Source organism: Modestobacter excelsi, assembly GCF_005930495.1.
Lineage (GTDB): Bacteria > Actinomycetota > Actinomycetes > Mycobacteriales > Geodermatophilaceae > Modestobacter > Modestobacter excelsi.
In genome coordinates this window covers 1-57671 of the sequence record NZ_SJEX01000005.1, presented here as the reverse complement: position 1 = coordinate 57671, position 57671 = coordinate 1, and the positions used below count along the sequence as shown (strand labels likewise).

Annotated in this window: 45 protein-coding genes and 4 pseudogenes (1 of these 49 running past the window's edge); 22 read left to right on the top strand and 27 right to left on the bottom strand. The window is 70.5% G+C overall.

Translation table 11 applies throughout. From position 1 onward, the window contains the following. The 4 genes in view from FHL80_RS03310 to FHL80_RS03295 are tightly spaced (each overlapping or abutting the next) and all read right to left on the bottom strand, a layout consistent with a single transcriptional unit that may run on beyond the window. Positions 1 to 3138, bottom strand: the 5' portion of a protein-coding gene (locus FHL80_RS03310) for a C-terminal helicase domain-containing protein (RefSeq protein WP_138732037.1). Its footprint begins 54 nt before the window's first position; 3138 of the gene's 3192 nt are visible here — the first part of the coding sequence; the start codon lies at positions 3136 to 3138; its stop codon lies beyond the left edge, outside the window. Then, positions 3135 to 4907: a phospholipase D family protein gene (locus FHL80_RS03305; RefSeq protein WP_138732036.1), complete on the bottom strand. Its 1773-nt coding sequence runs from the start codon at positions 4905 to 4907 to the stop codon at positions 3135 to 3137. The genes FHL80_RS03310 and FHL80_RS03305 overlap by 4 nt, the downstream gene beginning before the upstream one ends. Next, entirely contained in the window at positions 4894 to 6099 is a 1206-nt protein-coding gene (locus FHL80_RS03300; RefSeq protein WP_281283424.1) for a DUF6361 family protein, read from the bottom strand. The genes FHL80_RS03305 and FHL80_RS03300 overlap by 14 nt, the downstream gene beginning before the upstream one ends. Continuing rightward, positions 6096 to 7985, bottom strand: coding sequence for an alpha/beta hydrolase family protein (locus tag FHL80_RS03295; protein WP_138732034.1), 1890 nt, complete (start codon positions 7983 to 7985; stop codon positions 6096 to 6098). Before FHL80_RS03295 ends, FHL80_RS03300 begins: the two co-directional genes overlap by 4 nt. A gap of 44 nt (positions 7986 to 8029) precedes the next feature. Here FHL80_RS03295 and FHL80_RS03290 point away from each other — a divergent pair, with 44 nt between their 5' ends. Beyond that, positions 8030 to 11116: a PD-(D/E)XK nuclease family protein gene (locus tag FHL80_RS03290; protein ID WP_138732033.1), complete on the top strand. Its 3087-nt coding sequence runs from the start codon at positions 8030 to 8032 to the stop codon at positions 11114 to 11116. Next, complete coding sequence (locus FHL80_RS03285; protein ID WP_138732032.1) at positions 11113 to 14346, top strand: UvrD-helicase domain-containing protein; 3234 nt, start codon at positions 11113 to 11115, stop codon at positions 14344 to 14346. Before FHL80_RS03290 ends, FHL80_RS03285 begins: the two co-directional genes overlap by 4 nt. Here the strand turns inward: FHL80_RS03285 and FHL80_RS27000 are convergent. The 6 genes and pseudogenes from FHL80_RS27000 to FHL80_RS03260 form a co-directional block, all read right to left on the bottom strand. After that, positions 14244 to 14516, bottom strand: a pseudogene (locus FHL80_RS27000) (hypothetical protein); the annotation flags it as partial. The gene FHL80_RS03285 and the pseudogene FHL80_RS27000 sit on opposite strands and share 103 nt — an antisense overlap. A 135-nt stretch (positions 14517 to 14651) precedes the next feature. Beyond that, positions 14652 to 18233, bottom strand: coding sequence for a DEAD/DEAH box helicase (locus FHL80_RS03280; RefSeq protein WP_138732031.1), 3582 nt, complete (start codon positions 18231 to 18233; stop codon positions 14652 to 14654). After that, on the bottom strand, positions 18227 to 21175 hold the full coding sequence (locus FHL80_RS03275) for a DUF1156 domain-containing protein (protein WP_138732030.1): 2949 nt from the start codon (positions 21173 to 21175) through the stop codon (positions 18227 to 18229). The genes FHL80_RS03280 and FHL80_RS03275 overlap by 7 nt, the downstream gene beginning before the upstream one ends. Continuing rightward, entirely contained in the window at positions 21172 to 21585 is a 414-nt protein-coding gene (locus FHL80_RS03270; protein ID WP_138732029.1) for a DUF7680 family protein, read from the bottom strand. The genes FHL80_RS03275 and FHL80_RS03270 overlap by 4 nt, the downstream gene beginning before the upstream one ends. Continuing rightward, positions 21582 to 24566 carry a DUF499 family protein gene (locus tag FHL80_RS03265; protein ID WP_138732028.1) on the bottom strand — a complete coding sequence of 995 codons (2985 nt, stop codon included), beginning with the start codon at positions 24564 to 24566 and terminating at the stop codon, positions 21582 to 21584. Before FHL80_RS03265 ends, FHL80_RS03270 begins: the two co-directional genes overlap by 4 nt. Positions 24567 to 25000: 434 nt before the next feature. Continuing rightward, positions 25001 to 25203 (bottom strand): annotated as a pseudogene (locus FHL80_RS03260) (ATP-binding protein); the annotation flags it as partial. A gap of 333 nt (positions 25204 to 25536) precedes the next feature. Here FHL80_RS03260 and FHL80_RS26995 point away from each other — a divergent pair. Further along, a pseudogene (locus FHL80_RS26995) lies at positions 25537 to 25764 on the top strand (transposase); the annotation flags it as partial. A gap of 19 nt (positions 25765 to 25783) precedes the next feature. Continuing rightward, positions 25784 to 25939 (top strand): hypothetical protein, encoded by a 156-nt coding sequence (locus FHL80_RS25190; RefSeq protein ID WP_216870378.1) that lies wholly within the window; start codon positions 25784 to 25786, stop codon positions 25937 to 25939. Positions 25940 to 25962: 23 nt separating this feature from the next. Here the strand turns inward: FHL80_RS25190 and FHL80_RS03250 are convergent, their stop codons facing one another. From FHL80_RS03250 to FHL80_RS03230, 5 genes are read right to left on the bottom strand one after another with little or no spacing between them, the layout of a single operon-like run. After that, complete coding sequence (locus tag FHL80_RS03250; protein WP_138732027.1) at positions 25963 to 26412, bottom strand: nucleoside deaminase; 450 nt, start codon at positions 26410 to 26412, stop codon at positions 25963 to 25965. Between the two features lie 25 nt (positions 26413 to 26437). After that, positions 26438 to 27337, bottom strand: coding sequence for an ABC transporter permease (locus FHL80_RS03245; RefSeq protein ID WP_138732026.1), 900 nt, complete (start codon positions 27335 to 27337; stop codon positions 26438 to 26440). Between the two features lie 3 nt (positions 27338 to 27340). Beyond that, positions 27341 to 28414, bottom strand: coding sequence for an ABC transporter permease (locus tag FHL80_RS03240; protein ID WP_138732025.1), 1074 nt, complete (start codon positions 28412 to 28414; stop codon positions 27341 to 27343). Continuing rightward, positions 28411 to 30021 (bottom strand): ABC transporter ATP-binding protein, encoded by a 1611-nt coding sequence (locus FHL80_RS03235; RefSeq protein ID WP_246078427.1) that lies wholly within the window; start codon positions 30019 to 30021, stop codon positions 28411 to 28413. The genes FHL80_RS03240 and FHL80_RS03235 overlap by 4 nt, the downstream gene beginning before the upstream one ends. A gap of 5 nt (positions 30022 to 30026) precedes the next feature. Further along, complete coding sequence (locus tag FHL80_RS03230) at positions 30027 to 31124, bottom strand: BMP family protein (protein ID WP_138732023.1); 1098 nt, start codon at positions 31122 to 31124, stop codon at positions 30027 to 30029. Positions 31125 to 31253: 129 nt separating this feature from the next. Here FHL80_RS03230 and FHL80_RS03225 point away from each other — a divergent pair, with 129 nt between their 5' ends. Together FHL80_RS03225 and FHL80_RS03220 are read left to right on the top strand one after the other, a co-directional pair. Next, positions 31254 to 32792, top strand: a complete 1539-nt coding sequence (locus FHL80_RS03225) for a PucR family transcriptional regulator (RefSeq protein ID WP_216870377.1) — start codon at positions 31254 to 31256, stop codon at positions 32790 to 32792. Between the two features lie 180 nt (positions 32793 to 32972). After that, positions 32973 to 33737 (top strand): hypothetical protein, encoded by a 765-nt coding sequence (locus FHL80_RS03220; protein ID WP_138732021.1) that lies wholly within the window; start codon positions 32973 to 32975, stop codon positions 33735 to 33737. Between the two features lie 285 nt (positions 33738 to 34022). Here the strand turns inward: FHL80_RS03220 and FHL80_RS03215 are convergent, their stop codons facing one another. After that, positions 34023 to 34253, bottom strand: a complete 231-nt coding sequence (locus tag FHL80_RS03215) for a ribbon-helix-helix domain-containing protein (RefSeq protein ID WP_138732020.1) — start codon at positions 34251 to 34253, stop codon at positions 34023 to 34025. A 419-nt stretch (positions 34254 to 34672) separates the two neighbouring features. Between FHL80_RS03215 and FHL80_RS03210 the strand changes: the two genes are divergently transcribed. The 3 genes from FHL80_RS03210 (at position 34673) to FHL80_RS03200 (ending at position 37364) form a co-directional block, all read left to right on the top strand. Beyond that, positions 34673 to 35641, top strand: a complete 969-nt coding sequence (locus FHL80_RS03210) for an ABC transporter substrate-binding protein (RefSeq protein WP_138732019.1) — start codon at positions 34673 to 34675, stop codon at positions 35639 to 35641. A 61-nt stretch (positions 35642 to 35702) separates the two neighbouring features. Beyond that, positions 35703 to 36569 (top strand): ABC transporter permease, encoded by an 867-nt coding sequence (locus tag FHL80_RS03205; protein ID WP_138732018.1) that lies wholly within the window; start codon positions 35703 to 35705, stop codon positions 36567 to 36569. Between the two features lie 9 nt (positions 36570 to 36578). After that, on the top strand, positions 36579 to 37364 hold the full coding sequence (locus tag FHL80_RS03200) for an ABC transporter ATP-binding protein (RefSeq protein ID WP_138732017.1): 786 nt from the start codon (positions 36579 to 36581) through the stop codon (positions 37362 to 37364). 13 nt (positions 37365 to 37377) lie between these two features. On the opposite strand, the gene FHL80_RS03195 is transcribed toward FHL80_RS03200, so the two are convergent. The 4 genes from FHL80_RS03195 to FHL80_RS03180 all read right to left on the bottom strand — a co-directional run bounded on the left by FHL80_RS03195 (position 37378) and on the right by FHL80_RS03180 (position 41221). Next, positions 37378 to 38835, bottom strand: a complete 1458-nt coding sequence (locus tag FHL80_RS03195) for a DUF4407 domain-containing protein (RefSeq protein ID WP_138732016.1) — start codon at positions 38833 to 38835, stop codon at positions 37378 to 37380. Position 38836: 1 nt separating this feature from the next. Beyond that, positions 38837 to 39715: a hypothetical protein gene (locus FHL80_RS03190; RefSeq protein WP_138732015.1), complete on the bottom strand. Its 879-nt coding sequence runs from the start codon at positions 39713 to 39715 to the stop codon at positions 38837 to 38839. A 170-nt stretch (positions 39716 to 39885) separates the two neighbouring features. Continuing rightward, positions 39886 to 40776, bottom strand: coding sequence for an SGNH/GDSL hydrolase family protein (locus FHL80_RS03185; RefSeq protein ID WP_138732014.1), 891 nt, complete (start codon positions 40774 to 40776; stop codon positions 39886 to 39888). Positions 40777 to 40807: 31 nt separating this feature from the next. After that, positions 40808 to 41221: a hypothetical protein gene (locus FHL80_RS03180; protein WP_138732013.1), complete on the bottom strand. Its 414-nt coding sequence runs from the start codon at positions 41219 to 41221 to the stop codon at positions 40808 to 40810. A 336-nt stretch (positions 41222 to 41557) separates the two neighbouring features. Here FHL80_RS03180 and FHL80_RS03175 point away from each other — a divergent pair, with 336 nt between their 5' ends. The 3 genes from FHL80_RS03175 (at position 41558) to FHL80_RS03165 (ending at position 43189) form a co-directional block, all read left to right on the top strand. Next, positions 41558 to 41995 (top strand): hypothetical protein, encoded by a 438-nt coding sequence (locus tag FHL80_RS03175; RefSeq protein WP_138732012.1) that lies wholly within the window; start codon positions 41558 to 41560, stop codon positions 41993 to 41995. Between the two features lie 156 nt (positions 41996 to 42151). Beyond that, positions 42152 to 42601, top strand: a complete 450-nt coding sequence (locus tag FHL80_RS03170) for a hypothetical protein (RefSeq protein WP_138732011.1) — start codon at positions 42152 to 42154, stop codon at positions 42599 to 42601. Positions 42602 to 42736: 135 nt separating this feature from the next. Further along, the gene (locus FHL80_RS03165) at positions 42737 to 43189 is read left to right on the top strand and encodes a hypothetical protein (RefSeq protein ID WP_138732010.1); all 453 of its coding nucleotides are present in this window, start codon (positions 42737 to 42739) and stop codon (positions 43187 to 43189) included. Positions 43190 to 43507: 318 nt separating this feature from the next. On the opposite strand, the gene FHL80_RS03160 is transcribed toward FHL80_RS03165, so the two are convergent. Further along, a complete protein-coding gene (locus FHL80_RS03160; RefSeq protein ID WP_216870376.1) occupies positions 43508 to 44467 on the bottom strand; it encodes a GIY-YIG nuclease family protein in 960 nt (319 codons plus the stop codon). 149 nt (positions 44468 to 44616) lie between these two features. Beyond that, positions 44617 to 45630, bottom strand: a complete 1014-nt coding sequence (locus FHL80_RS03155) for an LLM class flavin-dependent oxidoreductase (RefSeq protein ID WP_138732009.1) — start codon at positions 45628 to 45630, stop codon at positions 44617 to 44619. A 145-nt stretch (positions 45631 to 45775) separates the two neighbouring features. Between FHL80_RS03155 and FHL80_RS03150 the strand changes: the two genes are divergently transcribed. From FHL80_RS03150 to FHL80_RS03135, 3 genes are all read left to right on the top strand, one after another. After that, positions 45776 to 46009 carry a ribbon-helix-helix domain-containing protein gene (locus FHL80_RS03150; RefSeq protein ID WP_138732008.1) on the top strand — a complete coding sequence of 78 codons (234 nt, stop codon included), beginning with the start codon at positions 45776 to 45778 and terminating at the stop codon, positions 46007 to 46009. A 328-nt stretch (positions 46010 to 46337) separates the two neighbouring features. Beyond that, positions 46338 to 46568: a hypothetical protein gene (locus FHL80_RS03140; protein ID WP_138732007.1), complete on the top strand. Its 231-nt coding sequence runs from the start codon at positions 46338 to 46340 to the stop codon at positions 46566 to 46568. Positions 46569 to 46677: 109 nt separating this feature from the next. Continuing rightward, complete coding sequence (locus tag FHL80_RS03135) at positions 46678 to 47352, top strand: EcsC family protein (RefSeq protein WP_138732006.1); 675 nt, start codon at positions 46678 to 46680, stop codon at positions 47350 to 47352. A 1-nt stretch (position 47353) separates the two neighbouring features. Here the strand turns inward: FHL80_RS03135 and FHL80_RS03130 are convergent, their stop codons facing one another. Both FHL80_RS03130 and FHL80_RS03125 read right to left on the bottom strand, forming a co-directional pair. Beyond that, positions 47354 to 47653, bottom strand: a complete 300-nt coding sequence (locus tag FHL80_RS03130) for a nuclear transport factor 2 family protein (RefSeq protein ID WP_216870374.1) — start codon at positions 47651 to 47653, stop codon at positions 47354 to 47356. A 136-nt stretch (positions 47654 to 47789) separates the two neighbouring features. Then, positions 47790 to 48077 (bottom strand): hypothetical protein, encoded by a 288-nt coding sequence (locus tag FHL80_RS03125; protein ID WP_138732005.1) that lies wholly within the window; start codon positions 48075 to 48077, stop codon positions 47790 to 47792. 185 nt (positions 48078 to 48262) lie between these two features. Here FHL80_RS03125 and FHL80_RS03120 point away from each other — a divergent pair, with 185 nt between their 5' ends. Beyond that, positions 48263 to 49510, top strand: a complete 1248-nt coding sequence (locus tag FHL80_RS03120; protein WP_138732004.1) for a serine hydrolase domain-containing protein — start codon at positions 48263 to 48265, stop codon at positions 49508 to 49510. Between the two features lie 93 nt (positions 49511 to 49603). Here FHL80_RS03120 and FHL80_RS03115 read toward each other — a convergent pair whose 3' ends face one another. Next, positions 49604 to 51103, bottom strand: a complete 1500-nt coding sequence (locus FHL80_RS03115) for a DUF4407 domain-containing protein (RefSeq protein ID WP_138732003.1) — start codon at positions 51101 to 51103, stop codon at positions 49604 to 49606. Between the two features lie 90 nt (positions 51104 to 51193). Then, on the bottom strand, positions 51194 to 51724 hold the full coding sequence (locus tag FHL80_RS03110; RefSeq protein WP_138732002.1) for an NUDIX hydrolase family protein: 531 nt from the start codon (positions 51722 to 51724) through the stop codon (positions 51194 to 51196). 102 nt (positions 51725 to 51826) lie between these two features. Here FHL80_RS03110 and FHL80_RS03105 point away from each other — a divergent pair, with 102 nt between their 5' ends. The 5 genes and pseudogenes from FHL80_RS03105 to FHL80_RS03085 all read left to right on the top strand — a co-directional run bounded on the left by FHL80_RS03105 (position 51827) and on the right by FHL80_RS03085 (position 55841). Further along, positions 51827 to 52690 carry a dioxygenase family protein gene (locus tag FHL80_RS03105; RefSeq protein ID WP_138732001.1) on the top strand — a complete coding sequence of 288 codons (864 nt, stop codon included), beginning with the start codon at positions 51827 to 51829 and terminating at the stop codon, positions 52688 to 52690. Between the two features lie 211 nt (positions 52691 to 52901). Beyond that, complete coding sequence (locus FHL80_RS03100; protein ID WP_246078426.1) at positions 52902 to 53087, top strand: hypothetical protein; 186 nt, start codon at positions 52902 to 52904, stop codon at positions 53085 to 53087. A 101-nt stretch (positions 53088 to 53188) separates the two neighbouring features. Further along, positions 53189 to 53518: pseudogene (locus FHL80_RS03095) on the top strand (type II toxin-antitoxin system VapC family toxin); the annotation flags it as partial. 98 nt (positions 53519 to 53616) lie between these two features. Then, positions 53617 to 55023: an amidase gene (locus FHL80_RS03090; RefSeq protein WP_138732000.1), complete on the top strand. Its 1407-nt coding sequence runs from the start codon at positions 53617 to 53619 to the stop codon at positions 55021 to 55023. 194 nt (positions 55024 to 55217) lie between these two features. Beyond that, the gene (locus FHL80_RS03085) at positions 55218 to 55841 is read left to right on the top strand and encodes an antibiotic biosynthesis monooxygenase (RefSeq protein WP_138731999.1); all 624 of its coding nucleotides are present in this window, start codon (positions 55218 to 55220) and stop codon (positions 55839 to 55841) included. A 35-nt stretch (positions 55842 to 55876) separates the two neighbouring features. Here FHL80_RS03085 and FHL80_RS03080 read toward each other — a convergent pair whose 3' ends face one another. After that, on the bottom strand, positions 55877 to 56074 hold the full coding sequence (locus tag FHL80_RS03080; RefSeq protein WP_246078424.1) for an AMP-binding enzyme: 198 nt from the start codon (positions 56072 to 56074) through the stop codon (positions 55877 to 55879). Positions 56075 to 56321: 247 nt separating this feature from the next. Between FHL80_RS03080 and FHL80_RS03075 the strand changes: the two genes are divergently transcribed. Continuing rightward, positions 56322 to 57671: protein kinase domain-containing protein (locus FHL80_RS03075; RefSeq protein ID WP_246078423.1), on the top strand; the 1350-nt coding region annotated here is incomplete at its 3' end.

Here is a 57671-nt window from a genome sequence, read left to right as displayed (position 1 = left end):
GGTGGCGTCGATCTCCTCGTCACTCCGCCGATCGAGCAGCTTCAGCAGGTCTTCCTGACGAGGCTGCCCGAAGGCGAGTCGGTAGAGGGCCAGGTCCCGCTTCAGCCGGTCATAACGCGGCCCGTCAAGGCTCAAGGCGTACGGGTACACGTGCCGCTCGATCTTGGCATCGCCGCCGTAGACCCAGTACGGCGCGAAGTCACCTTGCTCCCGAGTCGCCTCGTTTGCGGCGTCGTAAGCCGCCTTCCACGGATCCGAGGCCTCAGAGCTGAGCGCTTCTTCTCGGTGGGCCGCCGCCACGTTGCGTCGCACGGCGTGGCCACCGAATCGGTGCACCCGCCCCTCGCGCTGTTCGAAGTCGACCGGGTTCGCCGGGGTGTTCCAGTGGACGATTGCCGAGCACCACCAGTGGAAGTCGATGCCCTCCTGGCCAGCCGAGGTGGTCGCCAGGACGAACGGCCAGAACGGGCTGTTGAACGCCGAGCGCACATCCTGCTGACGGGCCTGCACGCCCTCGGCGGCGTCGGCAGCTGTCCCCCGCGCCGACCCGTAACGGAGCGCGAAGCGGCTGCGCAGCCGAGGCCCGTGCTCATCGAGCGGGTAGTAGGGCCCGTAGTTCGCCACGCGCAGGGTGAGCGCGCTGACCATGTCATCCGCGAGGTCGAACAGCGTCTCCCCGGTCAGCGGCGCGTCGGACAGCGAGCTCCGCAGGTGGTGCACGTACTCGTCGAGGACGGCCTGCAGGTTGCCAGCGGCGCAGTACTTCAGGACTGCACGCCAGTAGGCGCCGCCACCATCGCCTTGGCCGATGATGAGCGTGCTCTCCAGGCGGTTGAACAGCGACCGGAGGCCAGCAGCCAGGTGTGCTGCCGCGCGCCAGTGCTCACCGGCGGTGACGTCGTCCCTCTCGTCGAGGACGCGGGCGAGTGCCCGCCACGCGATGTTGCCGGGCGCGTGCACGGCCAGCCGGACGACGTCCCTGGCGAGACTGTTCCGGCGCTGGAGGCCGGCTGAGCCGCCGCTGGCGATCGTCCGGAGAGCCTGCTCGACGTGGCCGCTCAAACCGGCGCGGCTCTCCACGTCATCCTGCGAGGCCCCTGGCGCGAACTCCGCGGAACTGCCCGCCAGAAGGGGCAACAGATCGGCGCCGACATCGTCGGGAAGGGCTCCGGGCCAGGCGAAGAAGCGACCCCACACCGCGGTGTCGCCGTCCTGCTCCGGGACTCCCTCCTCTGTCGACGAGACCTGCAGTGCATCCCGGACAAGACCCTCGAGCTGGGCTGCACTCAACATCTCACCGGGGCGCGAACGGGCAACGGTCAACGGATCGCCCAGCCGCGCCAGTTCCGGATGCGGCCAGAACAACGCGAGAGCACTCATCGCCGCAGGCCGGCCGTCGTCGAGGCGGTAGTCCAGCCGGCTGGCGACCGAGGCACGGGCCTGCACGGAGTTCTCCGTCAGCACGTCGCCGGCGATGCGACGCTCTGCCTCGTAGCTGAGCAACCCTGCGATGGCCGTGGGCGTCGCCGACCACGACGAGAAGATCAGGCGTTTGGTGATGCCAGCAGCGGCGTGCTGTGCAAAGGGCGCCCCGAGCGTGAAGTACGGCATGGACGGCGGCAGCCAGAGCAGCTCCGCCCAGCCCTTGTCGACTGTGTCCTCGGCGAGACGGCGCAGCCGGGCGTTGCCCAGATCCATGGGCTTGAACGACGAGATGGCCGCAGTGTCGAGCTGCTGGGTACGCGCGGCCAGCTCCCGGACACCGGGTGTGACGCCGTCTGCGAGTGCCTTCTTCAGCTTGTCGCCGAGCTGGTAGCCCTCGACGAAGTTGATGAAGTAGGGCGCCGACTTCCAGTACTCGAGTGTCGCGTTGGCGTCGAGTGCGGAGGCGAGCTCGCGGAGCCGCACGTACCCGCGGACGTCGTCCGCGGTCAGGTCGGCGAGCTCGGTGCGCCGCTCCTGCACCATCTCCCCGGTGCCGAGGCGCGGACGCTCGGCCCGTGTCATGACGGTCGTGAGGAGCTCCCGAACACGCCCTGCAGACTCCGAGGCGGAAGCGGCGCGCGACAGGGCATCGCGGTAGTCCGCCAGCGCCCCGTCCACCTGGTTCAGCCAGTCCGGGTCCCCGTTGAGGAAACGCAGCGTCTCCAGGAAGTCCTTGTGGTGACTCTCCCCCGTAGCAAGCCGTTCCTGCTCCAACGTGAAGGGCTTGTACGGCGTCGCCGACAGCAGCAGGACCTTGGCCTGGCCGTAGTCGAAGAGCTCTCGAGCCAGCTCGGCACTCTCACCGCCCTGCTCCACCGAAAGCAGGTTCTTGAACCGCTGGAACTCGTCGAGGATGACGAGGTCGGGTTCCAAGGACTCGATCGAAGCCCGCGCAAGCCGGCCCCGGAGTTCTCCGATCAGCCCGGTCGCGCGTTGCCGGAGTTCGCCGGAGAGTTCGTGGCGTCGGCCGACGTCGTCGAACAACTCCTCAGCGCGCCGCGCGAGGTCGTCCTCCTTGATCCCCCGCCCGAAGGCTTCCGCGATGACGGGATCAGGGCCGCCGTTCAAGGTCCAACGGAGGTTCTCGACGACGTCCTCGAACCGTCCGTAGGACCGGGTGGTGGCCCGGAGCGCCTGGAGGGCGCTGCGGCGGGCCCAGCCGGAGAGTCCCAGTTGCTCCTCCAACAACAGGTAGATGAGAGCTCGCTCTTCGGCCTGTCCCGTTCGCCAGCCCTGCTCGAAGCTCGTCCCGGGCGTGAACGCGACGAGGTTGACCGGCTTGTCGATCATGTCCGACGCGGCGCCGTTCAACGACGCGGTGTGCATGGCCAGCATCGTCAAGCGCGTGGACATGTGCGTGGCCCGGCTACCGGTGACCTCCAGTCGGGCGAGGTTCTGCCGGGCGATGTCGGCGTTCGAGCAGATGTAGACGACGTCGATGCGGTCGACCGAGTCGTCGTCCTGGAGGTGCTCGAGCGTCTTGGCGATGACACCGCGGGCCACGACGCTCTTCCCCAGGCCCGTCTCGTCGGCGACGAGGAAGCGCCGCGTCGGTTGAGGATCGGCGAAGAACCGGCGAGCCACGTGCTCAACCGTGGCTCGCTGAAAGTCCTTGAGTCCGGCGAGCACCGGGCCGGCATCAAAGCGCGTCACGCGGCAATCTCCTTGTCCTGGCGAACGGCGTCCACGACCGCCCAGATATCACTGAACCCGTCCGGGAGGACGCTCCCCCGGTCTGTCTGCGCGCCGAGCCGCTTGACGAGGCGGGCCAGGTCGTCCAGCCGATCCGGATGCTCGACGAGCGCACGCATCAGCAGCTCCAGCAACCCCGGTGCCTCGAATGCGGTTCCGGCGGATGCGCCGGCGCTTCCCGCCGGCGCCATCCCCGCCGCCCAGGCGGGCTGTCCCATGCCGAGCAGCAGCGCGAGGAAGCGGAGGAACTTCTCCGGGGTGTCCACCTGCCGGGCGATGATCTCGTCGAGGCGGTTCTCCGGTGCGCCGACGAGGTCAGCGAGGACGACGGCGCTCACCGTGACACCGTCCTGAGTCGTCGCTGTGATGATCATGAAGGCCGAGATCTGGTCGATCTCCATGGGCCCGAACGTGACATCGATGAGCTGCTCCGGCGGCACCTCGGCGGCGAACTCGGGCACCGTGACGGGGCGGACGGTGACGCGTGCCCCGGCCGGCAGCGGCGGTAGGCCAGGGCCTTGCAGGCGCACCCGGTGACCGTCGTCCGTCGTCTGGACCCAGGCGGTGAACTTGCCACTGGCGAGATCGACCAGCAGGTCGCCGAGCTGATCTGCGACGTCGTCCTCATCAGTGGCCGTCTGCGGTGAGTACTCCGTGAGGATGCTCCGCAGCGAACTCTCGGGCTTGAAGAGATCGAGCACCCCCAGCTTCGCCGCCGACCCGACAAGCGAGACGAGGATCTCGACGTTGCCGTTGAAGGCGGCTTCCGTGGCGTTGGCCGAACCAACCCGGATCCACGCCTCCTTGCCGTATCGCAGGATGAAGCACTTGGCGTGTAGACCGGTCAGTCCGGTTGCGCTCAGCTCGGCGCCGTCCCCCTTGTCCTCCATCTCGCTGGTCAGCGGATCGAGGACGAATGCCTCGTGTCGATCGAGGACGCCCGCGGTCAGCGCGTCGAGGCTCTCCTGCCGGCTGACGACCGTCGCCGGCGTGCCGCCGGTGACGGTGGCAAGCCCGCCGTCAGTGCAGAAGGGCGAGATGACCAGGTGCTGATCGCCGACGAAGAAGTCGTCGCTCAGGGAGTGTCCGGGGCGCAGGACGTCGAAGTAGATTTCTTCGACGTGCTCGGGTAATTCCCACTCTGTCCGCTGGAGGTCGCTCGCTAGAGCGTCGAGTCGCGACGTGCGCTCGGGGGGCATGGCTGACAGGCACATGCCAGGCAACGCGGTCAGCAGGTCGGCGATCGGACCGTTGATCTCGAGGGGCTCTGGGCTGAGCTGCCCGTCCAGCTGGAGACAGAGATCCCAGCTGCGGTCGGCCGTGAGGTTGCGGCTGGGCACGATCAGCCGCATGCGGACGTCGCTGGCATCGTCGTCCGCGAGGTACCGGAGAACCCACAGCTTGGGGTGGAACAGATGTCCTGCCTTGGGTCGGCGCACCGCGTGCAACACCGGCTCGAGGAAGGAGAAGATGGGCGACCGCGAGGGTGGCATGGCGATCATGCCGGCCTGGTGGAAGACGTCGAGCCGGTCAGCCGCTGCCCGGACTGCCTCCATGAGGGCGATGGGGTCACCGGAGTCCGCCAGCCGCCGGGACAGGAACGACAGTGGGACCGACAGGGCCGTGTCGAGGTGCAGCGTGAAGGTCGTCGCCACGCCGTAGTCGAGTCGGTATCCCTCCGGCGGGCGGAGAGAGTCGAGCAGCAGTGAGCGGCCGTCAGGCTCGAGCATCGGACGACTCCAATCCGTCGTGGATGTCGGCGATGAGCCCGGCCACGTTGCCCCATCGGTAGGCCAGCCGCCGGCTGCCGGAGGCACCGGCCCAGCTGCGCAGGAGCTTCTCGTTGGCCAGTCGCGACTGCGCGCCCTTGATGGCGCGTTCGCGCTGTTTGATGAGCTGCCGGAGTGCATGGTCGTCCGCAAGTGAATCGACTTCGCCGCGGACGAAGACGTCGAGCCAGTCGCTGATGAACCGGCGGGCGCGGACATTGCCCTCGACGCGCGGGTTCTGCCTCATCACCCGCCGCCACATGGCGCCGGTGTCCCACGAGTTCCGCTTCGGATGCGCGAGCACTTGGTCGGCCCAATCGGCCAGGGCCTCCCGGTAGGCCTCCACCGGGTCAGCGACGTTGCTCAACTCCTTGCTCTCGTACCACTCGCTGATGAGCAGGTTGTAGAGCAGCGCCGCGCCGTGCATCGCCAGGGAAAAGAGCTCTGCGTCGTCGACGACCGCTGCCATCTCAGCCGGCGCGGTCTCGACAGCGGGGTGGCTCCACGGCCACTCCACGCCTTCCACGAGCCAATCGGACAGCAGGACGTGCGTCAGGTAGGAGTCCGGGGTGGCTGCGGTGATCTGGTCCTGCAACCATCTTGCCTCCTCCCGCGACAGCCGCACCCCACCGTCGATGGCGTCGGGAAACCCTGACGGCGCTGCCGGCAGTGAGGACACCCATTGACCGGGTGCGTCGCGGGTGACGTGCTCCCCCACCCCTTCCTCGGCGAGGACACCGCTCTCGACGGCGGGGCGAGCAATGCCGTAGCGCTCAAGCGCCTGCTTGTAGAGGACGGAGGGCAGGTTCTTCACCGCGGTACCGGCGTACGCGCCGATGATCCCCGGCTCGCCCGGCGCTGCGGCCTTGAGCGCCACCAGCGCCTTGCGCTCGACCATGTCCAGGGTCTGCCGTCCCCGCCGGTAGTGCGCGGTGCTGTCCGCGTACTGACCGCACCACGGGATGATGAGGAAGTACCGAGCGCGGGTCAGCAGCACCGAGGTGCCGGGAAAGAGCAGGTCCGAGAAGGCGTCGCGCACCTGGCCGATGCCCAGCTCGTCGCGGCTCTCCTTCTCCTCGAAGAGCCGCAGCATCTCGCGGGTCCGGCGTTGCTCCTCGGCGGAGAAGTCCAACCATCTGAGCGTGGAGCTCACGCGTCTGAGCCGTCCGGTCCGAGGCCGTTCTCGATCATGTAGTTGATCAGGCGTTTGACCAGTTCCTGCTTCTGCTTCAGCTCCCCGATACCGGCTCCGCCAGGGTCGCTGAAGGTAGAGAGCTTCCGCAGTTCCGCAGCGATGTCCCTTTCCTTCTCAGCTAAGAGGAACCAGGCTTCATCGTTTCGCCTCACGCCGGGGACGTTGTCCCGCGCTTGCTCTACAGCCACTCGAATCACGAGGTCCGTGGCTAGCTGAGCGATGGGCGTGGTAGCAGCCGATGCCTTACTTTCCGCTTGACCGAGTGCGGCGGCCATGGCCGAGAATTTGCTGCCATCGCTGAGGGCCCCCGGAGCGTGCAACATGTCGGCGGCCGCATCGGTCCGACGGTCCCGCGTCCACAGAGCCATCCCCAAGGGCCCAGCCGCGCTGAGCGCAACGCCGGCGGCGCCAAGAGCGATGGCGGGCCAACGAAGCCCGCTGACGTCACGAACCACCGATTTCACGGCGACGACAGCCTGGTACACGTCCAGTCCCCACTTGCCGCGCAGCCCGAGGTCGACGCACATGTCCCGCATCGCTCCCTCGACGGCGCGACTTGCGTTGATCTCGTAGGGGGCAACCAGATTGGTCATCGCGCCGATGACGAGCACGTCGAGCACATCCTCGAGACGGGACACGTGTGCGAGGCGCGGCCGGGCTGCGTTCACCAGCGCGGCAACCGCCGCCGATACTGGCCGACCATCCGCTTCGGCTCGCTCACGAAGCTCCTGTGCCATCTCCGCCTGCACAACGGAGAGAGCCTGCCGGTACCGCTGCTGCTTCTCGTCGTCCACGATGTTCTCAGCCACGTGGTGCGCGAACGTCAGACCAAAGAGGCTGAGCACCTCCGTGGCGTCAGCATCTGCCTCGACGAGCGGGGATGCGGGAACGACGTCCGAGCTGCGCGGTGCGCGTGCATCAGCCACCACCTCCGCCACGAGTGGTCGCTGGAAGTAATAGACCGCCTCATGGCTGGCGCCGATCGCCAGCCGGACGTCATGTGCTTCTGGGAACACGGCGCCGAGTCCGCGCCCTCCGGTGATCACGTCGCCGACACCGTAGAAGTTGACCCAGTCGTCAACCCGCATGTGCGGGAACTTGCGGAGCAACCGCTCCCCCTTGTCATGCACCGTCCGCGATCCGGCAGGACTGCCCATGGTGATGAGGCGCTTCACGTGGACGTCGGGGGGCAACTGGTCCAACAGGTCGATGGCGATCAGAGACCCGAGGCTGTGCCCGATCACCACCACCGAGCCGGCCGATGGGAACTGCACCAGCACGCGCTTCAGCACCGCTCCACGGAGCTTGTCGTCCGTGACGTAGCGGGCTGCCTGGTCAAGCACCTCGGCAGGCTTGAGACCAAGAGCGGCCCAGACGGCGAAGTCCACGACAGATGTCGGCACGACGTCCCAGCCCATCCCGGACGCTTCTGCGTCGGCTTTCAGCCAGCGCTCCAAACGGGCCTGCCGAAGTTCGTAAGCCCGACCCTCTGCGATCTCGTTGACGGACTTGTAGGTGAGCGGCGGCAACGGGGCGCCGATGTTGGCGGTCGACAGCAGATCGCTGTACTGAGGCAGACAGACAGACGACTCGTCCAACTCATCCGCACCGAGCTGGACCAGGTTGGCGTTGAGGGCTGGGAGCCAGGCCAGCGTCGTCGGACTCGCGCCCACGCCGTGGAGAAAGACAACGCGAACGGACATCTGGCAACCCCTAGTGACCGACGAAAGACCAACGTCGCGGACCATGCCATCCGTCATCGCCCATTCAGGAACAGCGACACCCGGATCTTCAACCAGCGTGACCGCAGGTGCAGGTGTGACGAAATGCAGCTGCGCGATCACCTAGCGCTGTTACGGTCGCCGCAGTGCGGATCACGGGGGAACGCATGACTGCATACGGGCGCGCTGCGCTCGAGGAGCTTCGGGACGTTGTCCGCGAGGCCAAGAACGGCGACCCGATGACGCCGGTGACCATCCTGGTGCCCAACAACATCGCCGGCATCGTGGCTCGCCGCTTCCTCGCGCACGGCCTCGGCGACGGCCACTCTGGCGTCGCCGCCCTGTACCCGACGACCGTGACCCGCCTGGCGGAGCAGCTCGCGGCCCCCGCGCTACATGACCGACGCCCCGCCACCGGACCGGTCATCGCCGCGGCCTGGCGCTCAGCGCTGCAGCGCGACGCCGGTGTGTTCGAGCAGGTGAAGGAGCACCCCGCGACGGTGCAGGCCCTCGTCCAGGCCAGCCGGGAGCTGCGCGACCTCGACGACGCCGCGCTCGACGCGCTGACTACGGTCCAGCCCCCCGGCCCCGACCTCATCCGCCTGCACCGCTCGGTCGTCGCCGCACTCGCCCGGCAGTGGTACGACCAGACCGATCTGCTTCGCACCGCGACCGACCTCTGCGAGAGCGACCCGGGGAAGGTCAAGGAGATCGGCGCCGTCGTCCTCTATCTTCCCCAGGCGCTCAACCGAGCCGAAGCTGCCTTCATCACCGCGCTGACCGGCGCGTCGGACGTCCGGACCGTCACCGGCTGGACCGGACACGCCGAAGCCGACGCTGCCGTCCAGCGCTCGCTTGACCGCATCGGCGCGACTGCGCCGGACACCGCGGCGCTGCCGACGGCCACCCGGGTGCTCACCGCATCGGACGCCGACGACGAGGTGCGCTGTGTCGTCCGGGAGGTCGTCCACGCCCTGCGGACCACGAAGGCGCACCGGGTCGCCGTCCTGTACGCCGCACAGAACCCCTACGCCCGGCTGCTCCACGAACACCTCACCGCCGCCGGGATCACCATCAACGGTCCCGGCACTCGGCCCGTCCACGAGCGCGCGGTTTCCCGCGCCGTTCTCGAGCTGTTCGATCTCGCCGGCAGCGGCCCTGACCGTGACGTCCCGCGCAGCGACCTGTTCCGGGTCCTCGCCACCGTCCCTATGACCGGTCCGGGCGGCGAGCGCATCCCGGTCGCCCGCTGGGAGCGGCTCTCCCGCTCTGCCGGCATCGTCCACGGTGCTGACTGGGACAGCCGGCTCATCCGCTTCATCAGCGACGAGCGCGACCGGCTCGCCGACGAGCAAGCTCGGCAGGACGTCCGGCCCGGCATCGTCGAGCGGCTGACGGCGAGCATCGAGAACGCCGAGCGGCTTCGCGGCTTCGTCGTGGACCTGAGGGGCCGTCTGGCCACCGCCCGGCAACTGCGCTCGTGGGGTGAGTTGAGTGCATGGGGCCTGGCGGTGCTGCACGACCTCATCGGTGAGGCGGAACAGCTGACCCGCCTGCCCGCGGAGGAGCAGTACGCCGCGGTGGCGGTCGAGCAGGCGCTTCGAGGTTTCGCTGTCCTCGACTCCTTCGCTGGAGCCGGAGCCGACCTCGCCGCCCTGCGGGAGACCGTCGCGACTCAGCTGGAGGGTGCACTTCCCCGCGTCGGACGCTTCGGTGACGGCGTCCTCGTCGCCCCCGTGTCGGCCGCTGTGGGCCTCGACGCCGACGCCGTCTTCGTCCTCGGCCTGGCCGAGGCGGTGTTCCCCGGCCGGCTGCGGGAGGACCCCTTGCTCCCGGAGCGAGCCCGGGACGTCACCGGCGGCCAGTTGGTCGGCTACCGGGAGCGCCTGGACACCCAGCACCGGCACCTGCTCGCCGCCTTCGCGGCGGCACCCAACGTCCTGGCGTCTTTCCCGCGCGGCGATCTGCGCACCAAGAGCCAGCACCTGCCCAGTCGCTGGCTGCTGCCGACGCTCCGCCTCCTCTCGGGGAGACCCCGCCTGTCGGCGACCGAGTGGGATGCCCCGCCGACCAGCTGGATGACGACGTCGGCCTCCTTCGCCGGCTCACTCGTCAGCACGAGCCGGCCGGCAACGGAGCAGGAGTGGCGGACGCAAGCCGCGCACGCTGGGCTCGAGGTCGACGACCCGGTAGCCGCGGCCGCCCGCGCTCTGCAGCGGGGGCGCGCCAGCGACCGGTTCACCCGCTTCGACGGGGACCTGACCGCAGTCACCGGCCTGCCCGACCACACCGCCGGCAGCGGGTCGGTGTCGCCCACGGCGCTGGAGAAGTACGCCGGCTGCCCGCACACCTACTTTGTCGAACGCCTCCTCGGGATCTCGCCGGTCGAGCAGCCCGAGGACGTCATCACCATCAGCGCGGCCGACATCGGCACGTTGATACACGCGAGCTTCGACGCGCTGGTCCACGAGTTCGCCGACCAACTCCCGGCCTACGGCGAGCCGTGGACCGACGAGCAGCGTCGTCGGCTGTCGCAGATCGCCCAGGAGCAGGCGGACAAGTTCGCCGCCCAGGGACGCACCGGTCACCCGCGTTTGTGGGAGCAGACCCTGGCCCGGGTGCAAGCCGACCTGCAGGCGATGCTCATCGCTGACGACGAGTGGCGCCGCGAGCACCGCGCCGCCGTCATCGCGAGCGAACTCGCCTTCGGCATGCACGGTGCCGAACCGGTGGCCATCCAGCTGCCCGACGGCAGCATGCTGCTCATGCGTGGCTCCGCGGACAAGGTCGACCGGGACATCGACGGCCGGCTGTACGTCACCGACATCAAGAGCGGGAGCAACCGGGCCTTCCAGAACCTCAGCGAGAGCAATCCCGTTGAAGGCGGCACGAAACTCCAGCTCCCCGTGTACGCGCACGCGGCGCGGGACGCCTACGGCGAGGACGCCGAGGTGGAAGCCGCCTACTGGTTCGTCCGCCGGGACAAGGGACGCATCGAGGTCCCGCTCACCGACGCGGTGGAGCGCACCTACGCCGAGACGCTGCAGACGATCGTGACCGGCATCCGCTCCGGCCTCTTCCCCGCGCGTCCGCCGGTCGGGCCCGACTACTCCTACGTGCAGTGCAGCTACTGCAACCCCGACGGCATCGGCCACGCCGAGAGCCGCCGCCGGTGGGAGGACAAGAAGCACGATCCGCGACTCAGCGAGCTCGTCACCCTGATCGAACCGCTGCCCGACGGAGGCGCCGCATGACCACTCCCCTGGCGGATGACGAAGGTCGGCGGCGGATTGCCGAGGACACGGGCGCAACGCTGTTCGTCGAGGCGGGTGCCGGGTCGGGCAAGACCGCGAGTCTGGTCAACCGCATCAAACAGCTGGTGCTGGTCGACGGCGTCCCGATGCGGTGCATCGCTGCCGTGACCTTTACCGAGAAGGCCGGCGCGGAACTGCGCGACCGCTTGCGAGCCGCGCTCGAGAAGGAAACGGACGACCGGGCGCAGGAAGCTCTCGAGGACCTGGACGGCGCAGCCATCGGGACGCTGCACTCCTTCGCCCAGCGGATCCTGGCCGAGCATCCGATCGAAGCCGGCCTGCCGCCGCTGATCGAGGTCGCCGACGAGCTGAGCTCGGCCGTCTCCTTCGAGGAGCGATGGGCCGAACAGCGGCGCCAGCTGCTGGACGACGACGACATCGCCGAGCCGCTGCTGCTGGCCATGTCGGCAGGCGTGACGCTGGAGAACCTCCGCTCGCTGGCGAAGCTCTTCAACGCCGACTGGGATCTCGTCGCCGAGCGGGTGCTGACAGACGAAGCGCTGGACCGTGCCGAGCTTCGCGGCATCGAAGAGCTGATCCAACGCACCACCGACCTCGTGGCACGGGCCGACGAGTGCACCAGCGGCGAAGACAAGTTCCTCCCTTCGCTGCACAAGTTCGCCGCCTGGGCGGAAGCCCTGGCAGCCGCGGGTGACCCGGGGCAGCAGCTCGAGGTCCTGCGTGCCGCGGCCGCTCTGAAGTTCAGCTACGGGAAGGCCAACAACTGGGGCGGCAAGGCGCTGCTCGATGCGCTGAAGGACGACTGCAAGCACGTGGTGGCAGACGCGGCCGACGTGGTGGCCGCTGTCCTCGAGCCGACGCTTCGTGCACTCAGCCGGTGGATTGCCGCCCGCGTCCTGGAAGCAGCGCAGGAACGTCGCGCCGCCGGCCGGCTGGAGTTCCACGACCTCTTGGTCATCGCCCGCGACGTCCTCCGTGGCGAGGCCGGTGCTGATGTCCGGGCCGCGCTGCAGTCGCGCTACCGCCATCTGCTGCTCGACGAGTTCCAGGACACCGACCCGATCCAGATCGAGCTGGCAGTCCGGATCGCCGGCGGGGCGGCGGCCAGTGCCGAGCGGTGGGAGGACGTCGTCGTCCCGCCCGGGTCGCTGTTCGTGGTCGGCGACCCGAAACAGTCGATCTACCGCTTCCGGCGGGCCGACATCGCCATGTACCTGCGGTCGCAGCAGGTGATCGGTGAGCAGGTCAGCCTGACCACCAACTTCCGGACCGTCAGCCCGATCGTCTCGTGGGTGAACGCTGTCTTCGGCCGGCTGATCGTCGCCGAGCAGGACAAGCAGCCGGCGTTCCAGCCGCTCGGGCCGCACCGCGAGCCACAGTCCGGCGCACCGGCCGTCGTCGTCCTCGGCGCCGACGGTCACCAGGACAAGCCGCAGGCGACGGCCCTCCGGGAGCGCGAGGCCGCCGACGTTGCCGGCGTGGTCCGGAAGGCGATCGCCGACCAGTGGCCGGTGTGCATCGACGGCAGCTGGCGGTCCGCCCGGCTGGACGACGTCGCGATCCTGCTGCCCGCGCGCACGTCGTTGCCCTTCCTCGAGGACGCCCTCGACCGGGCCGGCATCCCGTACCGGGCTGAGTCGAGCTCGCTGGTCTACGAAGCGCAGGAGGTCCGCGACCTGCTGGCCGCCGTTCGGGCGATCGCCGACCCCAGCGACGGCCTCGCGCTGGTGACGGCGCTGCGGTCACCGCTGTTCGGCTGCGGTGACGACGACCTGTGGACATGGAAGCGCGACGGCGGCGCACTGAACGTGATCGCGCCACTGGACGACGACCGCGCCGAGCACCCGGTGAGCCAGGCGCTGGCCTACCTGCAGCGGCTGTACTACGCGGCGCGGTGGATGGCGCCGAGCGAGGTACTTGCTCAGCTGGTCAGCGACCGCCGCATGCTCGAGGTCGCCGCCACCAGCCCGCGGGCCCGAGACCAGTGGCGCCGGCTGCGGTTCGTGGTGGACCAGGCTCGGGCATGGTCGGAGTCCGAGCACGGTGGGCTGCGGGCGTACCTGGCGTGGGCCGCGCAGCAGGGTGAGGAGACGTCGCGTGTGGTCGAGGCTGCGCTGCCGGAGACCGACACCGACGCAGTGCGGATCATGACCGTGCACGGAGCCAAGGGGCTCGAGTTTTCGATCGTGGTGATGAGCGGCATGACTGCGCAGCCGCGGAACCCGTCGGGCGTCCGGGTGCTGTGGACTCGCGAGGGCGGTTACGAGGTGTCGCTGCGCAAGGGCGTCACCACCGGCGACTTCGACGTGGCAGCGCCGATCGACGAGCAGATGGACGACCGGGAGCGCCGGCGGCTGCTGTACGTCGCGGCCACTCGGGCTCGGGACCACCTGGTGGTGTCGTTGCACCGGTCGGCGGCATCGGCGACAGCGAGCAGCGCGCGGCTGCTGGCCGACGACGGACAGGCCGCATCGGGCGCGGAGTCCTGGACGCTGAGCGAGGAAGACGTCGACGTCCACGAGAGCGCCAAGCCGGCGGCGGTGCAGCCACCGGCGTACGACGAGTGGTTGGCCGCGATGGAGGCGGTGCGCGCGGCGAGCCGGCGGACCTCGGCGATCTCGGCGTCGGGTCTGGAGGGTACGGAGCCGGCTGTTGCGCTGAGCGAGGCGGAGGACACTGCGGGCAGCGCCAAGGGTGGCCTTAACGTTGACCTGCCACCGTGGTCGAAGGGGCGATACGGAACGGCGATCGGTCGCGCCCTGCACGGCGTACTCCAGTCCGTTGATCTGGCGACTGAAGCTGGACTGGACGAAGCCGTGGCTGCTCAGTGCGCGGCCGAGGCCGTCGAGGACCACGCGGACGTCGTGACCGCGCTGGTGCGGTCGGCGTTGGGGGCCGAGGTGGTGCAGCGGGCCGCGGCCCACCAGCACTGGCGGGAGATGTACGTCGGGACCGTGCAGCACAACGAAACAGTGCTCGAGGGGTACGTGGACCTCGTCTACCGCGAGGACGACGGGTCGCTGGTCGTCATCGACTACAAGACCGACGCCATCCCGGCCAGCGCGCTGGCTGCCCGGGTCACGTATTACCGCCCACAAATCACCGGCTACGCGACCATGCTGACCGCTGCCGGCGCGACGGTCAGCTCGCCATCGCTGCTCTTCCTCTCACCCACCGGCGCGAGCGTGGCCCCGATCGCGCCTGACTGAGTACACAACTCGTCAGTCCTGTGGGGAGCCGTCCACATCGTCTCTCTGCCCACGGCTTCGCCGCAGCGGTTGCCAAAACGGTCCGGTCCAACGGCCTCGATGATGACTTGTTCTTGTACCCGCACGAGGTCCGGCCGCTTCCTGGCGAGCAGCTTGCTTGCGGTGACCGGCCCGGCCCGGCGCCATGAACATCTCTGATTGCAACGTAGGCCTGGCTCGCGGCGACCAGCGCTTCAACGACCGTTGTGCCGTCCTCCCATAAGGTGACACTCGTCGAGACTTGCGTGAGAGCTTTTTCGTCCTAGCTACGCAGGTCCGCGAGCGCGAAGTACCGCAAACTCGCCGGCCAGTGCCCTAATCTGCTCGCCATAGGAGTGCTTCCTCCGCGCCCACTCAATCTCGTCGAGCCGCCGCTCACCATCGTCGTGTTGAGGTGGCCGCAAGAAGGGGCCCTTGTCGAGATTTAGTTGCCCACGCATTGCGTCGAGGTAGCGCAGCATCCCCGTCTCGTCCTTGAGGTCGAACCACAGCAGCCCGGGCTCGGTCGTGCCGCCGGCCGCGCGGGCGGCCGCGACTGCGTCGGCCATCACCGCATTTACGATGGTCGTGAAGCGCTCCCGGATTTTTTCCAAGGCATCCGCCTCGTTGCGCGCGCCTACGGCGTCGTACCGGGCCCGCCTGCTTGCTTGCGCGCGGGCCAGCAAGGTTTCGGCGCTCGCCTCGGCCTCCGGCCTGTTGACTGACGGGCCGAGGCCGTCGACGTCGGCGAGCTTGGACGCCGGCCGGGGCGGGACGGTGTCCGAGCGGACGACGACAACGGGCCCCCGATCTCCGTCGGACAGGAGCACGAGAGAAGGCTCGGTCGTCCCTTGCGAGTGCTTCGCAAGCGCGCCGTCGAGGCGGGGATGACCGTAGGTCGCAAGTGCGACCCAGGATTCAGGATCGCGACTCACTCGTGCCGGGTCTGTGGTGATCGGTCGTCCGGGGGCCTCTAAGACTGCCCCGAGCCGCTCGATGACGACCTCCCGGAGATCCGCGAGCGTCACTGGGCCGGGTTCGGCGGTGGGGATGGGTAGTGGGTCCTCCTCGACGTCCAGAGGCAGGCCCGCTCCCGGATTGGACTCGACGAGGCTCACTAGTGATTCGATGCGCGCCTCGCGGGCCTTCGTTCGCTCGCTTGCAGGTGACTTGAAGACATCGCGGAAGGCCCCCTCCACGGCCCCCAGGATGGGTTGCAGGCCGCCGACGATGCCGCTGAACAAGTCGATGCGGGAGGCCAAGGCCCGGTAGACCTCTTCCTCGACGGTTCCTTCGATGAAGAAGTTGCGGATCTCCACGACGTCACGGACTTGCCCGAGACGGTCGACGCGCCCGATCCGCTGCTCGACCCTCATTGGGTTCCAGGGCATGTCGTAGTTGATGAGATAGCTGCACGTCTGGAGGTTCAGGCCCTCGCTCGCCGCGTCGGTGGCGAGCAGGACGGTGACGGTCCGGGCCCTGACCGCTTCCACCAAGTCACGCTTGCTGACTTTCACCCAGCCCTGGTCCTCGCGAAACACCCGCCCGCCGTCCCCGGTAAAGGTTGCGAGATGGCTGCGGTACCGGTGGTGGAGCCGGTCCCGAAGGTAGTCGAGCGTGTCCGTGAACTGAGTAAAGACGATAGAGCTGTGGCCGTTACCCCTGGCGTCCTCAAGGTGCTGCTCCAGGACGGAGAACTTGCCGTCACTGACTCGGTCAATCCGGTCGGCGTACGCCCGCATGTCGACTAGGTCTTGAGCGGTCAGCGGGACGGCGACGGTGTCAATGACACCCGCTGCGTCCTCGTCGTCGCCGTACTCATCCTGGTCGTCATCGAGGAGCGACTGCTCCAAAAACGTTTCCTCGCTGGCGAGGCGCTTGAGCAACGTCTTGTGGATGGCGGCCCAACTGCTAGTCAACCGGCGGCGGTACACGGTCAAGACGAATCCAGCTCCCCGCCGCTTGCCGTGAGCCTCCAGGAGGCGGTCAATGAGCGCTTCGAGGTCCTCGTAAAGCTGCTGCTCCGCCGGTTCCAAGTCAACGACGTGCGGCTGGACGTTGCGGTCAGCGAGATTCTCGGTGATGAGGCCGCGCTTGCGGTAGACCTTCAGCGTGGCGCGGCTGTGACGGGCCACGTACTGCCTCACCGGGCCGAGCGCTCGAAGCCACTCCCGGAGAGCCTCTCGTCCGTCAGGCCCAAGCTCCGCGACACGCTGCTCGGCCGCGACCCCGTCGTGCCCGAAGCGGAACACCATCTCGGACCGAACCTGACCAAGGCGGCGCACGATGTCCGACGCCGCGGCGTCCTCCGCGCCGGTCCTGGGAAGCGCCGGGGTTCTCCGGACCTGTTCGGCCAGCCAAGCCCACGCGGCCCGCCTGTCGTCGGTCTTGGACAACTCGCCGTAGAAGCGTACAAACGCCGCTTCGTCAGTCAGAGGTCCCGACAGGCCTGTCTGCCGCAGCAGGTCGACCAGCTCAACGGCCGCTGTTTGCAGCGGGGTGGCGGTCATCAGCCATATCGCGCGGGCGGCGTTTTGCCGGTTCACGGAGTCCAGCAGGTCCAGCAGTCTGCTCGGCCTGTACCGGTCCTCGGACCCGTGCTGTCGTCGGGCATGGTGCGCCTCGTCCACGACGATCAGGTCGTACGGCGCTGCCGCCAACAGGAGCCGCTGTTGCTCAGGCCGGCGGGCGAGGTGGCTCGATGCGAGCAGCAGGGGGTGATCCGCGTAGGGGTTCGCGCCCGCTGGTGAGACATCATCCGGGTGCGCACCGTAAATTTTGCCCTGGTCGAGGCGTGGCACCCACAGCGCGAACTTCTCGAACAGTTCGTCCTGCCACTGCCGGCAGACGTTCGCCGGCGCCAGCACCAGGGCCTTCTGCACCTCGCCGTTGAGGACCAGGTACCGCAGGCTCATGCCGGCGCTGACCGTTTTGCCAAGTCCTACCTCGTCGGCGACCAGCCAGGACCGTGGGTACATGCCGGCGAGCCGGGCGACGTTCTGGCGTTGATGTGGGAACAGCCGGACACCGCTCGTCTCCTCGGCCAGGTCGCCGGCCCAAGGGAGTCTGGGCGCAGCCAGCAAGAAGTTGGCGACGGTACTCGGCTCGCCGACCGGCGGCGGCTCCTCGGCGTCCCGTTCCCCAGGCATTGTGTCGGGTGCCAGGGCAAGGAGCGCCTTCTCTGCAGCCTCGGGCAGGCCGTAGAGCTTGAATCCGGAGATGTCGCCGTTCCAGCGCTTCTCGAACTTGGCGGCCCAGAACGCGAAATGCCCGGCCGTGCCGTCCCAGCTGCTGTATACGCTGAACGACTCAAAGTTGCGAGTCCAAGCCGTGAGAGATTCGTTGATGCTGCCCTGAAACGCAATGGCGTCACCGGCCTGGTCCTTCAGGACCCCGATCTTCTCGTGGAAGTACGGGTTGTTCTCCTGGTCGGGCAGGGGCTTCCCGTCGCCGTCGACGGCAATCGCTACCTTGACCTCCAACCGTCCTTCCTTGATGAGCCACGCGAGAACCTCCATGCGCCGGCGGTCGACCTCGCTGCTCGTGACGAGTCCGGCGGCCAGGCGATCCGCCAATTCGCCAGTGATCGTCTCCTTGCCCTGCAGCGCCTCGAGGTCCTGCGGCGTCAGGGCGGCACCGCAGAGCAGCCGCACCGACCCACCGTTGTTAAGAAACCGCGACATACCCCGCGCGGCAACCGCCAGCGAGGACGACCGGAAATAACCGACCGAACGTGAGTAGGAGACGGCCTTTTTCAACGCTGGGACGTAGAAGCCGTTGAGTACGTCGTCCCCACTGTCGTACCCCGGCGGTAGGTCCAAAGTGCGCAGCGACAGGACGTCGTCCGCGGCAGGCGGTGCGGTCACCACAGCCGAGGACTGCCCGCGGCCCGCTGTGCGGCTGCGGCGGCTGCGGCGGCGATGAGCTCGTCACGGTCCGGGGGAAGAGGGATAGTTTCGAAGAAGGCGTTTCGGAGGGAGTCCAAAATTCGAGCCTCGGGGCGCACGAACTCGCCCTGCTGCTTCTGCCTAGGGACCGCGTGGATGGCGGCGCGTACCAGGCTCTCAAAGCTGCTGTCGTCCGCGAGCCCGTGGGTGACCAGCCACTTCTGAGCCTCGCGCGTGCCGTCCTCGCTGTAGACGAGCATGAGTGCGTGCAGCGCGTCCACCAGCGTCCGATAGGTGGAAGCGTCGGCATCGAGCCCCTTCGCCGTCCGCCGCTGCGCCGGCGTCAACAGGGTCACCTTGCCGGACGCCGCCTTGATCAGCTTGTGTGCCTTCGTCAGATCGTCCAGATCCAGGTGGGTCGCGAGGGACAGCTTGAGTGCCTCCCCTGCGGGGAACTCGGCCGCCTCGAAGTCTGACCAGGCGAGCAGCCACCAGTCGGTGACCCGGTCGAATTCGACGTCCTTACCGCCAAGGAGTCCTCGCTTCTTCAGCACTGCGACCTTCTCGCGCGCGAGGTCGAGTGCGATGTCGGGGCGCAGGATCTCCGGATTCCCGGACTTGTCGAGCTCCCCCGTGAAGACCGGCCAATTTTGAGACAGCACGGCCAGCACCGGGCCGTACGTGGCGAGGGTGAGGTCGACGCCTTTGAGCCCGTGGCCGACGAACCGTCCGACGGCCTCGACGGCAGCGTCCTCGACGTCACGACGGATGTCGGCCCAGTAGGCGGGCTGCGTACTGCCGCGCTTGTGGCAGTTCAGCAGGATGGTCGACTGGGCCGAGTTCTTCTTGGCCTGGTGCAGGGAAGTCTCCGACTCTGTGGCGATGGGCCATGAGGACGTGATCGCGAAACCGGAGTTGAGCAGCGCTGCGCCCAGCGTGTCCCAGGCATCGACGCGCTTGTGCGTGAACATGACGTTGAGGACGCCCTCTGAGGCGAGCACGCGGTGCGCCTCTTGGAAGGACCTGGTGAGCAAGTCCTCGTAGTGGACGCTGGCAAGCTCGGCTGCCGTCGACGTGCCTACCTCGCGCCTGCCTCGTCCCGCGTGCGTGGCGACGTCCTTGAACAGCGAAGGGTTGGCTACCGCCTCGGCGTGCTTGTCCGTGATGGGCAGGTCGCAGAACTGCGGCCAGACATCGCGCAGAGATCGCTTGATCCAGACGTAAAAAAAGTCGCTGAGCTCTCCATACATGACGTTGTCGTAATAGGGCGGGTCCGTGATGACCGCGTCCACGGAGCCTGCCGGCAGGTCGACTGAGATTGCGCTGCCCCGGAGCACGCGCGGCTTACCGAGCACCTCGTCGTCACCGATCCGCGGCTGCCCTCCGTGCACGAGCCTGCTGAGGTTGGCGTGGTTCTTGGCTGCGTTGGCAATTGCCCACGGCAGAAGTAGCCGTCCCGACTCGAACTCGGCGCAGGTCCAAGAGAAGGCGAAGTCATGCCGGTCAAAGCCGTTACGGATCATGCTGCGCCCTGCGTGCCAGCTACAGAGACGGCTGTTGTAGTCGAGGCATCGATCTAGTGCGTAGGCCAGATGCAGCGCGACCGCGCGGCCGCGCTCGACCCCGAGTTCGGCCTGCATTGGCCCCTGAAGTGCGATGAGTTCTTCAAGGAACACGGTGTTGGCTAACAGCTGGCGCGGCATAAACAGGTCTGACCAGCGCCTGAGGCCCATTCGCAGCAGCTCGTCGGTCTTGTGCCCTGGCTGCACGGCCTCGTCGGGAACGAGCCCTTCGACGTCCCAGCCGGGGCGGAGACGCGTGAGCTCCTTCTCGGCGTTCTCGACAGCAGCGAGATCGTTGGCGTCAGGCGTGCGAAAGCGGCGGCTCTTGCCTTGCGCGTAACAGACGGCAAGTAAGACATAGGACCCGTTGCCCGCCTGGGCCTGCTGCTGGATGTACTCCCCGGAGAAGGTCGCCCCGCCTTCCCAGACGCTTTCCGCAACCCCGCTCTTGTACGTGGCGCGGTCACCGTACTTAAGCGCTTCATCGCCGTGCACGACCGTTGGCTTGAGCGTCCCGGTGGCCTCATCGACGAGAAGGCGCACCGCGTCTGAGCCCCGCTGAAGCCACAGGTTCGGAGCGAGCGGGGTCGGCCGTCCCGTGGTGGGACAGGGCACCGCGAACGCCCAGATGTAGGACTGCGTCGCCCCCTGTTCGTCGCTCGGGAAGAACGCCTCCAGACGCGACTTCGCGGCCTGGGCCCACTTAGCTCCCCACCGCGCGATGTCGTCCCCCAGGTCAGGACCGAAGTCGTGAACCGCGCCGAGAGTGCCTTGCAGCACGGCGGAAGCGACCGGGTTAAGTTCGTTCGCCACAGCGTCGCAACCGAGGCGCATCGCCTCGAAGGGGATACTTCCGCCGCCGGCGAACAGGTCGAGGACGACGGGGCGTGCGCGGCCCGATGAACCGGCGCGCAGCGCGCTCAGTCGCTGCAGCCGTTGGATCTCTTCTGGTTGAGGTGAACGGGTGAAGGCGCGGTCGTAACCGTAGGCGTTGCCTTCGGTCTTGTTGCCGGCCGCTACCGCGGCCGCGATGGCTGCACGAGCGAGAGCTGGGTCCTTGCCCTTGGGGATGCCAACGAGCTCCATGAACCACTCGCGGTACTCCGTCTCTGTACCGAACTCCGCCTGGAGTCCGCGCAGCACCGCCGCCGCGTCGCTATCCGCCGCCTGCTCGGTGGACGGCCACGCGGGCAGAATGGATCCCATAATGGCCGCGCGGCTCCCGGACAGCGGTCGGCGTGCCCACCAGACGTGCAGGAAGTTGACCGGCGGGAAAGCCTTGGCGCTGCCGCGTTCGCGGAGGCTTTCCGCTCCGATCTGCTGAGCGGGGAACCACTGGTCGATGAGGCTAGGGGCGGTCACCGCTTGATTCCCTCGGCGAGCAGCAGGCGTAGGGCCCGCAGTCCGTTACGGCGACTCGTCTGGGCGTGCCAGTAGGCCGCTTCCTCGCGGCTCATGGCGGCCACGCCGTCGGCCACTGTCCCGATGCGATCGACTCGCTGAAGCGGCTTCACCGCACGGAGCAGGAGCTCTACGTGCGCGCCGACTTGTGCGTCGACGACGATCGGCTCCCCGCTGGTCCAGTCCCGTCCGCGGAGACGCGCGGAACGCAGCACTTCCTGCGCCCCGGCCGCGACGTGGATCGCCCGGTACCCATTGACCCGCACGCTCCGTTCTGCGCCTTCGAGGTCCGTAGCCTCGACACTCAGCGCCTTGACCCGGCCGTCCTCGTCGCGCTCGATCAGGCAGCGGTACACCTCGTTACGGGTCATGCGGTTCCCTCGGTCGTCAGGCGGACGTCACACCTTGTGGGTCCGGTCGACTGGGCAGCTGCGACCACGCCCGCGACATCGTCTCCCTGGAGCTCCACGGGGGCCGGCCAGGTCACGTCAATGGCTGCCTTGAGATCCGCGGGGCGTCCGAGCAGGGAGCGCAGCGCTTCTCGCAGCGGGGCGTACTCGGCTGGGCTGCCCCGAAAATCGATGTTCACTTCGTGCTCGGCGGCGTCGAGGTCGACACGGGCAGTGATGTCGTAGGTCGTCTGTGCGGTGCTGCCGGCACCGGCGGCGACGGTGAGCAGCCGCTGGAGCTCCTTGCCTGCGCCGTCGCCGAGCGACGCGACATGGACGCGAACTGCGCGGACGTGCGTACGGCCTGCGTCAACGGCAGCCTGTCGGGCGTTGACTAGGGCCGGTCCGGCTGCACCGGACCCGTCGAACTGCGTGCTCGCGGGCTGCTCACCGTCGTCGCCGGTGCCAGCGTCGTCGTCGCAAGGCCCGGTGTGGACTGTGCCGCACAGCGGGCAGGGCTCCGGACCCGGATCAACATACGAGCCAGGCGGGTGCAGCAGCGTGTCTTCGCCGAGTCGCGGGGTCGGTCCGGGCTTTGTTTTTGTGGACCAGCCCGCTGCACCGCCGTCGGGGGCCTGGTACTCCCAGACGCCGTTGCGGACTCCGGCAATCAAGAGGTTGACCAGCTGCTGCCGGTCCAGCACGAGTTTGAGGTCCGGCCTGCGAGCGAAAGTTCTCACTACCTCGAGCGTCGGCTGCGGCGAGTCGAACTTCGCTCCGAGCTTGCTCCGGACGTAGGCAGGATCGAGCGGCTTACTGCCCGCGACGAGGGTCTTCTCCATGGAGTCGAGGCGTTCAAGGATGGCGTCCGTCTGATTGCTGAGCAGGCTCGCCGACGTGACCGTCCCGAGTACAACGGTCTCCAGCCCGTCCTTGTCCGGAACATAGAGGACGTTGACGTGGTTGCACACGGCGACGCGGGCTTCGGCTTGCGCTTCGGCTGCCTGCTTGGCGACGTCGCCCTGCTTGTCCTTACCTAGGCTCGCCAGCAGCTCAGGAGTGCCTCGCAATTGCTCAAGCGCGAGCAGGCGGCGCACCTTGGCGAGCATAGGGTCGTGTCCGTCACGGCTGGGCGCGAGGAAGATTAGGCGGTTGCGGAAATCGCGGACGCCGCCATTCGGGGCCTTCTCGAACGTCTCGCTGACCTTCTGCGGGACCTCCCCCGTGCTCGGGTCGAGGCCCTTTTCGTCGCCGAAGTCGTCCCAGTGGTAGACGACGAGGTAAGCGTCCTCGCTGTTGTCGGGAACCTTGGCGTCCTCCCATGCCCGACGGACCTTCAAGGCTGAATCCTTGAATTGTTCAGAGAGAATCTTTGTGGCGCGCTCGCGGACCTTGCTGCCGAGGATCTTCTCCTCGGCCTCCTGAACCAGACGGACCAGGCTTGCTTCCGTGGAGAACCGGTAGCCGCGCAGGTCGGAGTGCAGGTACCAGCAGGAGTTTTCGAGGCCGTCGAGTGCCTTGATGATGAGATTCTGGTCGTCGCCCGGCGTCAGGACCGCGCCGTAGAGGTCGCTGGCGGCCACGCCCGGGACCTCCCTCGTCAGGCTGAAGAGGTACGCGGCCGTGGCGAGCCGGCGCGCGTACGGGGTCCCCATCCGCCGATCGACCTCGTCGGCGTGGCTAGGGGTTCCCCCGGTCTGCTGCGCGATGTCGGCACGGATGACCGGCTCGTACAGCGCGCGGTCGATGCGGCTGGACAGGTCCTCCGCGAGCGAGGGCACGGATAGGTCGATGTGGTGGAGGTGGATCAGCTCCAGCGGCTCTCCGTTCTCCCAGATAGTGCGGACGGCCCGGGCGAGCAGCCGGAGGGCCCCCCGGGTGCGCTGAAAGTTGGGAATCGTGGAGAGCCGCTTGTCTAGTACGCGGATCAAGTCCGGGTGAAAGGGGTAGTTCGCCTCGACCTCCTTCGACCACGCGCCGGCGATCGTCTCCGTCGGCAGGTCGAGGCCGGCCGCGTGCGCGGCCTCTGCGGCGTCGGCATACCTGGCAGCTACCTCCTGGCGGGCGGGCAGGCCCGCGAGGTCCGCCTCGAACAGCCGCCGGGCAAGGATTTTGGGCAGGTCCGCCTCGCCGCTCGCGCGCAGGACCAGCTCCTTGCGGGCGAGCAGACTGGACACCTCCCTCAGCGTCAACGCTAGGGACTCGGTGTCTCCGGCGAAGGCGTCAGTCTCGCCGGCGGTGGTAATGACAACGACGACTCGCGCGCTGCTGTCGGCGGCTTCCAACAGGGCCATAAGGAAGGACAAAGTCTGCTTGGCCAGGTTGCTGTCTTCGACCTTGCGTGCCCCGGCTGCAGACAGGTACCGGGCGATCTCGTCGATGAGGATAAGGACGGGCTTACCGTCAAAGACTCGCTTGAGCTGATCACTGCCCGGCGCGCTCATCGTCTCGTCGTCCTTACGGACGATCTCGTAACCGGCCTTGCCGCCGATCTGCAGCGCCAGGTACCCCCACGGCGTGTTCGCCGAGATCCCGTCGACTGCCGGGAACGTGCTCGCTCCGGCTGTCGTCCCGACGAACACCGCGACGGAGGGCGTTGGTCCATCTCCGCCGGCAAGGACCGCCGGATCCATAAACTCAGCGGCAAGGGGGTCGGGGATTCCGCTGCGCGTGGCGTGGAAGAGCGCGATGAGGTTGTGAGTCTTGCCGCCACCGAAGTTGGTTTCAAGTCGGAGAACGCTCGCGGCGTCCGGCTTGGTGCCGAGCAGACGACCCAGAGCCTCGTTCAGTAGCGTTCGCAGACCCTCGCTCGGGTAGGTCTGCGCGAAGAAGGTCCCCGGATCGCCGTATGTGTCCGCGGCGGTGCCAGCGGCAACATCTTCCAGGCCTGCTGCGAAGCGGCTCTCAGTCAGCTCCCCGGCCATCACGTCTTTGCGTGGCGTGATGGTGCTCAGCAAGGTCATGCGGTGGCTCCCGTGCTCGTCATTTGGGCTGTGTCGCCCGCGGTAAGGGGCAAGTGAGGTTCCACCGAGCTCCCTCGAAGCAGACCGTTCTCCGCTACCAGGCCCAGACTGGACGCGACGCAGGTTGTTGCCGGGCTCGTCGCCCTCGCGGAGCACCTGAAGGGGCGAGCGTAGCTCGACGCGGGCTGGCGTCTTGCGACGATGCCTGCACCAGCGCGTCGGCCGCCGCGGACTCGGCGACGGCACGCTGAAGGGGATGGATCACCACCGCGTCGACATGGTCGGCGGGACGCCAAGATCAAGTGGACCTCAAGGAGCAGGTGCGCGCGAAGACCGCTTTCGCGGGGTCGGGTGATCAACTGCCTGCCTGTCTGTCAACGACGGCTGAAAACGGACCCCGTAGCGACGGGTGAAAGTGGACCCCCTCCGGTGGGTCAGTCGTCGATGTTGGTCGGGTTGGTGCGGCGGCCGAGGTCGCGCTCTTTGAGGCGGTAGCTGTCGCCTTTGAGGGCGATGACCTCGGCGTGGTGGACGAGTCGGTCGATCATCGCGGCGGCGACAATCTCATCGCCGAAGACTTCACTGCAGCGGCCGAAGGGCCGTTGCTGGTCACGATGAGCGAGGCGCGTTCATAGCGCCGCCCGGGCGGTGCTGGCCGGCACCGCGACCGGCGCGCCGAAGACCCGCACCGGCCCCGGTGTAAGCCATCCGGACACTGCGGGTGGCCCGCCGCGGTGCGGTCAAGGCGCGCACCGCGGCCTGGAACCAGCTGCACGGCTTAGTGGTCTGCCCCCGAGCAGCTGCGCGCGGACCTGGCCGGGCTGGGGAGCACTGAGCTGGTGACCCGGTGCGCCGGCTTCCGCGTCGACTCCGCCCGACTGCTGGAGCCGGTGAAGGCGACCAAGGCCGCGCTGCGCGCGGTCGCCCGCCGCATTCAGCTCCTTCATGAAGAGATCGCGCTGACGCACGGCTGCGCCCGGCAGCGCAGACCATCGCGCCGCGCACGGCGGCCCTCTTCGGCGCCGGCCCGGACGTAGCCGGGCAGCTGCTGACCACGGCCGGGGACAACCCCGAGCGGTTGCGCAGCGAGGCCGCGCTGGCCCACCTGGTCAGGATCAGCCCCCTGCCGGCCAGCTCAGGACGCACCGACCGACACCGGCTCAACCGCAGCGGCGACCGCGCCGCCAACGCAGCGACCCACCGCATTGTGCTGCCGCATGCGCTACCACCAGCCCACTCGCGCCTACGTCGCCCGCCGCACCGGCCAGGGCTTAAGCAAGAAAGAGGTCATGCGCTGCCTCAAGCGCTACGTCGTCCCAAAAGTCCACACGGCGCTACTCGCGGACTTCGAAAAACTCGCCTCAACCGCTTGACCATCGATAGGAACATCCGGACCTCAGGGCTCGCCGATGTCCTCGTTCCACAGGCCGGGCTCGCGGGCGATGAACTCCTCCATCAGGCCGATGCACTCGGCGTCGTCCAGCACCACGACGTCCACCCCGCGGGAGCGCAGCAGGTCCTCCCCGCCGTAGAACGTGCGGTTCTCCCCGATCACCACCCGCGGGATCTTGTACAGCAGGATCGCCCCGGTGCACATGTCGCACGGCGACAGCGTGGTGACCATCGTGGCCCGGGCGTACACCGAGGCGGGCAGCCGGCCGGCGTCCTCCAGGCAGTCGGTCTCGCCGTGCCGGATGGCGCTGTTCAGCTGCACCCGCCGGTTGTGCCCGACGGCGACCACCTGCCCGTCGACGACGAGCGCGGCGCCGATCGGCACCCCGCCCTCGTCCCGGCCCTTGCGGGCCTCGGCGACGGCGTGGGCGAGAAGCTCTGTATCGACGGACATGGACGACCTCCAGGGGACGTGGGGTTCAGGCCCGGCGGTAGGCGGTCAGATACGCCCCCGGGTAGCGCACCCCGCGGCCACGGACGGCCAGCGCGGCGATGACGACGAGGTAGGGCAGCGCGATCAGCAGCTCGTTGGGGATCGACCCGAAGGCCGGGGTGATCGCCAGCTGCAGCTGCAGGGCGTCGAACAGGCCGAACAGCAGCGCGCCGAGCACCACCGGCACGACCTTCCAGCGGCCGAAGATGACCAGCGCGATGCAGATCCAGCCGCGCCCGCTGACGATGTCGAGGGTGAAGGTGCCCAGCACCGACAGGGTCAGGAACGACCCGCCGAGGCCCATCAGCGCCCCGCCGACGACCAGCGCCGTCCACCGGGTGCGGGCCACCGAGATGCCGGCGGTGTCCGCGGCCTCCGGGTTCTCGCCGACGGCGGTCAGCCGCAGCCCCGCCCCGGTCGACCGGAGCACCCACCACACGGCCGGGGCGAGCACCAGGAACGCCACGAACGTCATCGGGTACTGCGCCACGATGCCGCCCCCGGCGAACAGCCGGCCGAACTTCTCGGTCACGGTCTGCTGGCCACCGCCGAACAGCTGCCGGTTGGTGAAGTCGCAGGCCGCGACCAGCAGCAGGGTGATGCCGATGCCGGCGACGTGCTGGTTGACTCCCAGGGTCACCGCGAGCAGCGCCATCAGCGCGCCGGCGAGCGCCCCGGCGACCACCGCCGCCAGCGTGGCCAGGGCCAGCGACCCGGTGCGCGCCGCGACCAGGAACCCGATGAAGGCACCGGCGTACAGGGTGCCCTCGATGCCGAGGTTGAGGACGCCGGTCCGCTCGCCCAGCAGCGCGCCGAGCGCGCCGAACACCAGCGGGGTGGCGATGGTCAGGGTCGCGGCGAGCACCGCGACGACGGGGAAGTCCACGGCTCAGCCCTCCACCGGTCGCGGTGACCGGGGTGTCCGCCGGACCAGCCGGTAGTGCCGCACCGACAGCGCCGCCACCACCGTCAGCAGCAGCACCGAGGTCAGCACCCCGCCCATCTGGCTGGGCAGCTGCAGCGCGATCGAGGCGCCCTGCGCCCCGACCTGGACGTCGCCCAGCAGCAGCGCGACGGCCAGCACTCCGACCGCGGACAGGCCGCCCAGGGTGGCGACGACGACGCCGGTGTAGCCGTACCCGGCGGCCAGGCTGCCGGTGAGCTGGTGCTGCACGCCGAGCACCTGGGACGCCCCGCCGAGCCCGGCCAGCCCGCCGGAGACCAGCGCGCTGCGCCACTGCAGCAGCCCGACCGGGACGCCGGAGAACTCGGCCGCCGCCGGGGACTGCCCGGCCGCGCGCAGCCGCACGCCCAGCGGCGTGGCCGACATGACGACCGCGGTGACGGCGACCAGCACCAGCCCGACCAGCAGCCCGGCGTGCACCCGGCTGCCGAACAGTTCCGGCAGCCGGTAGCCCACACCGAAGGTCGCCGAGTCGGGGAACCCGGTGTCCGGGTTGCGCCACGGCCCGTTGAGCATGCCCTGCAGCAGCAGCACCGCGACCGGGTTGAGCAGCAGGGTGGTGACCACCTCGTCGATGCCGGCCCGCCGGCGCAGGAAGGCCGGCAGGAACGCCCAGGCCACCCCACCCAGCGCGCCGCCGACCAGCCCGAGCGGCAGCGCGGCAGCAGCCGGCAGGTCGGGCAGGGCGAGGGCCACCGCAGTGGTCGCCATCGCGCCGACGAGGAACTGCCCCTCGGCGCCGATGTTGTAGTAGCCGACCCGGAAGGCGATGGCCACGGCCAGCCCGGTGAACAGCAGCGGGGTGGCGGCCAGCAGCACCTCGGCGATGCCGTTGCCGGTGCTCAGCGGGCTGACCACGTACCGCTCGAACGCCGACACGGGCGCCGCGCCGGCCAGCCGGATCGGCCCGGCGGTCAGCGCCAGCGTGGCGACCACGGCGAGGCCGGCGGCCGCCGCGGCCAGCCAGCGGGGCTCGCGGCCGCGGAGCACGAACCTCATGCCGCGTGCTCCCTCGAGCCGGTCATCAGCACACCGAGCGCCTCGCGGGTGGCGTCGGCCGCGGCGACCTCGCCGACCAGCCGGCCGCCGGAGAGCACGACGATCCGGTCGGCGATGCCGATCAGCTCGTCGAGGTCCTCGGACACCAGCAGCACCCCGCTGCCGGCGTCCCGCAGCGCGCGCAGCTGGGCGTAGACGTACTGGCAGGCGCCGACGTCCAGGCCCCGGGTGGGCTGGGAGGCGACCAGCACGGTGGGGTCGCGCTCGAGTGCCCGGGCGAGCAGCACCTTCTGCATGTTGCCGCCGGACAGCGACCGGATCGGGTCGCCGGGGGCGGCCCGGATGTCGAAGCGCTCGATCAGCGCCTCGGCGTGCGCCCGGACCCGGCGGCGGCTGAGGAAGGGCCCGGTGCGGAACCGGTCCAGGTCCTCCAGCACCAGGTTCTGCTCCACGCTCATGCCGAGCACGACGCTGCCGCGGCGGTCCTCGGTGAGCCGGCCCAGCCCGGCCCGCAGCCGCGCGGCGACGTCCAGGCCGGTGACCTCGGCGTCGCCGACGCGCACCGTGCCGGTGGTGACCGGGGTGGTGCCGCACAGCGCGGCGACCAGCTCGGTCTGGCCGTTGCCGGACACCCCGGCCACGCCCACGATCTCCCCGGCGCGCACGGTCAGCGAGACGTCGTCCAGCCGCGGCCGGGGGTCGCCGGCCAGGCTGAGCCCGGTGACCTGCAGGGCGGCCGGCCGGCCCTGGTCGACCGGCCCGGCCTGGGTCGACGGTGCAGCGCCGTCCAGGCCGACCGCGGTCGCCAGCGCCTCGTCCACCACGTCGTCCGGCAGGTCGGCGTCCGCGGGCCCGGCCGCGCCCACCATCAGCGCCGCGATCGCCACCGGGTCCAGGCCCTCGGCCGGCAGGTCGGCCACCAGCCGGCCCCGCCGCAGGACGCCGATCCGGTCGGCGAGGTCGACCACCTCGTGCAGCTTGTGCGAGATGAACACGACCGCCATGCCCTCCGCGGTCAGCCGCCGGATGGAGGCGAACAGCAGGTCGACGTCGGCCGGGACCAGCACCGCGGTGGGCTCGTCGAGGACCAGCAGCCGGCAGTCGCCCAGCAGCGCCTTGAGGATCTCCACCCGCTGCCGCTCCCCCACCGACAGCCGCTCGACGACGGCGTCCGGGTCGACCGGCACGCCCAGCCGCTCGGACGCCGCCAGCACCCGGGCGCGGGCGGCCTTCCGGTCCACCCGGCCCAGCGGGGAGCCGGCCAGCATCAGGTTCTCGGTGACCGTCATCGGGCCGACCAGGGTGAACTCCTGGGTCACCATGCCGATCCCCGCGGCCAGCGCGTCGGCCGGCGAGGTCATCGTGACCGGCTTCCCGGCGATCCGGATCTCCCCGGCGTCGGCGCGGCTGAGCCCGTACAGGATGCGGGTGAGCGTGCTCTTGCCCGCGCCGTTCTCCCCGAGCAGGGCCAGCACCTGGCCGGCGTCGACGGACAGGTCGATCGCGTCGTTGGCCAGCAGCGACCCGAATCGTTTGGTGATGCCCCGCAGCTCGACCAGCGGGGCGGCCCGGAGCGAGGACACGTCCCCGCTCCGGGCGGCGGCCACCGGGGTCACTCCCCGACCGTGGTGGAGCCGGCCGGCTCGTTCTCGTCGACGGGGGTGACGACGCTGCCGTCCAGGATCGCCGCCTGCCGTTCCTCGACCTTGGCGGTCAGCTCGGCCGGGATCGGGAACGCCGTCCCGGTGTTGATCGGGGCCAGCGAGCTGCCCTTGTTCTTCATGAACGAGTACTCGGCCAGGTTGGAGGCTTGATAGCTCCCGTCGGCGACCGCGCCCACCACCGCGTCGACCGTCGGGCGCATGTCCCAGATCAGCGAGGACACCACGTACTCGGGGGCCTGCTCCTGCTGGTCGACCATCATCCCGAACACCGGCAGCTTGTTCTCCTCGGCCGCGGCGATGACGCCGTCCCGCTCGGCGAACAGCACGTCGGCCCCGCCGGCGATGGCCGCCTCGGCGGCCTGCTTGGCCGTCGCCGGGTCGAAGAAGGAGTTGATGAAGGAGACGGTGACCCGGGCGGCCGGGTTCTGCTCCTGCGCGCCGGCGGTGAAGGCGTTGACGATCCGGTTGACCTCGGGGATGGGCATCGCGCCCACGACGCCGATGGTGCCGGTCTTCGTCAGCCCCCCGGCCAGCATCCCGGCCAGGTAGGCGGGGTCCTGCAGCCAGTTGTCGAAGACGCTGAAGTTGGGTGCCTGCTCCGCGCCGCCGGAGCCGAAGGCGAACGCCGTGTCGGGGAACTCCGCGGCGACCTCCCGCACCGCCTCCTCCGCCGCGAACGCGTCGCCGATGATCACGTCCGGGTCCTCGGTGGCGATGATGTCGCGCAGCGCCCGCTCCATCTCGTCGGCGGTGCCCAGGTCGTCGACGTGCTGGTACTCGATCTCGCCGTCGTCCGCGGCGGCGGTCAGCGCCGCGTGGATCGCGCCGTCCCAGGGCTCCTCCAGCGGCGTGGCGAACGCGCCGAAGACCGAGATCGTGCCGTCGTCGGCCGAGGACGACGAGCCGCCGCTCTCCTCGCCGGTGGTGCCACCGCAGGCGGCCAGCACCAGGGCGGACACCGCGATGCCCGCGACCAGCCCCGGCCGCGCCGAACCTGCGCGCCGGCGTCGGCCGGCGGTCTGCTGCGTGCTGGACATCGAGGGCATGGGCCCTCCCTCCCTGTGGCGACCCCGGCGGTCGGTTGGCGAGGACGCTAGGTCCGCGGTGGGGTCGATCCCAAGAGACGCCGTGTCATTACCTGTGGGTGAACGGTGGACGTTCTGTACGGTGCGCGCGTGCCGTTCACCTTGCGCGACCTGCTGGCGCTGCCGGCGGTGCAGGGCGCCCGCCCCGAGCTGGCCGGGCACCAGGGCGGGCTGGACGAGCGCGTGGTCCGCTGGGTGCACACCAGCGAGATCCAGGACATCGCGCCGCTGCTCAAGGGCGGGGAGGCGCTGCTCACCACCGGGCTCGGGCTGGTCGCGCTGCCGCCGGAAGCGCACCGGGCCTACGCCGCCGCCCTCGCCCGGGTGGGGCTGGCCGCGCTGCTGCTGGAGCTGGGGCGCAGCTTCCCGACCGCGCCGCCCGCGCTGCTCGACGAGGCCGCCCGGGTCGGGTTGCCGGTGGTGCTGCTGCACGGCGTGGTGCCCTTCATCGAGGTGACCGAGGCCGCCCACGCGGCGATCCTCGAGCAAGAGGTCACCGCGCTGCGGGAGGTCGCCGAGCAGCGCAACCGGCTGCTGCAGGCGATGGCCGAGAGCCCGGGCGTCGTGGGGCTCGTCGGCGCCTGCTCCCAACTGAGCGGCCAGCCGGCCGGCCTGGTCACCGCGGACGGCGAGCTGGTCGCGGGATCGGCCGTCCAGGAGCCCGGGGACGGCGTGGACGTCCTGGTCGGCGGCCGGGTCTGGGGCCGGCTCACCCTGCACGGGCCGGCCGGCCCGCGGACCCGGGCCACCGCGGAGGCGGCCGGCCCGCTCCTCGCGCTGGAGGTGCAGCGGTCACCGTCGGGCACCAGCAGCCGCCGGCTGTCCGCCGCCCAGCTGCTCACCGACCTGATGACCGGCCGGTACGCCACCACCGGGGACCTGGCGTCGCGGGCGCTGGGCGTCGGGTTCGTCGTCCGGCCGGGGCACTCCGTCGTCGGCTGCGTGGTGCGGTCGCGGTCCTCCCGCTCGACGCTGCCGGGCTGGCTGCAGACGGTGCAGGAGCGCGCGGCGCGCCACCTCCCCGCCGCGATGGTGGCCGAGCGGGACGGGCACGTGCTGCTGGCCGCGGCGGTGCCCCGGGCGGGCACCCGCCGTGCGCTGGCCGCGCTCACCGCCGACCTCAACACCCGGCTGGGTGCCATGGGCGGCGTGCTGGTGTGCGCCGGGCCGCTGGTGGACGACGTGCCCGCGCTGGCCGGGTCGCTCCAGTCGGCGCTGGACACCTCCGACCTCGCGGTGCGGATGGCCACGGCGTCGGACTTGGTGCTGTCCGAGGACGTCGCGCTCTACCAGCTGCTGCTGACCGTGGTCGACGACGCGGCCCTGGAACGGTTCACCCTGGCGCAGCTCGGCCCGCTGCTGCAGCACGACGCCCGGACCGGCGCCGGCCTGGTGATGACCCTGGACACCCTGTTCGTGGCCGGGATGAGCAAGAGCCGGGCCGCGGACATGCTCGGGATCCGGCGGCAGACGCTGTACGGGCGGGTCGAGCGGATGTCCCAGCTGCTGGGCGGGGTGGACCTGGAGCAGCGCGAGGTCCGCACCGCGCTCGACCTGGCCCTGCTGTGCTGGCGGTTGCGGCTCAACGGCGGCCGGGCCGGGGCCGACGCGGGGACGGCGCAGCGCTGACCGATGCCGTTTCGGCCTGACGTGGTGACCCTGCGTCCACAGCCGCTGCCGCTCGTTCACCACGCGCCGTCGGAAAGGTCCTGACGGGTCTCGGTGGCGGCCGCACCGCTCCCCGCGCGGCCGGTGCGGCCTACCTTCTGCGGTCCTGCACCGGAGCAGGGCCGCAGACGGGGAGTGGTCATGGACAAGCGTGTCCTCAGTACGGCAACGATCAGCGCCGCGGTGTTCGCTGCGCTGCTCACGGGCTGCTCGTCCGACGAGGACACGAGCCAGGCCGCCGGCGCATCCGGCACACCGTCGTCCTCGGACACCCCGGCGACCACCAGCGCCGCGGCGGCGGCGACCCCCACGGGTCCGCCACCCACCCCCGGTCAGGTCGTCCTCTCCGACGAGATGGACGACGACCGGAACGGCTGGGGCACGGGCCCCGGGGTGACCTTCGAGGCCGGCGAGTACGTCGTGGCGATGACGCCCCCCGCCGGGCTCGCCGGATGGCCGGACGCCCTGCTTGCGTCTCCGCCGAAGTCCGTGGTCGTGACCGCGACCGTGAGCGCTCCCGAGGGCTCGGCGCTCGTCGGCGTCACCTGCAACAACGTCATGGACGGGCAGGGCGGTGGCGAGTTCTACTCACTCAGCATCGGCAGTGACGTGATGCTGATCAGCCGGACGTCGAGCGGGGACCGCACGCCCGACAAGGGCCAGATCCTGGCCACGACCGAGACCGGCGTCGACCTCACCACGCCCCACCAGGTGCAGGCAGCCTGTGTCCCCACGTCGGAGACGATGGAGCTGTGGCTCAGCGTGGACGGCGAGCCCACCCTGTCGGCGGTCGACGACGACCCGCTCGGCGAGGGCCCTCCCGGCGTCCAGCTCGTCGGCATCGGGGGCAACGGCGCGTCCTTCCAGGCGAGGATGACCAGCTACTCGGTCGCCGAGCCCGCGTGACGCCTCATCAGCAGGACCAGATCACCACCAACGGCTCGCAGAGCCGGTCAGCGCACCGTGACGGCGCTCCGCAGGGCACCCCACGTCGAGAGCGAGAGGGAGCCGGCTTCCGCCTGACGCGCGATGCGGGCGGGCACCGGACGGCGCCCTCGTGCTCGTCAGCCGGCGACGCCCGCCGAGCGGTTCACGGCTCGCCGATGTTCTCGTTCCACAGCCCGGGCTCGCGGGCGATGACTGCTCCATCAGCCCGATGCACTCGGGGTCGTCCAGCACCACGACGTCCACTCACCGCGGCGCATCGATCACGCCGTCGCCCGCTGTGACGTCCCACGTCGACTGCTCGCCGGAGACCTCCCACTCCTCACACGCCGCGGCGTAGTCCTGCTCGAGCTCAGCTCGCCGGAGCAGCCGGAGCGCGTGCTGGATCACGGCGGACCGCCCCTTCAGACCGGCGGCGCGGGCAAACTCGTCCAGGAGAGCCACATCGTCGTCGGACAAGCTGACGCTCACCCTCATGCCGCGATGCTGCCGTCGGGAACACTGCGGTAGCAACGCCTCCGCACCCGGAACACGGCAGCCGTGTGCCCACTGCGAGACGTCATGTGCCTGGAGCGGCCTGGGCCCGCCACCGCCGATGACGCTTGCTGCGCAGTGATCGAGTCGATCGTCCGCGAACGTGACGGCGTCGACTGCAGCCTGCACGTCGGCGACGGACGCACCACTGCCCCGCTGCTCCCTCGGCGCAACTGGCCGCCTGCGTGATCGTGCTCTGCTGCCGTGGTGGCAGCAGAGCACGAGCGTGCCGAGACCCGTCAGGTCACGCGAAGGTCACTTCACGGACTCGTTACAGCCCGGACACGGATGACGCCTCGACGGCCCGTTGAGTGCGGGCCGACAGCGCACCCCCGCGCTGCCGCCGCCTCTGAGGAGACCCGTTGAGCCCCTCTGCCGTCCGCCGCGCGCTCGCCGGCACCGCCGTCGCCGCGACCGTCCTCTCCTTGGCCGCCTGCGGCTCCGACTCCGCCGAGGCGTCGGGCAGCAGCGGGGAGACGCAGACGGTCACCGTCGGCACGCTGCGCGGTCAGCCGCACTTCTACGCGCCGTTCCTCTACGAGAACCACGCGGTCGACGGGGTCGAGTTCGAGGTCGTCACGCTCGACAGCACCCCGGCGCTGACCGACGCGGTCTCCTCCGGCACCGTCGACTTCGCCATCACCGGCATCACCGCAACCATCTCCGGCATCTCGCAGGACCGTGACCTGCGGATCGTCGCCTCGGCCGCGGACGGCGGCTCCGGGTTCATCGGCGGGGACGACATCGACACCGTCGCCGACCTGGTCGGCAAGAAGGTCGGCTACATCCAGGGCAGCGCCCCCGAGGTGGCGATGCGGCTGATCCTGGCCGAGAACGACGTCGACCCGAGCAGCCTCGAGCTGGTCGCCGTCCCGCCGCCGGAGATGGCCTCGGCCTTCACCAGCGGCTCCGTCGACGCCTTCTTCGGCACCGAGATCGCCGTCTCCCTCGCCACTGCCGCCGGCGGCCACCCGATCACCGACCCCTACGACACCCCGATCGGCAAGGTGAACATCGGCCTGGTCACGACCGGGTCGCTGGTCGAGGACGACCCCGAGCTGGTGCAGAAGGTCGTCGACACGCACGCCGCGACCACCGCCTACATGACCGACAACATCGACGAGTGGCTCCCGGAGATGGTCCAGGAGTTCGGCGGCGACCAGGCCGTGCTGGAGTCGGCGCTGGAGAACTTCTGGCTGCGCGCCGACCTGAGCGAGGAGTACCAGGGCCAGGTCGAGGCGCTCGCCACCGCCATGGTCGACCTGGGCCTGATCGACACCGCCCCGACCGCGGACGAGCTCGTCGACGCCTCCTTCGCACCCGAGACCTGATCTCCGAGGGGCGCCGGTGCGATCCGCGCCGGCGCCCCTCCCCTGCCGGGAGGAACACCGCATGACCACCGCCACCGTTCCCGTCGCAGCCGCGGCCCCCACCGTTCCGGCGCCGCCGGTGCGCCGACGGCGCGGCCGGCTGCGCACCGTCCTGCTCGGCCTGCCCGTCCCGCTGCTGTTCCTGCTGCTGTGGCACGTCGGCCGGGAGAACGCCTGGGAGCTGCCCTTCGGCATCCGGATGGGCTTCCTCCCCTACCCCGCCGACGTCGCCCGCGGCCTGGCGAACTACGCGATCGGCACCCGGGACGACGCCTTCAGCAACCTGCTCTGGGAGGACCTGCCGGCCAGCGCGCTGCGGGTCCTGTCCGGGTTTGCGCTGGCCACGGCGGTCGCCGTCCCGCTCGGCGTGCTGATGGGCCGCTTCGTCACCGCCAACGCCCTGTTCGACCCGATGATCAACCTCTTCCGGCCGATCCCGGCGACGGCCTGGGTGCCGCTGGTCGCGCTGCTCATCGGCTACGGCGACCAAGCCTCGATCTTCCTGATCACCCTGTCCGCCTTCTTCCCGATCGTGCTCGGCACGATCAGCGGCGCGCGGCAGGTGCCCGAGCGGCTGCTGGAGGCCGCCCGGATGCTCGGCACCTCCGGCGTCGGCACGCTGCTGCGGGTGGTGCTGCCGGCCGCGGCACCCGCGATCGTCAACGGGATGCGGGTGGGCCTCGGCCTGTCCTGGGTGATCCTCGTGCTGAGCGAGAGCACCGGCGTCCCGACCGGCCTGGGCTCGACGATCTTCCTGGCCCGCGACGTCGTCCAGACCGACCAGATCGTCGTCGGGATGATCTGCATCGCCGTCGCCGGCTTCCTCTCCGACCGGCTGCTGATGCTGGTGTTCCGTGTCCTGTTCCGCGACCGCCCGCTGATCAAGTAGGAGCCTGACATGGAACAGCTGACTGCAGGCCGCACGGCCGACGTCCGGATCGCCGGGCTGACCAAGACCTACGCCGGCGCCGTCACCGCGATGGCCGACGTCGACCTGACCATCGCCTCGGGCGAGTTCGTCGCCGTTGTCGGCGCCAGCGGCTGCGGCAAGAGCACCCTGCTGCGCATCCTGGCCGGCTTCGAGCAGCCCTCCAGTGGCGCCGTCGAGGTGGGCGGGACGCCGGTCACCGGGCCCGGCCCCGACCGGGGCGTCGTCTTCCAGGACTACGGGCTGTTCCCCTGGCTGTCCGTGCGGGAGAACGTCGCGTACGGCCCGGCCCGCAAGAAGCTGCCGAAGGCGGAGGTCGCGGCGATCACCGAGCGGTTCATCACCGCCGTCGGGTTGACCCGGTTCGCCGCCACGTACCCCGCGCAGCTCTCCGGCGGGATGCAGCAGCGGGTCGCGATCGCCCGGGTGCTCGCCAACGACCCGTCGCTGCTGCTCATGGACGAGCCGTTCGGCGCGCTGGACGCGCTGACCCGCTCCGACCTGCAGGCCGAGCTCAAGCGCATCCACGTCGACACCCGGACGACGGTCGTCTTCGTGACGCACTCGATCGAGGAGGCGGTGTTCCTGGCCGACCGGGTGGTGGTGATGACCGGCGGCGCCGCGCACGGCGTACCCGGGCACATCAGCCGGATCGTGCCCGTCGAGCTCGCCGACCGGGACGTCACCTCACCGGCGTTCAATGAGGTCAAGCGGGAGATCGCCGAACTCGTGCACAGGGTGCCCACACCGGTCTGACCTCGGCAACCGGTCAGGCCATCCCGGCGACGCCGGTGTACCCGGCCGGACCCAGTTCGGGCTCGCGGTAGAACGCCTCCAGCTCGGCGTCGGACGCGAAGGGAGCCTCGCCGGCGGCTTGCGGCGTCCGCCCGAGCTGCTCGTCCCGCCACTGGCGCACGCCGGCGTGGGTGACGGCCAGCTGCGCGTCCAGGACCATCCCCGTCGCCCGGGACTCCGCCTCCAACGTCCTGGCCGCCCGCGCCTCCGCCGCAGCCAGCGCCGATCGGGCCAGCGTCTCGGCTTCCTCGTACTCGGTCTGCATGCGCAGCCGGACGCGGGTCTCGGCCTTCTCCTCGTCGAGAGCGACGAGTCGCTCGTACAGGGACGGCGGACCGAGCGCGAGCATCGTCTTGAAGATGATGGGCAGGCACTCCAGCGCCGTCATGAAGGCGAACAGCAGCCAGTGCGCCGTCGCCAAGGACGGGTTGTCGTGCTGGATCCGACCGAGAGCGGTCAGCCGGGCCAGGATGCCGTCGCCCTGACCGACTGCCGCCCGGTGGGCTGCGATCTCAGCGTCCTTGGCCGCTTGGGTGTCAGCGATCTGTGTCTGCAGAGCAGCCAGCTGCACCTGCTGGTCGGCGGACTTCTTGTCGTCCTCAGCCTGCAGTTGTTGCTTCACCTGGAACTTCAAGGGGTCCAGCTGCGCCTCAAGCGCCTTCACCTCCCGCTCCAGTCGGTCGCGTTCTGCCCTCTTGTCTTCGGACGCCTGACCAGTGCCAGGAACCCCAGTGCCGCACGTGCCGTCCTTCTCACAGAGGTAGGCCGCTGCGGCGGCGTTGTACTGCGCGGTGACCTCATCTAGCCGTTGCTGCAGGTCCACGACGGCCGGGTCGTTCATCACGTCGGCGTCCGTGACCCCGTCCGCGAGGTCGGCTTGCAGGTCGAGGACCTGCTGCTGCAGAGCCGGCAGCTGCTGGTACCGGCTGTCCGTCGCCAACTGCTCGTTGAAGGCGTCCTCCTCCTCGGCCGCCATGACCTTCACCTCGGTGCTGATCTCGGCGCTGAAGATGGCGAGCGTGAGGGGCGTCGAGATGACGGCGCCGATGAGGACGGCGAGCAACACGCGTGGCAGCGCCATGCCCAGCGTGCCGAGCTTGGTGGTCAGCCGCGGCGACGAGACGATCAGCCAGCGGTCCAGGTTGAGGATGATCAGCCCCCACGCTGCGCCGGCGAGGACGGCGAACGGCACAGCGAGGTGCAGCGCCAGGTGGAACGCGTAGCCCGCCGACACGGCCGCGATGGCGGCGGTCGAGACGAGCACCGCGCCCATGGCGACCTGCTTGGTCCGCTCCTTGGGGGCATCCCGCAGGACGTCCCGGTTGGCACCCGAGATCGTCAGGAGCTGCTCAGCGACGGCACGCCGGTTGAGCTTCCCCACTGTCGCCCCGATGGCCGAGCTCGTGCCCTTCAGCACATGTCGAACGCTCATCTCAGCTGTCCCCCGTCGTCCGGTGCGCTCGTCGCAACCTGGTGATCACCGGCTCGGGAACACCCACGAGCCGTGCGGGCGCGTGCAGCTGCGGCCGGAGCCCCTCCTGCGTCGCCCAGAAGTCGTCCAGCCGCTGCGTGATGGGCGTCGCCGTGCCCACCGTCGCCGCGACGTCCGAGCGCAAGGACACCGGTGGTGGGGCGGAGACCGTCGGCAGGTCCACCTGCGGTACCGCCATCGCCACCACCGTTGCCGTGGCAACTGGCGTCGTGGCGCGACGATTGCGACCGACGACCTCCACCCGGCGGCTGTGATCGATCGTCACCAGCGCCTCACCGCAGGGCGGCTGCCCGGCGCGTCCGTCGACGACGACGTCGAGCGCGTTCTCGAAGCACCACGTCACGCTCACGCTGGAGCCGGGACGGACGATCGTGTGACTCACCGACAGCGCCCGCAGCACGGGCGTCTGCTCGGCCGGCACCTCCGCGTCCAGGGTCACCCCGTGCCGGCAGGTGGCGGATGTCGGGCTGGCCGGGCCATCCTCGGCCGGTTTACCGGCCTGCCGCTGTGCATCTTCTTCGCGCCAGTCCCTGATCCACCGGTCGGTCCACGGCAGCGCGGGCGGCAGCGGGGACGACGATCGTCGAGGACGACGGGCCATCGGCAGTCCCGCGCGCGACCGCAGCCATGCGGCCAGCAGCAACATCAGGAAGGACCAGAGCAGCGCGGCGCTGACATCCCGCAGGAAGCCCGCGACCCGATCCGCCTCGAGGTGCCCGCTCCAGGTGGTGTTGTCGTTCAGCGCGATGAAGCTGATGACCGCCATGAGCAGCGCCCAGATGACGACCAGCGGATCGCGGTGCAGCGGATGGCGGAACATGTTCTCCCTCGGGTGACGGGCGACGAACCCGCTTCCTGGCAACTCGTGCAGACCAGGCGTGTGTCATCGGCCCGAGGTCCTCGACACTTGCTATCAGCAACAACTACCTACCGTTCCGCTGATCACCCGAACGTGCCGCACCCGTCCGGGTGGTCACGCGAGCGACGAGGTCAGCCGTTGACGGCGGACATCACGGCGTCGGTGAGCAGGCGCTGCCCGTCCTCGCTCGGGTGCACGTCGCCCGGCAGAACCAGCCCGGCGGCGATCGAGCTCCCGCCGGCGGCCTCGGCCTCGGGCTCGAACGCGGCGAAGGCGTCCGCCACCTCGGCGTCGGCCGTCGCCGCGGCGTTGGTGAGCGCCGTGTTGAGCAGCTGGGTGCCCGTCGTCGTCGTGGCGTCGGCGTAGTCCAGCGAGTAGTAGGTGACGACGACGATCGTGCCGTCGTAGCCGGCGCCGTTGCGCAGCGCGTCGAGCACCGTGGCGACGTTCTTCCCGACCGTGTCGACGACGCCGGCCAGCTCGGTGGTGCACCGGTCCGGGGTGGTCGCCTGACAGCGGAACGCGTCGTTGGCGCCGATCTGCAGGGTCACCAGCTCGACGTCGTCCCGGGCCTCGAGCGTCTGCACCGCGTAGTCCAGCTGCGACTGCTGCGCCGACGCGTAGTCGACGTGCAGCGGGTAGACGGTGCGGAACCCGGCCGGCAGGGCCGGTGTGTTCTCGCAGCCGTTGCTCGGGGCCGTCGCGTCGAGGAAGCTCGCCGTCGTCTCGCCGGGGCAGGCCGCGTTGAGGACGTCGAGGCCCAGCTCGTCGCCGACGGCGTCGGGATAGCCGGAGAAGTTGGCGGCGTCCTGGTACTCGGTGTTCGCCTCGCCGCCGCGGTACCCGAAGGGCACCGAGTCACCGAGCGCGAGGTAGGTACCGCCCTCGGTCGAGGACGAACTGGCCGGTGACCCCGATGACCCCGATGCGGCGTCGTCACCGGAGCTGCAGGAGACGACGGCGAGCACGGCGGCCGCAGCGAGAGCCAGCACGGCGGACCGCCGGACGGACGAGAACGGCACTGTCCGGTACCCCGTCGGCGGGTTGGAGGTCTCAGCTCAGGTGGGGCCGGACCAGTGGACGGCCGGGTGTGCGGACGGGCGCGCAACGCAGCACCGTGCGGTGGTGCTCCTGGACCACGACGATGGTGCCGCCGCGGGCCGCCCCGGACAGCGCCTCGAACACCGCCGGCTCCAGCAGGGTGGCTTCACAGCGGCCGTGCACACCGGACTCGTCGACGGCCTGGCTGACCTGTGCCTCCAGCCCGGCACGGACCAGCGCGCGCTCGACGTCGTCGGCTCGCGCGTTGACGACGGCGCAGGCGAGGACGGTGCCCTCATGGCGAGCGGCGTCGCGCAGTGCCCGCACGAGGTCCGCCGAGGTCTCCGCCGTCCCGTCCAGCGCGACGATGAGCCGGGCGTGCGCACGCCGAGGGGGCCTGCTCCCGACCAGCTCCGCTGATGTCATGCGCACACCCTGCGGGGTCGATCGGTGACGCGGAAGAGACCGAACCGGATCCGAAACCATCAAGTTCAGCTATAGGCGCGTCTGTCGACGCAAAGCGACGACACCCTCACTCGAAGGCATGCGGTCCGTCCATGGGCGTCGGCATGCGCCAGGCAGCGAGCCCGCCGGTCCGCCGGTCCGCCGAGTGGAGTCGGTAGGACGAGTCAGCTCCTTGAGCCCAACCGAGATCTGGCCTTGTCCAAGCACCCTGTCGAATTTCGGCACTACTGCAGCCCGGAATCCCGCTGGTCGCGTCATAGCGTCGCCGTGCACAGCACACTCACACTGGGGGATCTCTTGAAGCGTCACACCAGCATCGCGATCGTCCTGGCCGCCGGCCTACCGCTCCTCGCCGGCTGTGGAGGGGACGACGAGGCCATCGCCAGTCCGGCGACCGTCACCGTGACGAGTCAGGCCCCGGCTCCCGCCGCTGTCCCGACGACCGCCTCACCGACGTCCGCGCAGGCGCCGGTCGCAACCGCCACCACACCGGCCGGGGTCGACTTCCCGATGCCCGACATGACGGGGCAGGTGCTGCAGGACGCCCAGGACGCGATGCAGAGCCTCGGGGTCATGTTCAGCACGTCGCACGACGCCCTGGGCAGCCGCATGCAGGTCCTGGACCGCGACTGGCAGGTCTGCGACCAGAGCGTCCCGGCCGGCCAGCAGGTCACCGGCAACGCCGAGGGACAGATCGACTTCGGGGTGGTCAAGCTCTCCGAGACCTGTCCCTGACGCCCTCACCATCCATGCCGCGCGGTCAGCAGGGTCCGTGTCTCAGCGATACGTGAGCACCGCGGCCTGTGCCGACCTGGCCTAGCGATCTTTGCCGAACCATCCACGAAGTGCCCCGAGTCGCTGGCGACGCGGGGATCCCCCACGAGGAGCACTGTGATCGTCGTCCGTCGTGCAGGAGCGCTGGCGCTGGTCGCCGCAGCCATCGCAGTCTGGTTGCTCATGGCACCGGACAAGCCGGTCATGCCTGAGGTGCAGGTCCAGGATTCAGTGACCGACCGCAGCAGTGCGATCAGCCAGGCTCTCTCCGACTACGAGTTGAACGAGAACAGGGCTCAGGGCGCGCCGCAACAAACCGTCGTCAACGGCTGGGTGACCAAGGACCTGCTCGAGATCCTGGCCAGGCAGCAGAACGAAGCGCTCACCCGGGACGCCGTCTCGACCCCCGTCACTCCGATCGTCCCGAACGACGAGCGGATCCCTGCCCTCCTCGGGCTGCTGGTGCTCGGGGCGGGCTTGGCACTGCTCACGACGCCTCGAGCGCGGCGGACGACGACCGCTCCCGTCGAGGCTCGCGGCGACACCCTCCTGCCCACCAACGCCTGACCTGTCACGGCCCGCTCGTCTTCTCGGGCGAGCGGGCCGCCGGGCAGCGGCCAGCGTCCGGGCGAGCGTTGGGCAGGGGTGCTGACCTGTGGACAACGACGGCGAGCAATGCCCGACCTCTGCCACGGTTGGGACATGACGACGGCACACTCCGCTCCGAGCATCCCGGTGACCGACGACGTCGAGCTCACCCAGCGGTGGGCCGACCTGCTGACGCCCGGCCCGCTCGAGGGCCACACGCTGTGGCTGGCCTGGCTGCGCCCCGACGGCACCATGGTGCCCACCCTTGTCCCGATCGACGAAGTGCCCGAACACGGGACGCTGACCCTCGTCAGCGGGCTCCTTGCGCTGCACGATGCCGTCGCCGAGTCCGAACGCTGCGACCCCGACGACCTGCACCTCACCCTGACCTTGGAACGCCCCGGGCAGCTGGCGGAGGACCCGACCGAGAGGGACGAGGAGTGGTTGGACCTGCTCGACGAAGCCGTCACGCCGATGCTGGACCAGGGGTGCAGCTTCCACGTCTTCGACGGCCGGTCGGTGCAGCAGCTGATCTCCCGACGCGTGTGGCCGCAGCGGCGGGGGTGATTAGCCGGCGCTCGGCCAGTAGGAGCCGCTGGGCCGTGTCAGGTCGACTCAGCCTTCGGGTGCCCAGCCGAGCGCGGGGCCGAGGTTCCCGGCCATGTCGGTGAGGATCTGCACGTAGTCCTCGTGCTCGAAGCTGAGCGGCAGCGCGAAACCACCCTGGGAGCCGGCCTGGACGTAGACCGCTTGGCGACCGCTCCGACATCCTGATCAGGTCGAGGGCGAGCATCACCGGGTTCAGCCCCTGACGCGATGTCTCCGGCACACCAGTCGGTCCGAACCTGCCTGCGTAAGGTTCGGCCACTCTTACACTGAACGGAACTAGTGGCTCCGCTCGTTGATCTCCAATTCCGCCGCTGCCAACTGGGCCTCTTGCCAGACGGCGTAGCTCTGCCCGGTCCGCTCGGCAGACCAAAGAAGTCGACCGTTGGCGTTGCGACCCAAGACCACGGCGGCCGCGGCGCTCGGGCTGGCGAACACGTAGTCCCGGGCGAAGCGCATCGTCAGATTGTTCGCGCTGGGGATCAGTACACCGTCTGACTCAAGGCGTTGCCTGAGCTTCTGATAGCTGCCCGGGGTTCCGCCCCAGCAAAGGCGGGCCAACGAGCCAGCTCGGACGGTGAACTCACCGTCAACTTCCTGTGCCGTTGCGTGGGCACCCGCCCGCGTGGGCCCGAGCTGAAAAACGGGTGAGCGCGGTATCGGAAGGTCCTCTCGTGGAGCGGGCGACTCTGACTGTCCAGGCCGCGGTGCGGCCTTCGTAGCCGACTGCCAGGCACGGAGCGTATTGACGCCGAGCACCGGCAAGACAATTTTCGCCTGACTGACGAAGTACTCCATGTCCGAGCGATCTGCCTCGGGCAACGCGACTGGCTCGGGGGCCGTGCCGTTGTGCAGACGCGAACGGCCAGCCGACGTGGCGATGGCGATGAACCGCGCCTCCAAGTACCGCGCATGGGCTTTGGTGAGGTTCGCGTCCTTACTGGTCAGCACCACGGCCCGTGACCAGAAGTCTTTCGAGTCGTCCCTGGCGTGCTGAGACAGTCGTTTGCCGACATCGTCTCCCTCACCGATGTAAACAAGGTCGCGACCAGGAGAATCGGGGTCATCACCGATCAACAGATAGACGCCGGTGCGCCTTGCTTCAGGCCGCTTGAGCAGCTCCGCCAGGTCCGACCGCGGTGCGGCGATCACTGACCCGGTCCAGTTCATGATCTCCGCGGTGAGCAGCCCGCCCGGGGTGCCGTCTGCCAAGAAAAGCCTGATCTGCTTACCACTCACGACGCCTCCCTCACCAATGCACCCGCTCCATCACCCGGCGCTGAACGCCCAGTGCCCGCCTCTCGCTTGAGCTTCGGCCGTAGTGAGGCCTCAGGTGTTCAACGGGTGCTGGGTCGACGAAATCAAGTCCAAGTTGACGACGACGGCGCCTACCGGGACGGGTGCCACCCGAGGGCGGGGCCGAGGTGCTGCGCCATGTCGGTGAGGATCTGCACGTAGTCCTCGTGCTCGAAGCTGAACGGCAGCGCGAACACCACCTCGGCCACCTCGCGGAAGCCGGCATGGGCGTACAGCTGCTCGGCGATCTCCTCCGACGTCCCGATCAGGTCGACCGCGAACATCATCCGCGCCGGGCCCTGCGGCGTCGTCGTCCGCGGCGTCCGGGCGTCGACGTACGCCTGGTACCTCTCCACCTGCTCAGAAGAGGCCGAGTCCGTCGGGATCACCACCAGCCCCTGCGACACCCGGCCCGTCGGGTTGGCTGCCGTGAATGCCTGCACCTGGCTCGCCTGCTCGCTCGCGAAATCGGCAGAGGACTCGGCCCTGATCACGCTCGAGGTCAGGAAGTTCATCCCCTGCTCCCCCGCCCACTGCGCCGACCTCAGCGACGCCCCGCCGTACCAGAGCCGGTCGGCCAGCCCGGGCGAGTGCGGCTGCACCCGGTCCGACCACTCCTCGACCACACCCTCCTTGCCGCGGAACGACGACGCCGGCTCCCCCGCGATCAGCCGCCGCAGCCGCGCCACCCGCTCGTAGGAGAAGTCCTCGACGTCCGCGGTGTCCGGGTACAGCGCGGCCTTGACGTCGTCCCAGTGCATCGGCTGTCCGACGCTTACCCCCGGGTTCAGCCGGCCACCGGACAGCACGTCGACCGTCGCCAGGTCCTCGGCCAGCCGCAGCGGGTTCTCCCACGCCAGCGGGGTCACCGCCGTCCCCAGCGAGATCCGCGACGTCCGCTGCGTCGCCGCGGCCAAGACGGCGACCGGTGAGCTGATCCCGTACTGCAGGTGCCGGTGGCGCAGCCACGCGCTGTCGAAGCCCAGCCGCTCCCCCAGCTCGATCACCTGCAGCGTCGACTCGTGACCCGGCCCGGGGTCGTCCCCGTCGAACAGCCCGATCGTCAGGAAACCCAGCTTCTCCAGCGGCACCCCAGGCAGCGGCATGTGCTGATCATCCAGCGGGGAGCCAGGTCGGTTGCATCCGGCCTGGATGTCGTCGCCCTCCGTCCGCGAAGCTGACAGGAGCCGCACCGTCGATGAGACCTGCGCGGGGTACCACTCCTGAATCCCACTGCAGGACCATGCACGAGTGAGCACGCAGATCGCCGTCCGCCTGCCGGAAGAACTCGTCCGCTTCATCGATCAGCTCGTGGCCGACGGGCGAGCGTCCTCCCGCGCTGCGGCGGTCAGCCAGGCCCTTCAACGCGAGCGCCGCCGGGAGTTGGCTGCCCGGGATGCCACCATCCTGGGGGCTGGACCGAGCGACGACCTGGACGGGCTGGCCGAGCACGTCGTCGCGATGCCGCCGGACGACGTCGACTGATGCGGCCGATCCACCTGGCCCCCTTGGACGAGACACGCCCGGTCCTCGTGCTGACCAGGGAGCTCGTCCGGCCGCACCTGAGCCGGGCGACCGTCGCCTCGATCACCAGCACGATCCGGGGACTGTCCACCGAAGTGCGCGTCGAACGGGCTCGACCTCGACGATCTTCCGCCACTGCGCTGATCCTGGCCGCCGACGGGGGCACGGCGAAGTCGCGCGGGACCGTGGCCCACTGACCGGAGTGACGCATGGGGCAGGTGGGATGCGCCGGATCGACCCGGCCACCGTTCCCGGCGATTCCACGGCTCTCCCTGCCGAAACCGGGACTGTGAAGACTCGGAAGAGGTCGCGCGACGTCGTCCCCCCCGACGATGGTGGTCTGGAGACCTGGCTCCAGGACCTGGTGGACGGCGAGACGACGGCCCGCCGGCTGCGCAAGCGGCTGGACGAGGCCGGGGAGCGGCCCGGGGCAACCTGCGAGGTCTGCGACGGCGCCGCCACCGGCAAGGTCTACTTCGGCCTCGAGGGCCACCTGCACGGGCGCCGCGTCACCGCCTGACTGCTTCCAACTCTGACCCGGGCAGGTGAGTGACGCTCGCCGCCGGGTCCAAGCCGACGGACTGCTTGCCGGGCAGACGCTCAACACGACGACACACGGGGTGACCGAGATGACCAGCGTGACCGACCATCACGAGTCAGTGGGCGGAGACGGGCCCGACGGGCTCGCAGGCAATGACACCGCTGTCACCAAGCTCGTCGACAAGGTCCTCGCCGCTGGCGTTGACGGCATCGGACCGCTCCAAGGCGCCCGCGAGGTGGCCGAGCAGCACCGAACACAGCACGTCGACGTCGAGGTCGCCATCCAGCGACTGATCTCCACGCACACCCGGCTCGTCGCGGCGAGCGGCTTCGCCACCGGGCTCGGCGGGGTGTTCGCGCTCCCGGTGTCGATCCCCGCCGACATCGCGGTCCTCTACTCGCTGTCGGCGCGCTGCGTCGCCGGCGTTGCCCACCTCCGCGGCTACGACGTCGACTCGCATGAGGTCAGGAGCGTTGTCCTGCTGACGCTGCTGGGAGCCGGCGGGGCCAGCATCGCCGCCGAGGTGGGCGCGCAATTGGGGACGAAGGCGGCCATGGCGGCGCTGAAGCAGCTGCCCGGCAAGGTGCTCATCGAGATCAACAAGAAGGTCGGTTTCCGCCTCTTCACGAAGTTCGGCACGAAGGGCGTCATCAACCTCGGCCGAGCGGTTCCCCTGGCCGGCGGTGGAGTGGGAGCCGCGGTCAACGTCGCCGCGATGCGCTCGGCCGGCAAGTACGCCAAGCGGAACTTCCCGAAGACCTGAGCTAGCCCGTCTTCTCCAGGGTGCACCGCACCGTCTGCACCCGGATGCTGTCGTCCACGAAGACGAACGTGTCCACACCGTCGGTCACCCGGCTGGACGTGCCGACTGCCGACCACTCGATGAACAGGACGTCGCCCTCGAAGACCTGTGTGGGCACGTCCCAGGTCGCGTCGGGCAGGTCGGCGAGCATCCCCTTGACCCACCCCCGGACGCCGTCCCGGTCGCGGAAGACCTCGGCCGGGGTGATGAGGACCGCGTCCTCGGCGTAGTCGGCGACGAGATCGTCGACGTCACCGGCCATCAACGCGCTCGCGTGGTGGGCGAGATCTCCTGCGGGGTGCGGGTCACGGCTGCCTCCCGGGGGCGGACGGCGGAGGTGCCGTCGCCGGGCAATCTGGTCCGCCGACGACCCCCGGGGAACCAGTCCGATCCGCCGGTCAGCCGAGGCCGTGGTGTGCGGCCCACAGCTCCCCGGCGCGGCCGGCGGCCTCGGACACGAGCGCCGCCAGCTCCGGCCGGTCGGGCACCCGGAACGAGACGTACGTGCCGCGGCCACCGGCGGTCGGCCTGCCGTAGGCCATGGCCGCGAGGTGCCCGTCGGGCAGCAGCCGGACGTTGAGCGTGGTCAGTTGGAACTCCTCGCCGCGCCGGGTGTCCGTCCAGCGCAGCGCCTCCGGGATCGTCACGTTGATCGCCAGGGCAGTCACCTCCACCGGCCTGCTCATGCAGTCAGCGTGGCACCGCTTCGCCGCAGCTGGGACGTCGTGCTGACCGGAGCCGGCACTGCCAAGGCGTAGGGACGCGCCGTCTGCGCGTGCACACCGCAATTCCCAGCCACCACGGGTCGCTCCGCCTGCGGAACGGTGGGCCACTCGCTCGACACCTTCGATGTTCCCGGGTGGAGCCTCCGATGACCGAACACCGAGCACCTCACCTGATCCCCCGAGCCGCGCTGACCCGCGCCCTCGTCGTCATGCTGCTCGTGCTCGCGGGCCTCGTGGCTCCGATCGCGGGGAACGTGCCCGCGCACGCCGCGCCGTCCGGTCAGAAGGGCGACGATGTCGCCGCGCAGCTCCGCGCCGACCTGGACGCGTACCTGCGCGACCGCGGCGCGGCGGAGCACGTCTCGGCCGCCGGCCTGAGCGTCAGCCTGCCCGGCCGCCGGTCGACGATCGACGTGAGCGCCGGGACCACGACCTTCGGCGGCTCCGTGCCGGTGCGGCCGGATGCCGTCTGGCAGATCGGCAGCAACACCAAGGCGTTCACCGCCGTGCTGCTGCTGCAGCTGGAGGCGCAGCACCGGCTGTCCATCGACGACACGCTCGGGACGTGGCTGCCGCAGTACCCGCAGTGGCGGGACGTGACCATCCGGCGGCTGCTGAACATGACCAGCGGCATCCCGACCTACGACGACCAGCCGGCCTGGTACGCCGACTACGCCGCCGACCCACACACCTACTTCTCCCAGGAGCGGCTGGTCGGCTACGTGCTCGACGCTCCGGCGACGTCGGGCTACAGCTACTCGAACACGAACTACGTCCTCGCCGAGATGATCATCGAGAAGGTGACCGGGCACAGCTACTCCGACCAGCTGTACCGCCGCCTCATCGAGCCGCTGGGCCTGCGCGACCTGCACTACCGCCCCGACGTCTACCCGGCCTGGGTGACCGACCGCGAACCCGCCGGCTACTTCTTCAACCACGACTTCCCGCTGACCCAGCTGTTGGGCCGGGACGTCAGCCGGGACACGCTGTCCTGGGCGCGCTCTGCCGGGGCGATCATCAGCACCACCAGCGACATGACCCGCTGGGAACGCGCGCTCTACGGTGGCCGGCTGCTCCCGTCCCAGCAGCAGGCCGAGCTGGAGAGCCTCGTCTCGACCACGACCGGCCAGCCCATCGACAGCACGTCGGCGACCGACCCCCAGGGGTTCGGTCTGGGGATCGCCGAGCTCCACAATCCGGAACTCGGCTCGTTCTGGTTCTACGAGGGCGAGACCCTCGGATTCCGCGCCGTGCACGCCTACTTCCCGGACTCCGGACTGGGCATCGCCTTCACCCTGAACAGCGCCGTCGAGAATGCCCATGACGAGGTCGGGCCGCTGATGCAGACGCTGTACGAGACGCTGGACGCAGCAGGGTTGATCCCGGAGAGCTGACCGACCGGCGAACGAGCCCGCGCCGTCCCGAACGCCGACTGGCCCCGATCCCGGCGAGTTGCCGGGGTCGGGGCCAGTACGGGTCGGGTGGGGTCAGCGCTCGCGGGACTCCACCGGGGTGAACAGCTCCGCGGCCGGGCGCGGCGCCGGCAGCGGCCACGGGCGGACGGCGGACGGGGCGGTCATCAGCGCCTCGAGCTCACCGGTGTCCAGCGTGGGCTCGGCGACCCCGGTCGCCGAGGGGACCGGGCGGTCGGTGCGGGTCGCGTTGCGCAGGATCCGGGCGAACCGGCCGCGGCGTGCCTGCCGGCGGGCCTCCCGGCGCTCGGCCTCCTCGCGGGCGGCGATCTCCCGGTCCAGGATCTCCCGGGCCATCCGGTCGGTCTCAGCGGCGACCACCAGGTCGGCGCGGGCCTGCACCGCGCGCTGGCGTCCGTCCCGGCGGATCTTCTCCGCCTCGACGTCCTCCTCGTCGCGCAGCTTCTCCAGCACCTCGTAGGCGTTGGGCTCACCGAAGTTGAGCAGCGTCTTCATCAGCACCGGCAGCAGCTCGACGGACAGGAAGAGCAGGAAGAGCATCACGTGCGCGGTGCCGGCGGCCGGCCGGTCCTCGGCCAGCCGGTCCATCGCCTCGAGCCGGGCGAGCAGCCCGTCGGCCTGGGAGTTCTGCGCGGCGAACGCGTCCTGCTCGGCGGTGCGCAGCGCGGTCAGCCGGGCCAGCTCGGCCTGGTCGGTGGCCAGGTCGGCCTGCGCCATCGCGACGCTGCGGGCGCCGTTGCTGGCGGCGTCCGCGCCGGCCGTCGTCCGGGCGTCGACGAGCGCAGCGTCGGCGGCGTCCAGTTCGGCCTTGGCGGCGTCCCGGACGGTGGCCTGCTGCGCGGCCGCCGCGGCGGCGGAGACGTAGGCGTCGCCCTCGCCGGGCCTACCCGAGCCGCAGGTGCCGTCGAGCTCACACTGGGCCTTGGCCTGCAGCTGGCCGTAGCTCGCCAGTGCGGCGTCGTAGGCCTGCTGCTTGGCGTCCCGGTCGGCCTGCGCGGCGGTCACCCGCGGATCGGCGTTCGAGTCGGTCTGCCCGCCGCCGGCCAGCACGGCCTGCTCGGTGGCGATCCTCTGCTGCAGGTCGGGGATCTGCGCATACCGGGCGTCGGCGTCCAGCTCGGCGGTGAACTGGTCGGCCGCCTCGGCCTGCAGCGTCACGATCGTCGCGTCGATCTCCTTGTTGAACACCTGCAGCGTCAGCGGCATCGAGATCACCGTGCCGAGCAGGACGCCCAGCGCGATCCGCGGCACCGCCATCGCGACGTTGCGGAAGACGGATGCGTCGTGGCCCATGCCGACCAGCAGCATCCGGTCCAGGTTGACGATCACCAGGCCCCAGCCGAGGCCGATCACGCTGGCGAGCAGCCACGGCGCACCGAGGGCCATGTGCACGGCGAAGGCCGCCGACACGGCCGCCAGCCCCCCCGTGCTGAGCAGGACACCACCGAGCGCCACGTACTTGGCGCGGGAGCCCGGGGCGACCGTGAGCACGTCCAGCCGTGCTCCGGCGAGCACGGCCAGGCGGTCACCGACGGAACTGTTGCGGGCCCTCATGCAGACGACGTCCTCTCCCAGGGTTGTTCAGACCCGGTATCGGTCGGCCGACCGCGGATCGGTACCCCCTGGGGACGGCGTCGCCCTCGGTCAGACGCCGAGGTGCGCCAGGGCCTGCAGCAGCAGCGTGCTCTGGCCGTTGGCGAGCTCGGCGAGCACCGCCGGGTCCCGGACGTCGTCCGGGGCGAACCAGGTCAGCTCCAGTGCGTCCTGCTGCGGCGCGCAGTCGCCCCCGACCGGGACCACGTAGGCCAGCGAGACAGCGTGCTGCCGGGGGTCGTGGAACGGCGTCACGCCCGGGGTCGGGAAGTACTCGGCGATGGTGAACGGCTGCGGCGCCGACGGGACCCGGGGCAGCGCCAGCGGGCCGAGGTCCTTCTCCAGGTGCCGGAGCAGCGCCGAGCGGACCCGCTCGTGGTACAGCACCCGCCCGGACACCAGTGCCCGCTTGACCTGCCCGTCCTGCCCGATGCGCAGCAGCAGACCGACCGCGGTGACGACGCCGTGGTCGTCCACCCGCACCGGGACGGCGTCGACGTAGAGGATCGGCAACCGCTCCCGGGCGGCGTCCATCTCCTCGCGGGAGAGCCAGCCGGCATCGGAGTGCGTCACCTCGGTCATGCCCACTGTCTAGCCGACGGCAGCCGGACTCTCCTGACGGCGGGGCGTGGCACTCCTCACGCTGGTACTTGAACCTTCAAACAAAAGGCGTATGGTCGCGGCATGGCCCAGCACCCGTTCACCACGCACCTGCAGCGGCACGCCGAGCTGGAGGCGTCCGCGCCGCAGCAGGTGTGGACGCCGGAGGACGGCGCGCTGCCGAGCCTGTACCTCAGCCACGGCGCCCCGCCGACCTTCGAGAACGCCGCCTGGATGACCGAGCTGCACACCTGGGCCCGGGCGCTGCCCAAGCCGCGGGCCATCCTGATCGTCAGCGCGCACTGGGAGTCCGCGCCGCTGTCGATCAGCAGCACCCAGGCCGGCACCGAGCTGGTCTACGACTTCGGCGGCTTCGCGCCGATGTACTACCGGATGCGGTACGACACCCCGTCGGCCGCGGACCTAGCCCAGCTGGTCATGTCGGTGCTGCCGGACGGCGAGGAGCTGCACGAGCACCGGAGCCGCGGCCTCGACCACGGCGCGTGGGTGCCGCTGAAGGTCATGTACCCCGACGCCGACGTCCCGGTGCTCCAGCTGTCGATGCCGACCCACGACGCCTCGACGCTGCTCGGCCTCGGTGCGCGGCTGCGGACCCTGCGCGAGCACGGCGTGCTGGTCATCGGCAGCGGGTTCATGACCCACGGGCTGCCGTTCCTGACCCGGGAGATGTTCACCGGCACCGTCGTCCCCGAGTGGTCGCGCGACTTCGACGCCTGGGCCGCCGACGCGCTCGCCCGCGGGGACGTCGACGAGCTCGCCCGCTTCCGCTCGGCCGCCCCGGGCATGCCCTACGCCCACCCGACGGTCGAGCACTTCACGCCGCTGTTCGTCACCCTGGGCGCGGCCACCGACCCGGAGGCGCCGGTCGCCACCGCGATCAACGGCTACTCAATGGGCCTGTCCAAGCGCTCCTTCCAGGCCGCCTGAGCTCCGTCTCGCCGAAGGCGCGCCTTCAGCGCTGGAGCGCGTGGCGACCTCGAACGACCGACCGAGCGATCGGGACGACGATCACCACAGGTGGCTACTCTGTATCCCTGAGAAGTGGCGACATCTGAGGAGCTGGTCGTGCGCGCCATCGGGATCAAGGAGCTGCGCGACGGGCTGAGCCGACACCTCGCCGCCGTCCGGGCCGGTGCGTGTGGTGACCGTCACCGATCACGGGCATCCGATCGCACGCATCGTGCCGGTCAACGCGCCCACCGTCCTCGAGGAGCTGGTCGCAGAGGGCGTGGTCCGTCCTGCAGCACAGCCGGTCCGCTCTCGACCGGTGCCCGTTCAGGCCACGGGCCCGGTGACCGAGCTCGTCGCCGAAGACCGGGGATGATCGCCTACTTCGACACGTCGGCGGTCATCCCGCTCCTGGTGGACGACGAACCGGGCGGACCCGTCTGTCGGCGTACCTGAGACTCCGCGGCCACACTCGTCACGACCAGGCTGACCTACGTCGAAGCCGCCGCGGCGTTGGCCCGCGCGGCTTGGCTGGGCCGCCTGGGACGTCCGGAGCACGACGCGAGCCTCGCGGGTCTCGACCAGCTGTGGCTGCAGTTCGACCTCTTCGACATCGACGATCAGCTGGTCGACTCAGCAGCTCAACTGGCCCGCCGGCACGCGCTCCGCGGGTTCGACGCCGTCCACTGCGCTGCCGCCGCCCGCCTCGCCGACCCGACGACCGTCGCCTTGTCCGGGGATCACGCCCTCGTCACTGCCTGGTCGGCCGAGGGCCTGGCGACGATCGACACCTCCTCCACCTCCTGACCGGAAGGGCCCCATGCCCTCCCCGGCGCTCGGCGCCTGGGACCGCCGGATGTCCTCGCGCCGAGGGCGACCCTCCGGCTGCTGGTCAGGGTCCGGCCATGTCGCCGTCCGACCCGCTCGTCCGGGCCGTCGCCGCCCTCACCGGGCTGAGCACGGACGACGTCCTCGCCGATCCCCGCTGGGCCGACCTCGCGCCAGCACACCCCCGGCTGGCCGACCTCGTCGCGGCGCTGCAGCAGGCCATCGCGGACGGCGGGCGGAGCGCGCAGCCGGCGAACCTCACCCTGCTCGCCGCCTACGAGGGTCTGGAGCGGCTCGGTCGTCCGCTGCGCGCGGTGGTCCAGGTGCTGCCGGCCCCACCCCGCGCTCCCGAGGGCCCGCTGCTCGGCACCCCGGTCGCGGTCAAGGACATGATCGACGTCGCCGGGTCCGTCCGCGGCGACGGCAACCCCCGCGCGATGGGCGGCTCCCCCGCCGCCCGGGACGCCCCGGTCGTCGCCCGGCTGCGCGCCGCGGCCGCCGACGTCGTCGCGACCACGTCGCTGCTCGAGTACGCAGCCGGCGCGCCGCACCCGGACCTGCCCGAGGCGCTCAACCCGGTCCGGCCCGATCGCACCGCGGGCGGGTCGAGCGGCGGGTCGGCCGCGCTCGTCGGCGCGGGCGTCGTCCCGGCCGCGCTCGGCACCGACACCGGCGGGTCGATCCGGCTGCCGGCGCACTACTGCGGCGTGGTCGGGATCAAGCCGACCTCCGGGCTCGTGCCGGTCGACGGTGTCACCCCGCTGTCGCCGACCCTGGACCACGTCGGCGTGCTGGCCGCGACCATCCGGGACACCGCCCGGGTGCTCGCGGTGATCGCCGACCGGCCGGAGCTGGCGACCGCGGCCGACGACCCGGCGCCGGTGCACGGGCTGCGGATCGGCGTCCTCATCGGTCAGCTCGCGCACCCCGCGCTGGAGCCGGAGCTCGCCAAGCGCACCGGCGCGCTGCTCGACCGGCTCGCCGAGGCGGGCGCGGAACTCATCGACGTCCGGGACGACGTGCTGACCGAGCTCGGCGACCTGCTGGTGCCGGTCCTGCTGCCCGAGGCCTGGGCGGTGCACGGCGAGCGGGTGAGCACCGAGCCCGACTGGTACGGCCCGGAGACGCTGCGGCTGTTCGAAGCCGCCCGGGACGCGGACCCCGCCGCCCGGGACCGCGCACTGGCCCGCCGCGCCGAGCTGCTGCCCGCCGCCGAGGCGCTGCTCGACGGAGTCGACGTGCTGCTCGGGCCGGCCGCGCCCTACGTCGCGCCGGCGACGACACCCCCGATCGACACCCCCGAGGGCGAGGTGGAGGGGCTGTTCACCGGCCCGTTCAACGTCACCGGTCAGCCCGCCGTGGCGCTGCCGGCCGGACGCACGGACGACGGCCTGCCGTTCGCCGTCCAGCTCATCGGCCGGACCGGCGCCGACGCCGCCCTGCTCACCGCCTGCGCCCGAATCGAACGCCTCCTCACCGCCTGACTCCCCACCGTCCGCGACGTCCCCGCACCGCCGACGGCGAGCAGTGCGGCGGCGGGTGCACGGGGGTGTGCGGAGGGTCCGCACGCGCCGTCGTCCGGTCCCGGCACGCCGCGCGGCCCGGCCGGACGGCGTCCCGCGAGGACAGTTCGACCTGCGGCGATGCCGCAGGGGCATCGCCAGGGAGGAGCGCTGGCATGTACGCCAGGACCACCACCGTGCGCGGCGACCCACGAGCCGTCGACGAGGGCATCGAGTACGCGCGGGACGCCGTCTGGCCGATGCTGCAGCACATGAGCGGCTGCGTCGGGATGTCGATGCTCGCCGACCGGGAAGCGGGCCGGTGCATCATCACCGCCGCGTGGGCGACCGAGGAGGCGATGCAGGCCAGCGCGGCCAGCGTCCGGGACTCCCGGAGCAAGGCCGCCGAGGTGCTGCGGGCCGACACGGTCGACGTCCAGGAGTGGGAGATCGCCGCGCTGCACCGGGTGCACCCGGCCGGCCCGGACGCCTGCGCCCGGGTGATCTGGACCGAGGGCGACCGGGAATCGCTGGACAGCATGGTCGACGCGTTCCGGATGACCCTGCTGCCGCGGATGGAGGAGCTGCCCGGCTTCTGCAGCGTCAGCCTGATGATCGACCGGATGACCGGACGGGCCTCGGCCGCGGTCACCTACGAGAGCCGGGACGCGCTGATGCGCTCCCGCCAGATGGGCGCGGCGATGCGCGAGGACTTCGCCACCGCGATGGGCGCCCGGATCACCGAGGTCGCCGAGTTCGACCTGGCCCTCGCGCACCTGCGCGTGCCCGAGATGGCCTGACCCACCTCCGCCGGCCCCGCCTCTGCGGGCCGGCCTCACGCCCTGAGCAGCTGGGCGCGGATCTCCGGCTCGACCACCTTGCCCACCTCCGACCGCGGCAGGTCGTCCCAGACCAGGACCTCCTTCGGCGCCTCGACCCCGCCGATCCACGCCTTCACGAAGGCGCGCAGCTCGGCGGGGTCGACGGCGGCCGCCTGCCGCACCTGGACGACGGCGACCACCCGCTCGCCCACTTCAGGTCCGGAGTTCTCGCACGGCGTCCTGCACTGCTGCTTCCGCGACGAGGTCGACCTGATCACCTACTGCGTGCGGGAGTACAACGCGCAGTGCGTCACCCGGTCCGCCGGAGGCGCGCCGTCGGCGGACCCGCCGCGGGGCGTCGCCTTTTGCGTGGTGCCAGGTGCTGTGCCCGCCGCCCCGGGATGGGATGGTGGACCCCGCCGCCCACCAGGGCGAGGTCGACCAGCGGGGGGAGCTCAGTTGGAACCGAACGGCCGACTCCTCGGCGGGCGCTACGAACTGACCGCGCTCATCGCCACGGGTGGCATGGGGCAGGTGTGGCAGGGCCGCGACACCGTGCTCAACCGGGACGTCGCGGTGAAGGTGCTCCGCGACGAGTACACCGGCGACCCGACCTTCCTGGCCCGCTTCCGCGCCGAGGCGCAGCTGGCGGCCGGCCTGGTCCACCCCAACATCGCCACGCTGTTCGACTACGGCGAGGTCGCCCCCGCCGACCCGCGGGGTGAGCACCTGGCCTACCTGGTGATGGAGCTGGTGCGCGGCGAGTCGCTGTCCGCGCTGCTCCGCCGCCAGCGCCGGCTGCCGCCCGAGCGCACGCTCGCCATCCTCCGGCAGAGCGCCGCGGGGCTGGCCGCCGCGCACGCGGCCGGCGTGGTGCACCGCGACGTCAAGCCGGGCAACGTGCTGCTCGGCAACGACGGCGCGGTGAAGATCACCGACTTCGGCGTCGCCGTCTCCGCCGCCAGCGTGCCGCTCACCCGGACCGGCCAGGTCATCGGCACCGCCCACTACCTCTCCCCCGAGCAGGCCCAGGGGCACCGCGCGACCGCGGCCAGCGACGTCTACGCCCTCGGGGTGGTCGGCTACGAGTGCCTCTCCGGGCACCGCGCCTTCGACGCGGAGAGCTCGGTGCAGGTCGCGCTCATGCACATCCGGGACAACCCCGAGCCGCTGCCGGACGACGTCCCCACCCCGGTGCGCGCGCTGATCGAGACGGCGATGGTCAAGGACCCGGCCGACCGGTTCGCCGACGGCGCCGCCTTCCGGGACGCGATCGACCAGGTCATGGCCGGCCGGGCGTTCGGCCGCCCGGTCGCCTCCGCCGGCCCCGCCGCCACCACCGTGATGCCCGCGGTGGTGCCGGCGACCGCGGAGTTCCCGGCCACCCAGCCCCGGGGAGCCTGGACCGCGGAGCCCGCCCAGTACTGGAGCCCGGAGCCGGCGGAGGAGCAGCGCGAGGACCGGCGCCGGCGGCGCCTGCTCGTCCCGCTGCTCGCGCTGCTCGTCGTCGCGGCGGTCGCCCTCGGCGGGTGGCAGATGCTCACGAGCGGCGGCGGGGGCGGCGACGCGACGGCGTCCGGCGCGACCACCACGCCGACCAGCAGCGCCCCGTCCTCCAGCGCGCCCGCGCAGCCCACCGTGCAGCTGGTCGACCTCACCTCCTCCGACTACGTGGGTCGCCCGGTGGGTGACGTGCAGGCGGAGCTGACCGGCCGCGGGCTGGTCGTCACCCTCAGCGCCCAGGAGACCAGCGACGTCGCCGACGGGCTGGTCACCGCGGTCACCCCGGACGGCCCGCTCACCCCCAAC

Excerpts from the sequence above, each read along its gene's own strand:
- FHL80_RS03305 (WP_138732036.1), bottom strand. The coding sequence starts at position 4,907 with ATGCTCGAGCCTGACGGCCGCTCACTGCTGCTCGACTCTCTCCGCCCG.
- FHL80_RS03290 (WP_138732033.1), top strand. The coding sequence starts at position 8,030 with ATGACTGCATACGGGCGCGCTGCGCTCGAGGAGCTTCGGGACGTTGTC.
- FHL80_RS03285 (WP_138732032.1), top strand. The coding sequence starts at position 11,113 with ATGACCACTCCCCTGGCGGATGACGAAGGTCGGCGGCGGATTGCCGAG.
- FHL80_RS03270 (WP_138732029.1), bottom strand. The coding sequence starts at position 21,585 with ATGACCCGTAACGAGGTGTACCGCTGCCTGATCGAGCGCGACGAGGAC.
- FHL80_RS03265 (WP_138732028.1), bottom strand. The coding sequence starts at position 24,566 with ATGACCTTGCTGAGCACCATCACGCCACGCAAAGACGTGATGGCCGGG.
- FHL80_RS25190 (WP_216870378.1), top strand. The coding sequence starts at position 25,784 with ATGCGCTACCACCAGCCCACTCGCGCCTACGTCGCCCGCCGCACCGGC.
- FHL80_RS03250 (WP_138732027.1), bottom strand. The coding sequence starts at position 26,412 with ATGTCCGTCGATACAGAGCTTCTCGCCCACGCCGTCGCCGAGGCCCGC.
- FHL80_RS03240 (WP_138732025.1), bottom strand. The coding sequence starts at position 28,414 with ATGAGGTTCGTGCTCCGCGGCCGCGAGCCCCGCTGGCTGGCCGCGGCG.
- FHL80_RS03230 (WP_138732023.1), bottom strand. The coding sequence starts at position 31,124 with ATGCCCTCGATGTCCAGCACGCAGCAGACCGCCGGCCGACGCCGGCGC.
- FHL80_RS03220 (WP_138732021.1), top strand. The coding sequence starts at position 32,973 with ATGGACAAGCGTGTCCTCAGTACGGCAACGATCAGCGCCGCGGTGTTC.
- FHL80_RS03215 (WP_138732020.1), bottom strand. The coding sequence starts at position 34,253 with ATGAGGGTGAGCGTCAGCTTGTCCGACGACGATGTGGCTCTCCTGGAC.
- FHL80_RS03205 (WP_138732018.1), top strand. The coding sequence starts at position 35,703 with ATGACCACCGCCACCGTTCCCGTCGCAGCCGCGGCCCCCACCGTTCCG.
- FHL80_RS03200 (WP_138732017.1), top strand. The coding sequence starts at position 36,579 with ATGGAACAGCTGACTGCAGGCCGCACGGCCGACGTCCGGATCGCCGGG.
- FHL80_RS03195 (WP_138732016.1), bottom strand. The coding sequence starts at position 38,835 with ATGAGCGTTCGACATGTGCTGAAGGGCACGAGCTCGGCCATCGGGGCG.
- FHL80_RS03190 (WP_138732015.1), bottom strand. The coding sequence starts at position 39,715 with ATGTTCCGCCATCCGCTGCACCGCGATCCGCTGGTCGTCATCTGGGCG.
- FHL80_RS03180 (WP_138732013.1), bottom strand. The coding sequence starts at position 41,221 with ATGACATCAGCGGAGCTGGTCGGGAGCAGGCCCCCTCGGCGTGCGCAC.
- FHL80_RS03165 (WP_138732010.1), top strand. The coding sequence starts at position 42,737 with ATGACGACGGCACACTCCGCTCCGAGCATCCCGGTGACCGACGACGTC.
- FHL80_RS03155 (WP_138732009.1), bottom strand. The coding sequence starts at position 45,630 with ATGCCGCTGCCTGGGGTGCCGCTGGAGAAGCTGGGTTTCCTGACGATC.
- FHL80_RS03135 (WP_138732006.1), top strand. The coding sequence starts at position 46,678 with ATGACCAGCGTGACCGACCATCACGAGTCAGTGGGCGGAGACGGGCCC.
- FHL80_RS03130 (WP_216870374.1), bottom strand. The coding sequence starts at position 47,653 with ATGGCCGGTGACGTCGACGATCTCGTCGCCGACTACGCCGAGGACGCG.
- FHL80_RS03125 (WP_138732005.1), bottom strand. The coding sequence starts at position 48,077 with ATGAGCAGGCCGGTGGAGGTGACTGCCCTGGCGATCAACGTGACGATC.
- FHL80_RS03120 (WP_138732004.1), top strand. The coding sequence starts at position 48,263 with ATGACCGAACACCGAGCACCTCACCTGATCCCCCGAGCCGCGCTGACC.
- FHL80_RS03115 (WP_138732003.1), bottom strand. The coding sequence starts at position 51,103 with ATGAGGGCCCGCAACAGTTCCGTCGGTGACCGCCTGGCCGTGCTCGCC.
- FHL80_RS03110 (WP_138732002.1), bottom strand. The coding sequence starts at position 51,724 with ATGACCGAGGTGACGCACTCCGATGCCGGCTGGCTCTCCCGCGAGGAG.
- FHL80_RS03105 (WP_138732001.1), top strand. The coding sequence starts at position 51,827 with ATGGCCCAGCACCCGTTCACCACGCACCTGCAGCGGCACGCCGAGCTG.
- FHL80_RS03090 (WP_138732000.1), top strand. The coding sequence starts at position 53,617 with ATGTCGCCGTCCGACCCGCTCGTCCGGGCCGTCGCCGCCCTCACCGGG.
- FHL80_RS03085 (WP_138731999.1), top strand. The coding sequence starts at position 55,218 with ATGTACGCCAGGACCACCACCGTGCGCGGCGACCCACGAGCCGTCGAC.